58 protein-coding genes (1 of these 58 only partly in view) are annotated in these 55947 nt (G+C 63.4%); 23 read left to right on the top strand and 35 right to left on the bottom strand.

The annotated features are described in order from the left end of the window. Window positions 1-93 carry the start of an LPS export ABC transporter permease LptG gene (lptG, locus tag DMX12_RS20810; protein ID WP_029886777.1) on the bottom strand. It extends 969 nt beyond the left edge of the window, so only the first 93 of its 1062 coding nucleotides appear in the window; its start codon is at window positions 91-93; its stop codon lies beyond the left edge, outside the window. Continuing rightward, window positions 86-1201 (bottom strand): LPS export ABC transporter permease LptF, encoded by a 1116-nt coding sequence (gene lptF / locus DMX12_RS20805; RefSeq protein WP_029886778.1) that lies wholly within the window; start codon window positions 1199-1201, stop codon window positions 86-88. Before lptF ends, lptG begins: the two co-directional genes overlap by 8 nt. Before the next feature lie 301 nt (window positions 1202-1502). On the opposite strand from lptF, the gene DMX12_RS20795 reads away from it, so the two are divergent. From DMX12_RS20795 to rlmF, 5 genes are all read left to right on the top strand, one after another. Next, window positions 1503-2996, top strand: coding sequence for a leucyl aminopeptidase (locus DMX12_RS20795; protein ID WP_009687041.1), 1494 nt, complete (start codon window positions 1503-1505; stop codon window positions 2994-2996). Window positions 2997-3046: 50 nt separating this feature from the next. Then, complete coding sequence (locus DMX12_RS20790; protein ID WP_009687042.1) at window positions 3047-3475, top strand: DNA polymerase III subunit chi; 429 nt, start codon at window positions 3047-3049, stop codon at window positions 3473-3475. A 5-nt stretch (window positions 3476-3480) separates the two neighbouring features. Continuing rightward, the gene (locus tag DMX12_RS20785; RefSeq protein ID WP_009687043.1) at window positions 3481-3822 is read left to right on the top strand and encodes a hypothetical protein; all 342 of its coding nucleotides are present in this window, start codon (window positions 3481-3483) and stop codon (window positions 3820-3822) included. A gap of 184 nt (window positions 3823-4006) precedes the next feature. Then, window positions 4007-6853, top strand: coding sequence for a valine--tRNA ligase (locus tag DMX12_RS20780; RefSeq protein WP_110679333.1), 2847 nt, complete (start codon window positions 4007-4009; stop codon window positions 6851-6853). Window positions 6854-7015: 162 nt separating this feature from the next. Next, window positions 7016-7966, top strand: a complete 951-nt coding sequence (gene rlmF, locus DMX12_RS20775) for a 23S rRNA (adenine(1618)-N(6))-methyltransferase RlmF (protein WP_110679332.1) — start codon at window positions 7016-7018, stop codon at window positions 7964-7966. Between the two features lie 50 nt (window positions 7967-8016). Here rlmF and DMX12_RS20770 read toward each other — a convergent pair whose 3' ends face one another. Continuing rightward, on the bottom strand, window positions 8017-8298 hold the full coding sequence (locus tag DMX12_RS20770; RefSeq protein ID WP_003255106.1) for an HU family DNA-binding protein: 282 nt from the start codon (window positions 8296-8298) through the stop codon (window positions 8017-8019). A gap of 370 nt (window positions 8299-8668) precedes the next feature. Between DMX12_RS20770 and yejK the strand changes: the two genes are divergently transcribed. Beyond that, window positions 8669-9676 (top strand): nucleoid-associated protein YejK, encoded by a 1008-nt coding sequence (gene yejK / locus DMX12_RS20765; protein WP_009687046.1) that lies wholly within the window; start codon window positions 8669-8671, stop codon window positions 9674-9676. A 96-nt stretch (window positions 9677-9772) separates the two neighbouring features. Here yejK and DMX12_RS20760 read toward each other — a convergent pair whose 3' ends face one another. The 14 genes from DMX12_RS20760 to DMX12_RS20695 form a co-directional block, all read right to left on the bottom strand. Then, window positions 9773-10063: a GIY-YIG nuclease family protein gene (locus DMX12_RS20760; RefSeq protein WP_110679331.1), complete on the bottom strand. Its 291-nt coding sequence runs from the start codon at window positions 10061-10063 to the stop codon at window positions 9773-9775. Then, window positions 10056-10532 (bottom strand): nuclear transport factor 2 family protein, encoded by a 477-nt coding sequence (locus DMX12_RS20755; RefSeq protein ID WP_110679330.1) that lies wholly within the window; start codon window positions 10530-10532, stop codon window positions 10056-10058. Before DMX12_RS20755 ends, DMX12_RS20760 begins: the two co-directional genes overlap by 8 nt. A 419-nt stretch (window positions 10533-10951) precedes the next feature. Beyond that, entirely contained in the window at window positions 10952-12232 is a 1281-nt protein-coding gene (locus DMX12_RS20750; RefSeq protein WP_110679329.1) for an MFS transporter, read from the bottom strand. 13 nt (window positions 12233-12245) lie between these two features. After that, window positions 12246-12893 (bottom strand): FadR/GntR family transcriptional regulator, encoded by a 648-nt coding sequence (locus DMX12_RS20745; RefSeq protein WP_110679328.1) that lies wholly within the window; start codon window positions 12891-12893, stop codon window positions 12246-12248. Window positions 12894-13036: 143 nt separating this feature from the next. Next, on the bottom strand, window positions 13037-14083 hold the full coding sequence (gene hisC / locus DMX12_RS20740) for a histidinol-phosphate transaminase (RefSeq protein ID WP_009683023.1): 1047 nt from the start codon (window positions 14081-14083) through the stop codon (window positions 13037-13039). Window positions 14084-14085: 2 nt separating this feature from the next. Continuing rightward, the gene (hisD, locus tag DMX12_RS20735) at window positions 14086-15411 is read right to left on the bottom strand and encodes a histidinol dehydrogenase (RefSeq protein WP_110679327.1); all 1326 of its coding nucleotides are present in this window, start codon (window positions 15409-15411) and stop codon (window positions 14086-14088) included. Window positions 15412-15545: 134 nt separating this feature from the next. Further along, window positions 15546-16181, bottom strand: a complete 636-nt coding sequence (gene hisG / locus DMX12_RS20730) for an ATP phosphoribosyltransferase (RefSeq protein WP_009683026.1) — start codon at window positions 16179-16181, stop codon at window positions 15546-15548. A 91-nt stretch (window positions 16182-16272) separates the two neighbouring features. Further along, a complete protein-coding gene (murA, locus tag DMX12_RS20725) occupies window positions 16273-17538 on the bottom strand; it encodes a UDP-N-acetylglucosamine 1-carboxyvinyltransferase (protein WP_009683027.1) in 1266 nt (421 codons plus the stop codon). Window positions 17539-17561: 23 nt separating this feature from the next. Beyond that, complete coding sequence (locus tag DMX12_RS20720; RefSeq protein ID WP_003255121.1) at window positions 17562-17801, bottom strand: BolA family protein; 240 nt, start codon at window positions 17799-17801, stop codon at window positions 17562-17564. Window positions 17802-17918: 117 nt separating this feature from the next. Further along, complete coding sequence (locus DMX12_RS20715; protein ID WP_054911612.1) at window positions 17919-18221, bottom strand: lipid asymmetry maintenance protein MlaB; 303 nt, start codon at window positions 18219-18221, stop codon at window positions 17919-17921. Then, window positions 18218-18865, bottom strand: coding sequence for a phospholipid-binding protein MlaC (locus DMX12_RS20710; RefSeq protein ID WP_009683029.1), 648 nt, complete (start codon window positions 18863-18865; stop codon window positions 18218-18220). Before DMX12_RS20710 ends, DMX12_RS20715 begins: the two co-directional genes overlap by 4 nt. 9 nt (window positions 18866-18874) lie before the next feature. Further along, complete coding sequence (gene mlaD / locus DMX12_RS20705) at window positions 18875-19360, bottom strand: outer membrane lipid asymmetry maintenance protein MlaD (RefSeq protein WP_009683030.1); 486 nt, start codon at window positions 19358-19360, stop codon at window positions 18875-18877. Then, on the bottom strand, window positions 19360-20157 hold the full coding sequence (gene mlaE / locus DMX12_RS20700) for a lipid asymmetry maintenance ABC transporter permease subunit MlaE (protein WP_009683031.1): 798 nt from the start codon (window positions 20155-20157) through the stop codon (window positions 19360-19362). The genes mlaD and mlaE overlap by 1 nt, the downstream gene beginning before the upstream one ends. Continuing rightward, window positions 20157-20966, bottom strand: coding sequence for an ATP-binding cassette domain-containing protein (locus tag DMX12_RS20695; protein WP_009683032.1), 810 nt, complete (start codon window positions 20964-20966; stop codon window positions 20157-20159). The genes mlaE and DMX12_RS20695 overlap by 1 nt, the downstream gene beginning before the upstream one ends. Window positions 20967-21213: 247 nt before the next feature. Between DMX12_RS20695 and DMX12_RS20690 the strand changes: the two genes are divergently transcribed. From DMX12_RS20690 to DMX12_RS20645, 10 genes are all read left to right on the top strand, one after another. Next, the gene (locus tag DMX12_RS20690; RefSeq protein WP_110679339.1) at window positions 21214-22188 is read left to right on the top strand and encodes a KpsF/GutQ family sugar-phosphate isomerase; all 975 of its coding nucleotides are present in this window, start codon (window positions 21214-21216) and stop codon (window positions 22186-22188) included. Beyond that, window positions 22188-22712: an HAD family hydrolase gene (locus tag DMX12_RS20685; RefSeq protein WP_009683034.1), complete on the top strand. Its 525-nt coding sequence runs from the start codon at window positions 22188-22190 to the stop codon at window positions 22710-22712. Before DMX12_RS20690 ends, DMX12_RS20685 begins: the two co-directional genes overlap by 1 nt. 8 nt (window positions 22713-22720) lie before the next feature. Then, complete coding sequence (lptC, locus tag DMX12_RS20680) at window positions 22721-23293, top strand: LPS export ABC transporter periplasmic protein LptC (RefSeq protein ID WP_110679326.1); 573 nt, start codon at window positions 22721-22723, stop codon at window positions 23291-23293. Continuing rightward, entirely contained in the window at window positions 23280-23804 is a 525-nt protein-coding gene (gene lptA / locus DMX12_RS20675; RefSeq protein WP_029887549.1) for a lipopolysaccharide transport periplasmic protein LptA, read from the top strand. Before lptC ends, lptA begins: the two co-directional genes overlap by 14 nt. Next, complete coding sequence (gene lptB / locus DMX12_RS20670; protein WP_010952146.1) at window positions 23805-24530, top strand: LPS export ABC transporter ATP-binding protein; 726 nt, start codon at window positions 23805-23807, stop codon at window positions 24528-24530. A gap of 172 nt (window positions 24531-24702) precedes the next feature. Continuing rightward, the gene (locus DMX12_RS20665) at window positions 24703-26196 is read left to right on the top strand and encodes an RNA polymerase factor sigma-54 (protein ID WP_054911616.1); all 1494 of its coding nucleotides are present in this window, start codon (window positions 24703-24705) and stop codon (window positions 26194-26196) included. A 79-nt stretch (window positions 26197-26275) separates the two neighbouring features. Continuing rightward, window positions 26276-26584 carry a ribosome hibernation-promoting factor, HPF/YfiA family gene (hpf, locus tag DMX12_RS20660; protein WP_003255135.1) on the top strand — a complete coding sequence of 103 codons (309 nt, stop codon included), beginning with the start codon at window positions 26276-26278 and terminating at the stop codon, window positions 26582-26584. Window positions 26585-26596: 12 nt separating this feature from the next. After that, window positions 26597-27061: a PTS IIA-like nitrogen regulatory protein PtsN gene (ptsN, locus tag DMX12_RS20655; RefSeq protein ID WP_009683041.1), complete on the top strand. Its 465-nt coding sequence runs from the start codon at window positions 26597-26599 to the stop codon at window positions 27059-27061. A gap of 2 nt (window positions 27062-27063) precedes the next feature. Continuing rightward, window positions 27064-27918 carry an RNase adapter RapZ gene (rapZ, locus tag DMX12_RS20650; RefSeq protein ID WP_110679325.1) on the top strand — a complete coding sequence of 285 codons (855 nt, stop codon included), beginning with the start codon at window positions 27064-27066 and terminating at the stop codon, window positions 27916-27918. Between the two features lie 19 nt (window positions 27919-27937). Further along, complete coding sequence (locus DMX12_RS20645) at window positions 27938-28210, top strand: HPr family phosphocarrier protein (RefSeq protein ID WP_009683043.1); 273 nt, start codon at window positions 27938-27940, stop codon at window positions 28208-28210. Window positions 28211-28265: 55 nt separating this feature from the next. On the opposite strand, the gene DMX12_RS20640 is transcribed toward DMX12_RS20645, so the two are convergent. From DMX12_RS20640 to pmbA, 6 genes are all read right to left on the bottom strand, one after another. Beyond that, on the bottom strand, window positions 28266-29159 hold the full coding sequence (locus tag DMX12_RS20640) for a ZIP family metal transporter (RefSeq protein WP_009683044.1): 894 nt from the start codon (window positions 29157-29159) through the stop codon (window positions 28266-28268). An 11-nt stretch (window positions 29160-29170) separates the two neighbouring features. Then, on the bottom strand, window positions 29171-29782 hold the full coding sequence (locus DMX12_RS20635; protein WP_110679324.1) for a superoxide dismutase: 612 nt from the start codon (window positions 29780-29782) through the stop codon (window positions 29171-29173). A 1-nt stretch (window position 29783) separates the two neighbouring features. Then, window positions 29784-30245, bottom strand: a complete 462-nt coding sequence (locus tag DMX12_RS20630) for a hypothetical protein (protein WP_029887552.1) — start codon at window positions 30243-30245, stop codon at window positions 29784-29786. A 27-nt stretch (window positions 30246-30272) separates the two neighbouring features. Then, entirely contained in the window at window positions 30273-31649 is a 1377-nt protein-coding gene (locus DMX12_RS20625) for a lyase family protein (protein ID WP_110679323.1), read from the bottom strand. Beyond that, a complete protein-coding gene (locus tag DMX12_RS20620) occupies window positions 31642-32043 on the bottom strand; it encodes a hypothetical protein (RefSeq protein ID WP_029887554.1) in 402 nt (133 codons plus the stop codon). Before DMX12_RS20620 ends, DMX12_RS20625 begins: the two co-directional genes overlap by 8 nt. Window positions 32044-32272: 229 nt before the next feature. Further along, window positions 32273-33619 (bottom strand): metalloprotease PmbA, encoded by a 1347-nt coding sequence (gene pmbA / locus DMX12_RS20615; protein WP_054881434.1) that lies wholly within the window; start codon window positions 33617-33619, stop codon window positions 32273-32275. Between the two features lie 108 nt (window positions 33620-33727). On the opposite strand from pmbA, the gene yjgA reads away from it, so the two are divergent. After that, complete coding sequence (gene yjgA / locus DMX12_RS20610; protein ID WP_009683052.1) at window positions 33728-34249, top strand: ribosome biogenesis factor YjgA; 522 nt, start codon at window positions 33728-33730, stop codon at window positions 34247-34249. A gap of 114 nt (window positions 34250-34363) precedes the next feature. Here yjgA and tldD read toward each other — a convergent pair whose 3' ends face one another. The 8 genes from tldD to mreB form a co-directional block, all read right to left on the bottom strand. Then, complete coding sequence (tldD, locus tag DMX12_RS20605; protein WP_009683053.1) at window positions 34364-35803, bottom strand: metalloprotease TldD; 1440 nt, start codon at window positions 35801-35803, stop codon at window positions 34364-34366. Window positions 35804-35805: 2 nt separating this feature from the next. Beyond that, entirely contained in the window at window positions 35806-36657 is an 852-nt protein-coding gene (locus DMX12_RS20600; protein WP_054905738.1) for a carbon-nitrogen hydrolase family protein, read from the bottom strand. Between the two features lie 14 nt (window positions 36658-36671). Further along, entirely contained in the window at window positions 36672-40493 is a 3822-nt protein-coding gene (locus tag DMX12_RS20595; protein WP_110679322.1) for a YhdP family protein, read from the bottom strand. A gap of 88 nt (window positions 40494-40581) precedes the next feature. Continuing rightward, on the bottom strand, window positions 40582-42039 hold the full coding sequence (gene rng, locus DMX12_RS20590) for a ribonuclease G (RefSeq protein ID WP_009683058.1): 1458 nt from the start codon (window positions 42037-42039) through the stop codon (window positions 40582-40584). Between the two features lie 54 nt (window positions 42040-42093). Further along, on the bottom strand, window positions 42094-42732 hold the full coding sequence (locus tag DMX12_RS20585; RefSeq protein ID WP_110679321.1) for a nucleoside triphosphate pyrophosphatase: 639 nt from the start codon (window positions 42730-42732) through the stop codon (window positions 42094-42096). Between the two features lie 32 nt (window positions 42733-42764). Continuing rightward, window positions 42765-43253, bottom strand: a complete 489-nt coding sequence (gene mreD / locus DMX12_RS20580) for a rod shape-determining protein MreD (RefSeq protein ID WP_029885529.1) — start codon at window positions 43251-43253, stop codon at window positions 42765-42767. After that, on the bottom strand, window positions 43253-44278 hold the full coding sequence (gene mreC, locus DMX12_RS20575; protein ID WP_154211449.1) for a rod shape-determining protein MreC: 1026 nt from the start codon (window positions 44276-44278) through the stop codon (window positions 43253-43255). The genes mreD and mreC overlap by 1 nt, the downstream gene beginning before the upstream one ends. 195 nt (window positions 44279-44473) lie before the next feature. Next, on the bottom strand, window positions 44474-45511 hold the full coding sequence (gene mreB, locus DMX12_RS20570) for a rod shape-determining protein MreB (protein ID WP_003255163.1): 1038 nt from the start codon (window positions 45509-45511) through the stop codon (window positions 44474-44476). A gap of 205 nt (window positions 45512-45716) precedes the next feature. Here mreB and gatC point away from each other — a divergent pair, with 205 nt between their 5' ends. The 5 genes from gatC (at window position 45717) to DMX12_RS20545 (ending at window position 50517) form a co-directional block, all read left to right on the top strand. Beyond that, the gene (gene gatC, locus DMX12_RS20565; protein ID WP_003255165.1) at window positions 45717-46004 is read left to right on the top strand and encodes an Asp-tRNA(Asn)/Glu-tRNA(Gln) amidotransferase subunit GatC; all 288 of its coding nucleotides are present in this window, start codon (window positions 45717-45719) and stop codon (window positions 46002-46004) included. Between the two features lie 15 nt (window positions 46005-46019). Then, complete coding sequence (gene gatA, locus DMX12_RS20560; protein WP_110679320.1) at window positions 46020-47471, top strand: Asp-tRNA(Asn)/Glu-tRNA(Gln) amidotransferase subunit GatA; 1452 nt, start codon at window positions 46020-46022, stop codon at window positions 47469-47471. A gap of 11 nt (window positions 47472-47482) precedes the next feature. Further along, window positions 47483-48928, top strand: coding sequence for an Asp-tRNA(Asn)/Glu-tRNA(Gln) amidotransferase subunit GatB (gene gatB, locus DMX12_RS20555; RefSeq protein ID WP_110679319.1), 1446 nt, complete (start codon window positions 47483-47485; stop codon window positions 48926-48928). Window positions 48929-49038: 110 nt separating this feature from the next. Continuing rightward, window positions 49039-49413, top strand: a complete 375-nt coding sequence (locus tag DMX12_RS20550) for a septal ring lytic transglycosylase RlpA family protein (RefSeq protein ID WP_054881438.1) — start codon at window positions 49039-49041, stop codon at window positions 49411-49413. Between the two features lie 60 nt (window positions 49414-49473). Next, window positions 49474-50517, top strand: a complete 1044-nt coding sequence (locus DMX12_RS20545) for a calcium/sodium antiporter (RefSeq protein WP_029888090.1) — start codon at window positions 49474-49476, stop codon at window positions 50515-50517. 77 nt (window positions 50518-50594) lie between these two features. On the opposite strand, the gene DMX12_RS20540 is transcribed toward DMX12_RS20545, so the two are convergent. The 4 genes from DMX12_RS20540 to DMX12_RS20525 form a co-directional block, all read right to left on the bottom strand. Continuing rightward, on the bottom strand, window positions 50595-51956 hold the full coding sequence (locus DMX12_RS20540; RefSeq protein WP_009685162.1) for an amino acid permease: 1362 nt from the start codon (window positions 51954-51956) through the stop codon (window positions 50595-50597). A gap of 56 nt (window positions 51957-52012) precedes the next feature. Then, window positions 52013-52954 carry an AEC family transporter gene (locus DMX12_RS20535; RefSeq protein ID WP_110679318.1) on the bottom strand — a complete coding sequence of 314 codons (942 nt, stop codon included), beginning with the start codon at window positions 52952-52954 and terminating at the stop codon, window positions 52013-52015. A gap of 152 nt (window positions 52955-53106) precedes the next feature. Next, window positions 53107-53667: a response regulator transcription factor gene (locus tag DMX12_RS20530; protein WP_110679317.1), complete on the bottom strand. Its 561-nt coding sequence runs from the start codon at window positions 53665-53667 to the stop codon at window positions 53107-53109. Next, window positions 53667-54923, bottom strand: a complete 1257-nt coding sequence (locus DMX12_RS20525; protein WP_009685158.1) for an ATP-binding protein — start codon at window positions 54921-54923, stop codon at window positions 53667-53669. Before DMX12_RS20525 ends, DMX12_RS20530 begins: the two co-directional genes overlap by 1 nt. A gap of 201 nt (window positions 54924-55124) precedes the next feature. On the opposite strand from DMX12_RS20525, the gene DMX12_RS20520 reads away from it, so the two are divergent. Next, complete coding sequence (locus DMX12_RS20520) at window positions 55125-55841, top strand: SIMPL domain-containing protein (RefSeq protein WP_009685157.1); 717 nt, start codon at window positions 55125-55127, stop codon at window positions 55839-55841. Window positions 55842-55947: the final 106 nt, after the last annotated feature.

Here is a 55947-nt window from a genome sequence, read left to right as displayed (position 1 = left end):
CGCGAACAACGAGGCCAGGCCGAGGATGATCCCCAGCACTGCCAGGATGGCCAGCAGCACGCTCTGGCCGATGTAGCGGTCGAGCTTAGCCATGGGCCACCTCCGCACGGCGGGCGGCACGCTTGAGGCGCAATGGCTCCCAGTACATCAGGCCAAGGCCGATGAGCAGGAACAGCCCGTGGACCCACCACATGCCCAGGGCAATCGGCAACTTGCCCTTCTCCAGGGCGCCGCGTACGGAAATCAGCATTGTCAGGTAGGCCATGTACAGAAGAATCGCCGGCAGCAACTTGAGGAAGCGGCCCTGGCGCGGGTTGACCCGCGACAGCGGCACCGCCAGCAGGGTCACCACGAAGACCAGGATCGGCAATGACAGCCGCCATTGCAGTTCGGCGCGTTCGCGCAGGTCGGTCTTGCCGAACAGGTCGAGGGTCGGAATGGCCTCGCGCTCGGTCACTTCCTCGGCCACTTCCGGCTTGGGCAGCAACACGCCATAGGTGTCGTACTTGATGGCCCGGTAGTCGGCCTGGCCGGGGTTACCGTCGTAGCGGTAGCCGTTTTCCAGCACCAGGTAACGGTTGCCATCGGCCTGGATCTCCTGGTGGCCCTTTTCCGCCACCAGCACCGACGGCGCACGGTCCTTGGTCTTGTCCTGATTGAAGCGTTTTTCGGAGATGAACACGCCACCGAGCTTGACGCGGTCGTCCGACAGTTGCTCGGTGTAGGTGACCCGCGAGCCATCACGCAGCATCTGGAAACGGCCTGGCACCAAGGTATCGAACTCGGTCAGGGTGTCCTGCTGGGCGATGATCTGCTGCACCTGGGCCACGCCCAGTGGCGCCAGGCTAAGGCTCAGCCAGGCCACCAGCAGCGCCACCAGTGCGGCCGGCGCCATGGTCATGCCCAGCAGGCGCTGCTGGCTCATGCCAGTGGCCGAGAGCACGGTCATTTCGCTTTCCAGGTACAGGCGGCCGTACGCCAGCAGAATGCCGAGGAACAGCCCCAAGGGCAGGATCAGCTGCAGGAAACCCGGCAGGCGGAAGCCCATGATCAGGAACAATACGCCCGGGTCGAGCACGCCCTGGGCGGCCTGGGCCAGGTACTTGATGAAGCGCCCACTCATGATGATCACCAGCAGCACGGCGCTGACGGCGCTCAAGGTCACCAGGACCTCGCGGGACAGATAACGAAAGACGATCAAACCAGACACTCCTGGGTTGTCAGGGCGGACTGCCATGCAATGGCGCCAAACAATGACTTAGTACATCCAAGACCAATGCCGGTTCGCCAAAGGCGAACCTCCATGTAAAGTGCGCGCATTATCCTGTGATTGGCTGCGCCTGTCACTTGGCGGCGCGTGAAGGCGCATAACGGGGTTGTCAGCACGCGGGCCGCAGGCTCAAACTGGCAGCTTTTCCGCTGGCGCGCGACGACGCGGCCAGGCCCGTCCAGAGCGCTGCAATGTACAGCGCCATTTGTATCGATCATTCGGGGACCCTGACATGGAACTGGTTGTAAAAAGCGTAGCTGCTGCATCGGTAAAAACCGCCACCCTGGTCATTGCAGTCGGTGAAAATCGCAAACTTGGCGCGGTGGCCAAGGCCGTCGACCAGGCCACCGAGGGTGCCATCAGCGCGGTACTCAAGCGCGGTGACCTGGCCGGCAAACCGGGCCAGACCTTGCTGCTGCACAACCTCCCGGGCCTCAAGGCCGAACGCGTCCTGCTGGTCGGCAGTGGCAAAGACGAAGCCCTGGGCGACCGCGCCTGGCGCAAGCTGGTCGCCAGCGTCGCCGGTGTGCTCAAGGGGCTCAACGGCGCCGATGCCGTGCTGGCCCTGGACGATATCGCCGTCAGCAACCGCGATGCCCATTACGGCAAGTACCGCCTGCTGGCCGAAACCCTGCAGGACGGCGAATACGTGTTCGACCGCTTCAAGAGCCAGAAGGTCGAGCCGCGCGCGCTGAAAAAAGTCACCCTGCTGGCAGACAAGGCCGGCCAGGCCGACGTCGAGCGCGCGGTGAAGCACGCCAGCGCCATCGCCACCGGCATGGCGTTCACCCGCGACCTGGGCAATCTGCCACCGAACCTGTGCCACCCGAGCTTCCTTGCCGAGCAGGCCAAGGACCTGGGCAAGGCGCACAAGGCACTGAAGGTCGAAGTGCTCGACGAGAAGAAGATCAAGGACCTGGGCATGGGCGCCTTCTACGCCGTGGGCCAGGGCAGCGACCAGCCGCCACGCCTGATCGTGCTCAACTACCAGGGCGGCAAGAAGGCCGACAAGCCCTTCGTGCTGGTAGGTAAAGGCATCACCTTCGACACCGGCGGCATCAGCCTGAAACCCGGCGCCGGCATGGACGAAATGAAGTACGACATGTGCGGTGCCGCCAGCGTCATGGGCACCCTGCGTGCGGTGCTGGAACTGCAACTGCCCATCAACCTGGTCTGCCTGCTGGCCTGCGCCGAGAACATGCCAAGTGGCGGCGCCACCCGCCCGGGTGACATCGTCACCACCATGAGCGGCCAGACCGTGGAAATCCTCAACACCGACGCCGAAGGCCGCCTGGTGCTGTGCGATACCCTGACCTACGCCGAGCGTTTCAAGCCACAGGCGGTGATCGACGTCGCCACCCTGACAGGCGCCTGCATCGTCGCCCTGGGCAGCCACACCTCCGGCCTGATGGGCAACAACGACGACCTGGTCGGGCAATTGCTCGACGCGGGCAAGCGCGCAGACGACCGCGCCTGGCAACTGCCGCTGTTCGACGAGTACCAGGAACAACTGGACAGTCCGTTCGCCGACATGGGCAACATCGGTGGGCCGAAGGCCGGCACCATCACCGCAGGCTGCTTCCTGTCGCGTTTCGCCAAGGCCTATAACTGGGCGCACATGGACATCGCTGGTACGGCGTGGGTCAGCGGCGGCAAGGACAAGGGCGCCACGGGTCGCCCGGTGCCGCTGCTGACCCAGTACCTGCTGGACCGCGCTGGCGCGTGAGGCCATGACGCCGGTGGTGCCTGGCGCGCCACCGGCCGGCCATACCGACCATGAGCAAAGTCGACTTCTATATCCTGCCTACCGACTCGCTGTCGGCGCGGCTCGATTTCGCCTGCAAACTGTGTGAAAAGGCCTGGCGCCTTGGCCACCGGGTCTACCTGCATTGCCAGGATGCCGAGCAACGCGACGAACTGGACCTGCGCCTGTGGCGCTTCAAGGGCGAAGCTTTCGTGCCCCACGACCTGGCCGAGGTGCATGCCGATGCCGGCGTGGCCCTGGGCCTGGCGGAACACGCCGGTGACCATCACGACCTGCTGATCAACCTGGGCGCCAGCGTGCCGGGCTTTGTCGGCCAGTTCGAGCGGGTGGCGGAAATCGTCGTCGAGGCGCCCGACATTCGCCAATCGGCGCGAGAGCGATTCCGTTTCTACCGTGAACAGGGCTATGCTCTGCAAGACCACCGCTTACAGCGACTTTGACGACGATGGACAAGCACTCCCCCCTGCCCGACTCGGCTCATCTGCTCGACGACCTTGAGTCGATCCGCCAGTTGCTCGGCGATGCCGACCTGCAACCCCCCCTGCTGACCGAAACGGTCGAGCAACTTCCGTTGTTGCCGGACGCGCCGGTTACCGAGGCGGCTGCGCCCGAGGAAGACCCGCAGACGCGCCGCCAGGACACCCTGCTGCACCTGGAGAGTGAGCTGCGCGCCGCGGCGCAGATGATCATGCAGGACGTGATCAACGACTTTACCCCGCATATCGAGAACGAAATCAAGCGCCGGCTGGATGCGCGCATCGAGCGGTTGATCAAGCGTTCCGAGTAAAACCGCACATCGGTGTTGCCTGCTTCGCGGGCATGCCCGCTCCTACAGGGACCTCAACGCCTGTGGTGGGCTTGTTGCAGCAGGCAACACAGTTCCGACAGTTGTCAGCAGCTTGTCGCCTGCGGCCCCCAGCTTGGTTATACTTCCCGGCTTTCCCGAATAAATGCACAGGGTCCCGCCGCGCATGGATAAGACCTACCAGCCGCACGCCATCGAAACTTCCTGGTACAACACCTGGGAGTCCGAGAACTATTTCGCTCCACAAGGTGCAGGCGAGTCCTACACCATCATGATCCCGCCGCCGAACGTCACCGGCAGCCTGCACATGGGCCACGGCTTCAACAACGCGATCATGGATGCCCTGATCCGTTTCCGCCGCATGCAAGGCCGCGACACCCTGTGGCAGCCAGGCACCGACCACGCCGGTATCGCCACCCAGATGCTGGTCGAGCGCCAACTCGAGGCCAAGGGCCAGAACCGGCATGATCTGGGGCGCGAGAAGTTCCTGGAGAAGGTCTGGGAATGGAAGGATCAGTCCGGCGGCAATATCAGCCGGCAAATCCGCCGCCTGGGCTCGTCGGTGGACTGGAGCCGCGAGCGCTTCACCATGGACGACGGCCTGTCCGAAGCGGTCAAGGAAGCCTTCGTGCGCCTGCACGAAGATGGCCTGATCTACCGCGGCAAGCGCCTGGTCAACTGGGACACCAAGCTGCACACGGCCATCTCCGACCTCGAAGTGGAAAACCACGACGAAAAAGGCCACCTGTGGAACCTGCGCTACCCGCTGGCCGATGGCGCCAAAACCGCCGAAGGCCAGGGTTACCTGGTGGTTGCCACTACCCGCCCGGAAACCCTGCTGGGCGACGCCGCCGTGGCGGTCAACCCGAACGACGAACGCTACCAGGCACTGATCGGCAAGTACGTCGAGCTGCCGCTGGTGGGCCGCCGCATTCCGATCATCGCCGACGACTACTGCGACCCGGCGTTCGGCACCGGCTGCGTGAAGATCACACCGGCCCACGACTTCAATGACTATGAAGTCGGCAAGCGGCACAACCTGCCGCTGCTGAACATCTTCGACAAGAATGCCGTCGTGCTGGCCAACGCCCAGGCCTTCAACCTCGACGGCAGCGTCAACGAGCAGGTCGACACCCAGTTGCCGGCGCAGTACGCCAACCTCGACCGCTTCGTGGCGCGCAAACAGATCGTGGCCGACCTGGACGCCCAAGGCCTGCTGGTCAGCATCGACGACCACGCCCTGAAAGTGCCGAAAGGCGACCGTTCCGGTACCGTGATCGAGCCCTGGCTGACCGACCAGTGGTACGTGTCCACCAAGCCGCTGGCAGAGCCTGCCATTGCTGCCGTGGAAGACGGCCGCATCCAGTTCGTGCCCAAACAGTACGAGAACATGTACTTCTCGTGGATGCGCGACATCCAGGACTGGTGCATCAGCCGCCAGCTGTGGTGGGGCCATCGCATTCCGGCGTGGTACGACGAGGCTGGCCAGGTCTACGTTGGCCGCAACGAGCAGGAAGTGCGCGCCAAGCACCAACTGGGCGCCGATGTGGTGTTGCGCCAGGACGACGACGTGCTCGACACCTGGTTCAGCTCGGGCCTGTGGACCTTCTCTACCCTGGGCTGGCCGGAGCAGACCGAATTCCTCAAGAAGTTCCACTCCACCGATGTGCTGGTGACGGGCTTCGACATCATCTTCTTCTGGGTTGCGCGCATGATCATGCTGACCATGCACCTGATCAAGAACGAGGATGGCACCCCGCAGGTTCCGTTCAAGACCGTGTACGTGCACGGCCTGGTGCGTGATGGCCAGGGCCAGAAGATGTCCAAGTCCAAGGGCAACGTGCTGGACCCGCTGGACATCGTCGACGGCATCACCCTCGACGCCCTGCTGGAAAAACGCACCAGCGGCATGATGCAGCCCAAGCTGGCCGAGAAAATCGCCAAGCAGACCAAGGCCGAATTCCCCGAAGGCATCGCCAGCTACGGCACCGACGCCTTGCGCTTCACCTTCTGCTCGCTGGCGTCCACAGGCCGCGACATCAAGTTCGACATGGGCCGCGTCGAAGGCTATCGCAACTTCTGCAACAAGATCTGGAACGCTGCCCGCTACGTGCTGGACAAGGGCGAGGATTGTGGCCAGAACGGCGAGGCCTATGAGCTGTCCCTGGCTGACCGCTGGATCATCTCGCAGCTGCAGCGCACCGAAGCCGAAGTGACCCGCCAGCTGGAGCAGTTCCGCTTCGACCTGGCCAGCCAGGCGCTGTACGAGTTCATCTGGAACCAGTACTGCGACTGGTACCTGGAGCTGTCCAAGCCTGTGCTGTGGGACGAAAATGCCCCGGTCGAGCGCGCCCGCGGCACCCGCCGCACCCTGGTGCGCGTGCTGGAAGTGGCGCTGCGCCTGGCACACCCGTTCATGCCGTTCATCACCGAGGAAATCTGGCAGCGCATCGCACCGCTGGCCGGTATCGAAGGCAAGACCATCATGCTGCAGCCATGGCCGGTGGCCAATGAAAGCCGCATCGATGCTGCCGCCGAAGGTGATATCGAATGGCTGAAAGAGCTGATGGTCGGCCTGCGCAACATCCGCGCCGAAATGAACATTGGCCCGGGCAAGCCGCTGCCACTGTTCCTGAAGAACGCCAACGCCGACGACCAGCGCCGCCTGCATGAGAACGAAGCCTTGCTGAAGAAGCTGGCCAAGGTCGAATCGTTCACCGTGCTGAGCGATGCCGAAGAAGCACCGCTTTCGGCTACTGCGCTGGTGGGTGACCTGCAAGTGCTGGTACCGATGGCCGGGCTGATCGACAAGGATGCCGAGCTGGCGCGCCTGAACAAGGAAATTCAGCGCCTGCAGGGCGAAGTGGCACGCGTGGGTGGCAAGCTGTCCAACGCTGCCTTCGTCGACAAGGCCCCGCCTGCGGTGATCGAGAAGGAGCGCGCCAAGCTGGCCGAGTCCGAACAGGCCCTGGCCAACTTCACCGAGCAGCACGCGCGCATTGCAGCGCTGTGACAACCTGATAGACCGCTGGGGCCGCTGTGCGGCCCTTTCGCGACACAAGGCCGCCCCTACAGGACGGTGCCGGTTTCACAGGCGCCGCTATCCTTTAGGGGCGGCCTTGTGTCGCGATAGGGCTGCAGAGCAGCCCCAAGGCCTGCAACACCGGACCCCGCCATGACCGACAAACCTACCCTGCACCCGCGCAACCGGCACCAGGGGCGCTACGACTTCCCCAGCCTGATCAAGGCCCACCCTGACCTGGCCCGCTTTACCATTACCAACCCCCACGGCAAACCCAGCATCGACTTCGCCAACCCCGAAGCCGTAAGGGTATTCAACCGTGCCCTGCTCAAGGCCCAATACGGCATCCAGCACTGGGATATCCCCGCCGACTACCTGTGCCCGCCCATTCCCGGCCGCGCCGACTACATCCACGTAGCCGCGGATCTGCTGGCCACGGACAACGCGGGGGAAATTCCCAAGGGCGCCCAGGTACGCGCGCTGGACATCGGCGTGGGTGCCAACTGCATTTACCCACTGCTGGGCCACAGCGAATACCGCTGGCGCTTTCTCGGCTCGGATATCGACCCGGTAGCCCTGGCCTCGGCCAAGGCCATCGTCCAGGCCAACGGCCTGGGCAAGGCCATTGCCCTGCGCCAGCAGGCGAACCGGGGCCATATCCTCAGCGGTCTGTTGCAGCCAGAGGAGCGTTTCGACCTGACCCTGTGCAACCCCCCCTTCCACGCCTCCCGCGACGAAGCCACCCGCGGTAGCCGACGCAAGTGGAAAAACCTGGGCAAGCAGGACCCCAAACGCAAGCTGCCGCTGCTGAACTTTGGTGGCCAGAACAATGAACTGTGGTGCGAGGGCGGCGAAATCCGCTTTGTCACCCAACTGGTGAGCGAAAGCGTGCAGTACGCCGGCAGCGTGTTGTGGTTCACCAGCCTGGTGTCAAAGGCCAGCAACCTGCCGGGCATAGAGGCTGCACTGAAGAAGGCCGTTGCCAAGGCCGTACGTGTCGTCGAAATGGGCCAGGGCCAGAAGCAGAGCCGCATGGTTGCCTGGAGCTTCCACGACGAAGCGGCACGCCAGGGCTGGTACGCCCAGGGCCGATCACAGGCATGAAAAAACCGCGCCCGGGCAAGCCGGGCGCGGTTTCGTCAAAGCAGCAACAATTACTTGTTGATAGCGTCGGTCAGCACTTTGGCTGGCACGAACTTGACGACTTTCTTGGCAGCGATTTCGATGGCAGCGCCAGTCGAAGGGTTGCGGCCAGTGCGGGCAGGACGCTCCGAGACTTTCAGCTTGCCGATGCCTGGCAGGGTGATTTCAGCGCCGTTTTCCAGCTGGTCAGCAACGATCTGGCCCAGTTGCTCCAGTGCGTTCTTGGCGGTGGCTTTCGGCGCGGCGATCGACTCGGCGATGTCGGCAATCAGTTGGTCTTTGGTCAATGCCATGGTGGTGTTCCTTCCCTATCAAATTCGATGGTTATGCAGCGAACGACGACGTTATCGGGCCAGCCCCTTGTAGTGGAGGGCCGCGCCAATTGGGTATGTAGATACTCAAATCGGCGTTTGGTTCGACACGACGGCAGCGCGCTGCCAGCAATGCGCCACGCGTGGGGCGCAAGACCGCGCAAAGCTACCACAGGAGTGGATAAATATCCGCAGCGTACTTCGATTAAATGCAGGTTTTTCAGGGGTTTTGGCCTAAAACGTACAAAAATGAACAAAAAACGAACAACCGGCATTTCGGCCAACATCCGGCCACTGCACCACTGGGTGTCTGGGTTAAACTTGGCGACTTTTGCAGCTCGCCGAGAATTTCATGCCTATCCGTCATTGCATCGTTCACCTGATCGACAAGAAGCCTGATGGCAGCCCCGCCGTGCTGCACGCCCGCGATAGCGAACTGGCGGCTTCCGACGCCATCGAAAACCTGCTGGCAGACCTGAACGACAGCTACAACGCCAAGCAAGGCAAGGCCTGGGGCTTCTTCCACGGCGAGTCGGGGGCCTACCCGCTCAGCGGCTGGCTGAAGCAGTACCTGGAAGGCGACACAGACTTTACCGCCTTCAGCCGCCAGGCCGTGGAACACCTGCAGAAGCTGATGGAGGAGTCCAACCTGTCCACCGGCGGTCACGTGCTGTTTGCCCATTACCAACAGGGCATGACCGAATACCTGGCCATCGCCCTGCTGCACCACAGTGAAGGCGTGGCGGTGAATGCCGAACTCGACGTCACCCCATCCCGTCACCTTGACCTGGGCCAGTTGCACCTGGCGGCGCGCATCAACCTGTCCGAGTGGAAGAACAACCAGAACTCCAAGCAGTACATCTCGTTCATCAAGGGCAAGAACGGCAAGAAAGTCTCGGACTATTTCCGCGACTTCATTGGCTGCCAGGAAGGTGTCGACGGCCCAGGTGAAACCCGCACCCTGCTCAAGGCTTTCAGCGACTTCGTCGAGAGCGAAGACTTGCCGGAAGCATCCGCTCGCGAAAAGACCCAGACGCTGGTCGAGTACGCCACTACCCAGACCAAACTGGGTGAACCGGTGACGCTGGAAGAGCTGTCCAGCCTGATCGACGAAGACCGGCCCAAGGCGTTCTACGACCATATCCGCAACAAGGACTACGGCTTGTCGCCGGAGATTCCGGCGGATAAACGCACCCTCAACCAGTTCCGTCGCTTTACCGGGCGTGCCGAGGGGCTGTCGATCAGCTTCGAGGCGCACCTGCTGGGCGACAAGGTGGAGTATGACGAGGCCGCCGGCACCCTGATCATCAAGGGGCTGCCGACCACCCTGGTGGACCAGCTGAAGCGACGCAAGGACTGACGGCCCATGGGCCGCGCGACCCGCTCCTGCACGCATCGCGACCTCTTGTAGGAGCGGCCTTGCGTCGCGATGGGCCGCAAAGCGGCCCCAGCACCCTCAAGCCGAACCCATCAGATAAGCCGCCACCAAAGCCTCTTTCGCCGACTTGCGCAGCCGTTTCACCAACCGCTCCTGGCGCAATGCCTCGCCCTTGTCCGGCCATTGCTCGATATACACCAGCGCCTGTGCCGGGCTGGTCTTGAAGTACCGTGCCCCCCGCCCTTTCTGATGGGCCAGAAAACGCCGCTGCGGGTCATCACTGACCCCGCAATACAACGAACCGTTGGCCGCCCTGACCAGGTAGACATACCAAGGCTTGCCAACGCTTGCGGGGGCAGCTTCACACACCCTGGGCCTGCTGGAACGCGCGCAACCCCTTGAAGGCCTGTGCGCGAACCTTGTTCTGCAGCAGCGGCGACCAACCCAGCAATACCCCTGGCATACCCAACGCCTGCCGCGACCAGCGCCACAGGTCGAACGTATCGTCGTGCTGGCAGATCAAGCCATCGCGGATGATGAAGCGTGCCTGGATATCATTGACCACCACCCGCCCCGTCTGGCTGAACAGGTAGGTCGCCACCCAGTGTGCGGCACCGCTGCGCTCGTCGGCGCGTACGCTGTCGAAGGTCAGGGTGAAGTCTTTGCCGCGCGTGGTCAGCATGCGCCACATGTCGCCCGCGTCCTTGCCGCGCAGCGTACCGAAAACCGGGTCGCTGAAAACGATATCGTCGCTGTAGCAGGCGATCATTGCCTCGGCGTCCAGGCGCTGGAAGGCCTGGTAGAAGCGCGTAATCAAATCGCGGTGGGCGTCACTCATGGGGGCTGGTCCATCCTGGGGTCGAAAGCAGCACGATAATCTGACCCGGTTGCTTATGCCAGCTTCCGCCGCAGCATCTTCAGCGCCTGTGAGATCGAGCGCCGCCCGCGCGGCGCAATCGCGAGCTGCGCTCGCTCCTACGTTTGTTTCGGGCCAGTAACGCCTGTGACAGGCGCGCGCGGCCGCCTTGTTTGTACGGCGCGATATTGAGGCATGCACCAAGGCGTTCGCGCGCGAATCCCACAGGAATAATTGGCCCGAAACAAACGTAGGAGCGAGCGCAGCTCGCGATTGCGCCGCGCGGGCGGCGCTCGATCTCACAGGCGCTGCATATCTTCTGACAAACACCTGTCAGCCCTGATGCGATCCCTGTGGGAGCTGGCTTGCCGGCGACAGGGCCGGTGCTGCCCAGCTCAGATTCAGACTTTTTCGCTTGTCACCTGCACATGCAAAGCCCGCCCGGCCCCCAACCCGAAGACGATGGCGCCGACCCCAAGCACAGCGAAGATCCAGCCCACGGCCGCCCAGCCGCCCGTCAGGTCATGCACCAACCCCACCGCGAACGGCCCCATCGACGCCAGGGTATAACCCACGCCTTGGGCCATGCTCGACAGGTTGGCCGCCACGTGGGCATCCTTCGAGCGCAACACGATCAAGGTCAGCGCCAGGGCAAATGTACCACCCTGCCCCAGGCCCAGCACCACGGCCCAGCCCCACAGCCCGGAAAGCGGGGCATACAGGCAACCGAACAGGCCCGCCAGAGTGGTCAGCATGACCACCACGATTGCCAGCCGCTGGTCCTTGCCGCGAGTGGCCAGCCACGGCGCGCTCAGCGAACTCAGCAACTGCACAATGACCGACCCGGAAAGGACCAGGCCGGCCTGGGTCGGGCTCAGGCCACGACCGATCAGGATCGACGGCAGCCAGCCAAACACGATGTAGGCCAGCGACGACTGCAGGCCCATGTACAGGGTCACCTGCCAGGCCAACGGGTCACGCCAGAGGCCACGTACGCGGTATGCCACCTTGTGCAGGCCGTGCCCCTGGCGGGCTTGTGGCAGCCAGACCAGCATGGCCAGCAGCGCCGGGAGCACCCAGAAGCCCAGGCCCAACGCCCAGCTGCCACCGAAATGGCTGGCCAAGGGCACGGTGGCACCCGCCGCCATGGCCGCGCCCAGGCACAAGGCCATGGTGTACACCCCGGTCAGCGTGCCTGCGTGCTGGGGGAAGTCGCGCTTGACGATACCGGGCAACAACACCCCGATGATGCCGATGCTGGCGCCAGCCATCAGGCTGCCCAGAAACACCCCCGCCACGCCCAAACTGCTGCGCACGACAATGCCCAACGCCAGGGTGAGCAGAATGCCGACGATCACCCGCTCACTGCCAAAGCGCCTTGCCAGCATCGGTGCCAGCGGCGCAAACAGCCCCAGGCACAACACCGGCAAGGTAGTCAGCAAACCGGCTTGCGAAGCGTTCAGCCCCAGTCCTTCGGACACCTGGCCCAACACGGGCGCCATGCTCGACAGCGCCGGGCGCAGGTTCAGCGCCACCAGCACCAGGCCGAGCAACAGCAGCCACGGACGACGTAATTGCACCGGCTGCTGCTGGATTTGCTCGTCGTCGGCCTCGGCGTCGATCAGCAGTTCATCGAGGTCACGCGCGTGCGGTGGGGTGTTGCGGGGTAGGGACTCAGCCATGGTGTTCTCGGGGTCAGGATTCGATAAGGGTGCGGCTCAGGTGCTTGGCCCGGTCCGCATCACGCTGTTCGATGGCGTCGAGGATCTGCCCATGCAGATCGAACGTGGCCTGGCAGCGCGGCACGGTCGCCATGCTGTGCTGCAGCGCCGCCGCGACCACGCCGGAGAAATAGCGGTAAAGCTCGCTGAGGGCGGGGTTGTGGGCGGCATCGACCAGCCGCTGGTGAAACACCAGGTCGCACCTTATGTAGTGATCGATATCACCATGAAAATGCCCGGCGCTGCCGGCCAGCGCTTCGCGCAGCCCTTGCAGGTCTGCATCGGTGCGCCGCAGCGCGGCCAGGCCAATCGCCTCCGCCTCGAGAATGTGGCGGGTTTCACGGGCCTGCTCGGCGGTACAGCGGGCCATGGCCTGCATCGCCAGCAACGGGTCCTGCGCGGTACGCAGGTAGCTGCCGTCGCCTTGGCGTACTTCGACCAGGCCGCTGAAGGCCAGCACGCGCATGGCTTCGCGCACGGTGTTACGGCTGATGCCCAGTTGCAGGGCCAGTTCCGGCTCGGTCGGCAGGCGCTGGCCGATCTGCCAGTCACCCTGGGCGATGCGCTCACGCAGTTGCTCAACGGCCTGCTCGACGAGGGAGCGTTTGATCAATAACGACATCGATACATCCAGTCATCGGACGAATAAGGGCTAACCATAAGCGCTGAATCAACAGGCTGCAACGCTTCACAGAAGTGTTTTTGAGTAGGCACCAAGCGCCGCGCGGGCGGCGCTCGGTGTGACAGGCGCTAGAAAGGGCCCGGTCAGTTCAAGGCATCCAGCAGCGCCTGGTTCATCTCCGGGGTTCCAATGGTGATCCGCAGGAACTGGGCGATACGTGCCTGCTTGAAGTGGCGCACGATGACACCCTGCTCGCGCAAGCGCGCTGCCAACTCGGCGGCATCCTGTTGCGGGTGGCGCGCGAAAATGAAGTTGGCCGCCGACGGCAGCACTTCGAAGCCCTTGGCCTGTAGCTGGCCAACCAACGCCTCGCGGCTGTCGATCACCTTGCGGCAGGTTTGCTCGAAGTACTCTCGGTCCTCGAAAGCCGCGGCAGCGCCAACAATGGCCGCACGGTCCAGCGGGTAGGAGTTGAAGCTGTTCTTGATGCGCTCCAATGCCTCGATCAGGTCCGGGTGCCCCACGGCCAAGCCGACACGCAGCCCTGCCAACGAGCGCGATTTGGACAAGGTCTGGGTCACCAGCAGGTTGTCGTAGCGGTCGACCAGGCTGATGGCGGTTTCGCCGCCGAAGTCGATGTACGCTTCATCCACCACCACCACCGAGTCACGGTTGGCCTGCAGCAGTTGCTCTACCGCCTGCAGTGGCATCAGGCAACCCGTAGGCGCGTTGGGGTTGGGGAAGATGATCCCGGCATTGGGCTTGTTGTAGTCCTCGATACGGATCTGGAACTGCTCGTCCAGGGCTACCTGCTCGAACGCGATGCCGTAAAGACCACAATACACCGGGTAGAAGCTGTAGCTGATATCGGGGAACAACAACGGTGCATCGTGCTGGAACAGGCCGTGGAAGATGTGCGCCAGCACCTCGTCCGAACCATTGCCGACAAACACTTGCGCCGGGGTAACGCCGTAATACTCGGCCACCGCCTGCTTCAGGCGGTCACCGTTAGGATCGGGGTACAGGCGCAGGTTGTCGTTCAGCTCCGCGCGCATGGCCTCCAGCGCCTTGGGCGACGGGCCGTAGGGGTTCTCGTTGGTGTTCAGCTTGACCAGCCGCGCCAGTTTGGGCTGCTCGCCCGGCACGTAAGGCACCAGGTCCTTGACGAAGGGGCTCCAGAATCGGCTCATGTTCAGTTCCCCTTCTGTTGGGTCAGGATGCGGTATTCAGCGCTTCGGGCGTGCGCGGTCAGCGATTCGCCACGGGCCAGCACGGAGGCAGTCTGGCCCAGTTCGGACGCGCCTTGCTCGGAGCAGAAGATGATCGACGAGCGCTTCTGGAAGTCGTACACACCCAACGGCGACGAGAAGCGTGCAGTGCCGGAGGTTGGCAACACGTGGTTGGGGCCGGCGCAGTAATCACCCAGTGCTTCGCTGGTGTGGCGGCCCATGAAGATCGCCCCGGCGTGGCGAATGTGCGGCAGCCAGGCCTGCGGGTCGGCCACCGACAGCTCCAGGTGCTCGGGGGCAATGCGGTTGGCCACGTCCATGGCCTGCTGCATGTCTTTTACCTGGATCAATGCACCACGGCCGTTGACCGACTTCTGGATGATTTGCGCACGCTCCATGGTCGGCAGCAGCTTGTCGATACTGGCAGCGACACGGTCCAGGAAGGCGGCATCCGGGCTGACCAGAATGGCCTGTGCGTCTTCGTCGTGTTCAGCCTGGGAGAACAGGTCCATGGCGATCCAGTCCGGGTCGGTCTGACCGTCGCACACCACCAGGATTTCCGAAGGCCCGGCGATCATGTCGATGCCCACCTGGCCAAATACATGGCGCTTGGCAGTGGCGACGTAGATGTTGCCCGGGCCGACGATCTTGTCGACCTGTGGCACGCTTTCGGTGCCATAGGCCAGTGCCGCGACCGCCTGGGCGCCACCGACAGTGAACACGCGGTCGACACCGGCGATGCAGGCAGCGGCCAGCACCAGCTCGTTGACCTCACCGCGCGGGGTCGGCACCACCATCACCACTTCGGCCACGCCGGCCACCTTGGCCGGGATGGCGTTCATCAGCACCGACGAGGGGTACGAGGCCTTGCCGCCGGGCACATACAGGCCGGCCCGATCCAGCGGGGTAACCTTCTGCCCCAGTACGGTGCCGTCGGCTTCGGTGTACTGCCAGGAATCCTGCTTCTGCCGCTCATGGTAGATGCGCACACGGTCGGCGGCCTTTTCCAGGGCCTGGCGCTGTACGGGGGTGATGCGGGTCAGCGCCAGCTCCAGGCGCTCGCGATCGAGGATCAGGTCATCGATCGATGTGGCCTGAACGCCATCGAAACGCTGGGTGAACTCCACCAGCGCCGCGTCGCCACGCTCGCGCACGGCCTTGATGATGTCCAGCACGCGCTGGTTGACCGCGTCATCGGACACACTTTCCCAGCTCAGCAGATGATCCAGATGACGGGCGAAATCCGGATCAGCAGCGTTGAGACGGGCAATTGCAGTGGACACGGTCATGGCGAGGGCCTCGATGATTAGCGAATGCTCAGGCGCCCTAGGCTACCAGTCCATCCGCGCGGGCACCCGAGAAAAATGGCTATGACGCGGATAGATGGGCGCGGCAGCAACGGCCGCGCGCAATCGGTAGGGAATTAACCGCGGTGTCGCGATTCGACCGCCGCGCGCAGCGTGTCGATAAGGCTCTGGATGCGGGCGTGCTGCATCTTCATGGAAGCCTTGTTGACCACCAGGCGCGAGCTGATCGTGGCGATCATTTCCTGGGGTTCCAGGCCATTGGCCCGCAGGGTGTTGCCGGTATCTACCACGTCGATGATCTTGTCGGCGAGGTTGATCAGCGGTGCCAGCTCCATCGAGCCGTACAGCTTGATGATGTCGACCTGGCGGCCCTGTTCGGCGTAGTAACGCTTGGCGACGTTGACGAACTTGGTGGCCACGCGCAGGCGGCCCTTGGGCTCAGGGGCGCCGACCACGCCAGCGGTCATCAGCTTGCAGCGGGCAATCTGCAAGTCCAGTGGCTCGTACAGGCCCTGGCCGCCGTACTCCATCAGCACGTCCTTGCCGGCCACACCCAGGTCGGCAGCACCATGCTCGACATAGGTCGGCACGTCGGTAGCACGCACGATCAGCAGGCGTACGTCGTCCTGCGTGGTAGGGATGATCAGTTTGCGGCTCTTGTCCGGGTTCTCGGTCGGCACGATGCCGGCCTCGGCCAGCAACGGCAAGGTATCGTCGAGAATACGGCCTTTGGAAAGCGCGATGGTCAACATTGGAACGTCAGTCCTTAAGCGGCTACTGCTGGCCAGGTCTTGGACCTGGCCGCTTTCAATTCGAACGGTGCGTCCTTGCACCAGAGGGCGATCAGCCCGGTACGCGGCGGATTTTCGCGCCGAGCATCTGCAGTTTTTCTTCGATGCACTCGTAGCCACGGTCAATGTGGTAGATGCGGTCGATCAGCGTGTCACCTTCGGCCACCAGCGCCGAGAGCACCAGGCTGGCCGACGCGCGCAGGTCGGTGGCCATGACCGGGGCGCCTTTGAGGGCCGGTACACCGGTAACGATCGCGGTGTTGCCTTCGACCTGGATCTGTGCCCCCATGCGGTGCATTTCGTACACGTGCATGAAGCGGTTTTCGAAGATGGTTTCGATGACGGCACCGGTGCCTTCGGCAATGGCGTTCAGCGAGATGAACTGCGCCTGCATGTCGGTCGGGAACGCCGGGTACGGCGCAGTACGCAGGTTCACGGCTTTCGGCCGCTTGCCCTGCATGTCGAGCTCGATCCAGTCTTCACCGGTGGTGATCTCGGCGCCGGCTTCCTTGAGCTTTTCCAGCACGGCCTCAAGGATGGTCGGGTCGGTATCCTTGACCTTGACGCGGCCACCGGTCACGGCAGCGGCAACCAGGTAGGTACCGGTCTCGATACGGTCCGGCATCACGCGGTAGCTGGCCGACGCCAGGCGCTCGACGCCATCGATGGTGATGGTGTCGGTACCGGCACCTTGCACCTTGCCGCCCATGGCGTTGATGAAGTTGGCCAGGTCGACCACCTCCGGCTCACGCGCAGCGTTCTGCAACACGCTGCGGCCTTTGGCCAGCGCTGCGGCCATCATGATGTTTTCGGTACCGGTCACGCTGACGGTGTCGAAGAAGAAATGCGCACCGCGCAGGCCGCCCTCAGGCGCCTTGGCCTTGATGTAGCCAGCTTCGACCTCGATCTTCGCACCCATGGCCTCCAAGCCACGGATGTGCAGGTCGACCGGGCGCGAACCGATCGCGCAACCGCCGGGCAGCGCCACCTCGGCCTCGCCGAAGCGGGCGACCATCGGGCCCAGCACCAGGATCGAGGCGCGCATGGTCTTGACCAGTTCGTACGGCGCGACCAGGGTCTTGATGGTGCGGGGGTCGATTTCCACCGCCAGCTTTTCGTCGATCACAGGCTCGATGCCCATGCGGCCGAACAGCTCGATCATGGTGGTGATGTCGTGCAGGTGCGGCAGGTTGCCGACGGTGACCGGGCCATCGGCCAGCAGGGTCGCCGCCAGAATCGGCAGGGCTGCGTTCTTCGCACCCGAAATACGGATCTCGCCGTCAAGACGAGCGCCGCCAGTAATAATCAGTTTGTCCATTGGAATCTCGCCGCCAAGTTGGCTCAGGTGCGCTCAGCCCAGGCTGCGCTGCTGAAAAATTTCATGGTTACCGCGTGGATGCTGCCATTGGCGATCCACGGATTCAGATGAGCATAGATAGCCTGCTGGCGTTTGACCGGGCTCAGGCCAGCCAACTCGTCGCTGATCACGTTCAACTGGAAGTTGCAGCCTTCGCCTTCAACTTCTACCCGGGAACCCGGCAATTTCTCTTCAAGGAAGCTTTTAACTTCTACGGCCTGCATGCTCAACCTCAATCGGCGCCCGATGCGCACGGGTCGGCCATCATACAAAAAAGCCCCTCGCCTGCGAAGCCCAACGAGGGCTTCGCTGACCGAGGGGCCGTCATCCGTGCCGGGCCATCAGGTCGCCAGCACTTGATCGAGGTCGTAGACCTCGGCAATTTCCCGCATGTCGTCGGGCATGCCCCGCACCCGGCAGGCCTTGCCTGTGGCCTGGGCATCGCGCATGAACGACAGCAGCAACGACAGGCCGACACTGGTGGAGCGCAGCACGCCCGTGCAATCGAGCACCAATTGCGCATCCCGGCTGGCAGTGATCAGCGCCTTGCCTTGCTTGCGCAGCTGCGGCCCGCTGCGGTAGTCCAGCACGCCGGACAGGCTCAGCACGCCCGGCTCAGCCATGCTTACCGCGGCCTCACTCATTTCACCGCCTTTTCTGGCGAGTTGTCGGCGGCCTGCTTGGCCTTGGCCACTTCGCCGGCCCAGCCGTCGATGGTCTTGTCCAGGTTGTTGCCATTGCGCTGCATGGCGTCGGCGAACTGGTCACGGAACAGCTTGCCGATGTTGATGCCGTTGACGATGACGTTACGCACCTTCCACTCGCCACCCAGGTTTTCCAGGGTGTACTGCACCGGGTACACGGCGCCATTGTTGCCGGTAACCTTCATGCCCACCGAAGCGCGCTTGCCATCATCGGCCTTGGCCGGGTCGACGACGATGCCCTGGTTGTTGTACTCCAGCAACGCATTGCCGTAGAACTGGAACAGGCTGCGCTTGAAGTTTTCCTGGAAGCGCTGCATCTGCTCGGGCGTGGCCTTGCGCGAGTACTTGACGGTCATGATGCTGCGGGAAATACCGTCGGCATCGACCACCGGCGCGAGAATCCGGTCAAGGGTGTCGTAGAACGCTTGTGGGTTGGCCTTGTACTGCTCTTTGTTGGCCTTGAGTTCACCCAGCAGCTCGGTGGTGGTGCCCTGAACCACGTCATGCGGCGACTGCGCGGCCAAGGTCATCAGGGGGAAAGCCGCCAGCAACACCAGCAGGCCACGTCGCAAGATCGAAATCATGGAAACTCCTCAATTAGCCGGTTGCGCTTCTTTCGGTTCCTTGCCAACGGAGTTGAGCAGGAACTTGCCTATCAGGTCTTCCAGCACCAGGGCAGACTGGGTGTCGTGAATGGTCGAGCCATCCTTGAGCACGTCTTCCTCACCGCCCACGCTGATACCGATGTACTTCTCGCCGAGCAGACCGGCGGTCAGGATCGAGGCAGTGGAGTCGGTCGGCAGGTTGTCCACCGACTTGTCCAGCTGCAGGGTCACCCGACCGGTATAGGAATCACGGTCCAGATCGATGGCGGTGACCTTGCCGATGGTCACGCCCGCCATGGTCACCTTGGCTCTGACCGTCAAACCGGCGATATTGTCGAAATAGGCATAAACTTTATAGGTATCGCTGCTCGGGCTGGCCGACAGCCCGCTGACACGCAGGGCCAGCAGCAGCAGCGCCAGGATCCCGGCCAGCAGGAACAGGCCGACACCGATTTCCAGGGTGCGGTTTTGCATCAGAAATCTCCAAACATCAAGGCGGTCAGAATAAAGTCCAGACCCAGCACTGCCAACGAGGCATAGACCACGGTCTTGGTGGTTGCACGGCTGATCCCTTCTGAAGTGGGCTCACAGTCGTACCCCTGGAATACGGCGATCCAGGTCGCGACGAATGCGAACACCAGGCTCTTGATCAACCCGTTGAGCACGTCGTCGGTGAACGAAACACTGTTCTGCATGTTGGCCCAGAACGAGCCCTCGTATACGCCCAGCCAGTCCACGGCGACCCACGAGCCCCCCCAGATACCGACCACACTGAAGATCAGCGCCAGCAGCGGCAACGAGATGAAACCGGCCCACAAGCGTGGCGCCACGATGTACTTGAGCGGGTCGACGCCGATCATCTCCAGGCTGGACAACTGCTCGGTGGACTTCATGTTGCCGATTTCGGCAGTCAGTGCAGAACCGGCACGGCCTGCGAACAGCAACGCCGTGACCACCGGCCCAAGCTCGCGCAACAGGGTCAGGGCCACCATCTGGCCCACGGCCTGCTCGGAGCCGTACTTGGTGAGGATGCTGTAGCCCTGCAGCGCCAGCACCATGCCGATGAACACCCCGGACACGACGACGATCGCCAGCGACAGCACGCCCACCGAGTACAGCTGCCTGATCAGCAGCTGGAAGCCACCGCCAATGCCACCGCGCCCAACCAGGGCATGGAACAGGAACAAGCAGGAACGCCCGAGTACCGCCACCACGTCGATGGCCGAGCGGCCCAGCAGCCGGACACGTTCGAGTAAGGATTTTCTGCGCATCAACGCGCCCCCAGCAGGTCGGCGCTGTAGTCAGGCGCAGGGAAATGGAACGGCACCGGGCCATCCGGGTCGCCTTTCATGAACTGGCGGATCCGCGGGTTGTCCGAGCCCATCAGCTCATCGGGGGTACCCTGCCCCAGCACCTGACCGTCGCCCACCACATAGATGTAGTCGGCGATGCTGGCAGTTTCTGCGAGGTCATGGGACACCACGATGCTGGTAATGCCCAAGGCATCGTTGAGCAGGCGGATCAAGCGCACCAGTACCCCCATGGCAATCGGGTCCTGCCCGACGAACGGCTCGTCGTACATGAGGATCTGCGGGTCCAGGGCGATTGCCCGGGCCAGCGCCACGCGGCGCTTCATGCCACCGGACAGCTCATCGGGCATCAGGTCGATGGCCCCACGAAGCCCCACGGCCTGCAGTTTCATCAACACGATGTCACGGATCATGTCGTCTGCAAGCTGGGTATGCACGCGCAGCGGAAATGCGACGTTCTCGAACACATCGAGGTCGGTGAACAGCGCGCCGCTCTGAAACAGCACGCCCATCTGCTTGCGGGCGTCGAACAGGTCGCTGCGCGACAGCGTCGGCAGGTTCTGCCCGGCGACCCATACCTCACCACTGGCGGGGCGCAGCTGCGCGCCCATCAGGCGAAGCAACGTGGTCTTGCCGCAACCCGATGGCCCCATGATGCCGGTGACCTTGCCGCGCGGGATGCGAATATCGACGTTGCTGAAAATGCTACGCGAACCGCGCTTGAAGGTAACACCCTTCAATTCCACCGCGTAGGCGCTATCCACACTCATCTAGACTCCTTGCTGATGCAGCCTCGTCCTTATGGACGCCAGCCTCCCTGCAGAAGGCACACGCGCCCTTGGCAGGCCGAATAGCGGCGAACTATAGCACCGCTGCTCGCGCGCCCCCAAGGTCATGCATGCCCCGTTCAGCTACGAGACAGGCTGGGGCGCCCGTGACCAGGCAGATGGAAAAGGTGAGGGTTTCGTCGATTGCGGCTATAATCGCCGACTTTTCATCAGGCAGTGCTTTATCGACATGAGCCAATCCAGCGAGCTGATTCAATCCGCACAGCGCACCGTGCGCCTGGAACTCGAGGCCGTAGAGGGCCTGCTGGCGCGCATCGACGAGCATTTCGTCAAAGCCTGCGAACTGATCCTGGCCAGCCAGGGCCGCGTCGTGGTGCTTGGCATGGGCAAGTCCGGGCATATCGGCAACAAAATTGCCGCGACCCTCGCCAGCACCGGCACCCCCGCGTTTTTCGTGCACCCGGCCGAAGCCAGCCATGGCGACATGGGCATGATCACCGGCAACGATATCATCCTGGCGCTGTCCAACTCAGGCAGCACGGCCGAGATCGTCACGTTGCTGCCGCTGGTCAAGCGCCTGGGCATCACCCTCATCAGCCTTACCGGCAACCCGAATTCCACCCTGGCCCAGGCAGCAGAGGTGAACCTGGATGCCCGGGTCGCACAGGAGGCCTGCCCGCTGAACCTTGCCCCTACCTCCTCGACCACTGCGGCACTGGTGCTGGGTGACGCGCTGGCCATTGCCCTGCTCGAAGCGCGCGGGTTCACTGCCGAGGACTTCGCCTTTTCGCACCCTGGCGGCGCCTTGGGGCGGCGGCTGCTGCTGAAGGTCGAGCATGTGATGCACAGCGGTGACCAGTTGCCCAAGGTGCTGCGTGGCACGTTGCTCAAGGATGCCCTGCTGGAAATGTCGCGCAAAGGTCTGGGCATGACCGCTGTGCTCGAGGCAGACGGCAAGCTGGCCGGTATCTTCACCGATGGCGACCTGCGCCGCAGCCTGGACCGCAATATCGATGTGCATACCACGTTGATCGACCACGTCATGACCGTGCATGGCAAAACTGCACGGGCCGAAATGCTCGCCGCCGAGGCCCTTAAAATCATGGAAGACAACAAAATCAACGCACTGGTGGTCGTCGACCAGGACGACCGGCCGACAGGTGCCCTGAACATGCACGACCTGTTGCGTGCAGGAGTTATGTGATGAGCCAGAATCTCATGCAACGTGGCCAGGCCATCAAGCTGGCCGTGTTCGATGTCGACGGCGTACTGACCGATGGGCGACTGTACTTTCTCGAAGACGGCAGCGAATTCAAGACCTTCAATACCCTCGACGGCCAGGGCATCAAGATGCTCATGGCGTCGGGCGTGACCACGGCCATCATCAGCGGGCGCAAGACCCCGGTGGTCGAGCGGCGGGCTGCGAACCTGGGTATCGCGCACCTGTTTCAGGGCCGCGAAGACAAATTGGTGGTTCTTGACGGGCTGCTTGCCGAACTCGGCCTAAGCTATGAACAGGTCGCCTACCTGGGCGACGACCTGCCCGACCTGCCGGTGATTCGCCGCGTCGGTCTGGGTATGGCAGTGGCCAACGCCGCGCCCTTCGTTCGCCAGCATGCCCACGGCGTGACCCAGGCGCGCGGCGGCGAAGGCGCTGCCCGCGAGTTCTGCGAACTGATCATGCAGGCCCAGGGCACCCTGGACGCTGCCAACGCCAACTACTTGTAAGGCCGCCCATGTTCAGCAAGAAGGTTCGCAATATTGCGCTGCTGGCGGTGATTGCTGCCGTGCTCGCTGCCATTGGCTACTGGAATGTCAGCCCTGAAAGCTTCCTCGACCAGCCTGTGGCCCAGGTCGACGAGAGCGCCATCGACTACTATGCGATCAACGCCCATAGTGTGCAGTTCTTGCCGGACGGCAAATTGCAGTACGAAATGACCGCCGACAAGGTCGAGCACGTCAAGGCGACCGAAGTTATCCTGGTGACCACGCCCGACCTGCGCCTTTACCGCGGCACCGAATACCCGTGGCATGTTCAGAGCGAGCGCGCCGAGGTCAGCCCGGACGGCAACGAGGTCGAACTGATCAACAAGGTCCGCGTTGCCCGCACCGACGAAAAGCAACGCGACACCATCATCACCAGCTCACGCATGACCGTATTCCCGCAGAAGCAATATGCGCAGACCGAGCAAGCCGTTAGAATCGACGGCGCCGGTGGCACAACCACGGGCAAGGGCATGAAAGCGTATTTGAAAGAAGGCAAGATGGACTTGCTCTCTAACGTAAGAGGACAGTATGAGGCTCGTTAAAACCCTCCCCCTTTTGCTCAGCCTGAGCGCAGCACTGGGAAGCGCGAGCGCCTTCGCCCTGCCGAATGACCGTGACCAGCCAATCCGCATCCAGGCCGACAACGCGCATCTGGACGACAAGCAGGGTGTCGCGACGTACACCGGTGACGTGATCATCACTCAAGGCTCGATGATGATCAAAGGCAATACCGTGACCATGACCCGCGCCGCCAACGGCGACATCGACGTGGTCACTTCGGTTGGCAACCTGGCCTACTTCGAGCAGCAGCAGAGCGCCGCCAAGCCCGACAAGATGAAGGGCTGGGCAGTGACCATCCAGTACCAGGCGCAAAAAGACACCGTGATCCTCACCGACCGCGCCAAGGTCGAGAACGAGGGCAACACCACCGAGGGCGAGAAGATCGTCTACAACACCAAGTCGCAGGTGGCTACCGCCGGCCGTGGCGGTAACGTGACCCAGCCACGTCAGCGCATCGACATGGTGATCCAGCCCAAGAAGAAGGCCGAGTAAATGGCAACCCTAAAAGCCCAGCACCTGGCCAAAAGCTACAAGGGGCGCCAGGTCGTACGTGATGTCAGCCTGTCGATCGACAGCGGCCAGATCGTCGGATTGCTCGGCCCGAACGGTGCCGGCAAGACCACCTGCTTCTACATGATCGTCGGCCTGGTCCAGGCCGAGCAGGGTCGTGTACTGATCGACAACCTCGATGTCAGTCACCAGCCCATGCACGGCCGCGCGCGCGCCGGCATCGGCTACCTGCCGCAGGAAGCCTCGATCTTCCGCAAGCTTTCGGTGGCCGACAACATCATGGCCATCCTCGAGACCCGCAAGGACCTCGACCGCGATGGCCGGCGCAAGGAACTGGAAAGCCTGCTGCAGGAGTTCCACATCAGCCACATCCGCGACAACCTCGGCATGAGCCTGTCCGGTGGCGAACGCCGCCGTGTCGAGATCGCCCGCGCCCTGGCGACCGCGCCCAAGTTCATCCTGCTGGACGAACCCTTCGCCGGCGTGGACCCGATCTCGGTCGGCGACATCAAGCAGATCATCCACCACCTCAAGGCCAAGGGTATCGGTGTGCTGATCACGGACCACAACGTGCGCGAAACCCTGGATATCTGCGAGACCGCCTACATCGTCAACGATGGCCGGCTGATCGCCGAAGGCGACGCCGAAACCATCCTGGCCAACGAACTGGTCAAAGAGGTTTACCTGGGCCACGAGTTCCGGCTCTGACCCACTCCTGCCTGGAGTACTGCAACCTGCCCTGTACTCAGGGTTAAAATTGTTACGTACTCTAGGCAAACGCTACAATTTAAGGCATAAAACTTGCTTGATCTGGCGCCCCGGCGCCCTCGTGTAGTGGATGGCGCATGCGCGCCGGCGAACAAGGTATTAAGCCCCAGCCATGAAACCATCGCTCGTCCTAAAAATGGGCCAGCAACTGACGATGACACCGCAGTTGCAACAGGCCATCCGCCTGCTCCAGCTTTCCACCCTGGACCTCCAACAGGAAATCCAGGAGGCGCTGGAGTCGAACCCGATGCTCGAACGCCAGGAAGACGGCGACGACTTCGACAACAGCGACCCGATGGCCGACAACGCCGAGAACAAGCCGGCCGCCGACGTTCAGGACAACAGCTTCCAGGAAAGCACGGTCAGTGCCGACAACCTCGAAGACGGTGAATGGAGCGAGCGCATCCCCAACGAGCTGCCGGTCGACACCGCCTGGGAAGACATCTACCAGACCAGCGCCAGCAGCCTGCCGAGCAACGATGACGACGAGTGGGACTTCACCACGCGGACATCGGCCGGCGAAAGCCTGCAAAGCCACCTGCTGTGGCAACTGAACCTGGCGCCGATGTCGGATACCGACCGCCTGATCGCCGTGACCCTGATCGACAGCATCAACGGCCAAGGGTACTTGGAAGACACCCTCGAAGAAATCTGCGCTGGCTTCGACCCGGAGCTGGATATCGAGCTGGACGAAGTCGAAGCGGTGCTGCACCGCATTCAGCAGTTCGAACCGGCAGGCGTCGCGGCACGCACCCTTGGCGAGTGCCTGTTGCTGCAACTGCGCCAGCTGCCTGCCAGCACGCCGTGGCTGAACGAGGCGAAACGGCTGGTCAGCGATTTCATCGACTTGCTCGGCAGCCGCGACTACAGCCAGCTCATGCGCCGCATGAAAATCAAGGAAGACGAACTGCGCCAGGTGATCGAACTGGTGCAAAGCCTCAACCCGCGCCCGGGTTCGCAGATCGAGTCCAGCGAGCCCGAGTACGTGGTACCGGACGTGATCGTGCGCAAGGACAGCGACCGCTGGCTGGTGGAACTGAACCAGGAAGCCATCCCGCGCCTGCGCGTGAACGCTCAATACGCCGGCTTCGTGCGCCGCGCCGACACCAGTGCCGACAACACCTTCATGCGCAACCAGCTGCAGGAGGCGCGCTGGTTCATCAAGAGCCTGCAAAGCCGCAACGAAACCCTGATGAAAGTCGCCACGCAGATCGTCGAGCATCAGCGCGGCTTCCTCGATCATGGCGACGAAGCGATGAAACCGCTGGTGCTGCATGACATTGCCGAAGCGGTGGGCATGCACGAGTCGACCATTTCCCGGGTGACCACGCAGAAATACATGCACACGCCCCGCGGCATCTACGAACTGAAATACTTTTTCTCCAGCCACGTCAGCACCTCCGAAGGCGGAGAATGCTCGTCTACAGCGATCCGCGCGATCATCAAGAAACTGGTTGCAGCGGAAAATCAGAAAAAGCCATTGAGTGACAGCAAGATCGCTGGTTTACTGGAGGCACAAGGCATCCAGGTGGCCCGTCGCACCGTCGCCAAGTACCGCGAGTCTCTCGGCATCGCACCGTCGAGTGAGCGCAAGCGACTGATGTAGCCCCTGAGATCTGCCATAGCGTTTGCGGGGCAGGTGCAAGACCTGCCTCTTTATGCACGGGCAACACAGGAGAAGCTGTATGCAAGTCAATATCAGTGGACAGCATGTAGAAGTCACCCAGCCACTGCGCGATTACGTGCTCGAAAAGCTCGCCCGCGTGGAAAGTCACTTCGACAAGATCACCAACGTGCAGGTCATCATGAAGGTCGAGAAGCTGCAGCAGAAGGTCGAGGCGACCCTGCAGATTCCCGGCGGCGAAGTGGTAGCAAACGCCGAACACGAAGATATGTATGCAGCGATCGATGCCTTGGCCGACAAGCTCGACCGCCAACTGAAAAAACACAAGGAAAAACAGCAAAGCCTGCTGCAAGGTGCAGCTGCCCGCTGATCCCCCTCATCCATGATCCGACTTGAAACCATCCTGACCCCCGGCCGTTCCCTCGTGAACGTGCCGGGCGGCAGTAAGAAGCGCGCCCTGGAAAAGGTCGCCACCATCATCGCCGAACAGGTGCCGGAACTGGAGATGCAAGTCGTCTTCGAAAAGCTGGTCGCCCGGGAAAAACTCGGTTCAACCGGTTTCGGCAATGGCATCGCCATTCCGCACTGCCGGCTTGAAGGCTGCTCCGCGCCAGTCAGCGCCCTGCTGCACCTGGAAGCACCCATCGATTACGATGCCATCGATGGCGCGCCGGTAGACTTGCTGTTCGTCCTGCTGGTCCCTGAAGCCGCCACCGATGCCCACCTGGAACTGCTGCGCCAGATCGCCAGCATGCTCGACCGCAAGGACGTGCGTGATCGCTTGCGTTCGGCCACCAGCAACGAGGCCTTGTACCAGGTTGTCCTGGACGTACAGAACGAGCACTGAACATGCGCCTGATCATCGTCAGCGGCCGGTCTGGCTCCGGCAAGAGCACCGCCCTCGATGTCCTGGAAGACAACGGTTTCTATTGCATTGACAACCTGCCCGCCGGGCTGCTGCCGCAGCTCGCGGAAAATGCACTGATCAACACCGAACTGCTGCAGCCGAAAGTGGCAGTGTCGATCGACGCCCGCAACCTGCCCAGCCACCTGTCGCGCTTCCCCGAGCTGCTAGCCGACGCCCGTGCCCGCCACATCCAGTGCGATGTGCTGTACCTGGATGCCGATGAAGATACCCTGCTCAAGCGGTTTTCAGAAACCCGCCGCCGCCACCCGCTGACCAACGCCGACCGCTCGCTGGCAGAGGCCATCCGCGTGGAGAGCGAACTGCTGGGGCCGATTGCCGACCTGGCCGACCTGAAGATCGACACCACCAGCCTGAACCTCTACCAGTTGCGTGACACGATCAAGTTGCGCCTGCTCAACAAGCCCGAGCCTGGTACCGCATTCCTGGTCGAGTCATTCGGCTTCAAACGCGGTATGCCGGTCGATGCCGATCTGGTGTTCGACGTACGCTGCCTGCCCAACCCCTATTGGAAGCCCGAATTGCGTGAGCACTCCGGCCTGGAACAGCCAGTGATCGACTACCTGGCCGCGCAGCCAGACGTCGAGGACATGTTCAACGATATTTCCAGCTACCTGCTCAAGTGGCTACCCCGCTTCGCAGCCAGTAACCCTGCCTACGTGACCATTGCCATTGGCTGCACCGGCGGCCACCATCGTTCGGTGTACATCACCGAACGCCTCGGCCAGTTGCTGCAACAGTCCCTGAAAAACGTCCAGGTCCGCCACCGCGACCTCTAGCCCAAGGATCCGCCCCACGATGCCCGCCCGCGAAATCACCATCATCAACAAGCTGGGCCTGCATGCCCGGGCGGCAGCGAAGTTCGTCGGCGTGGCCGGCCGCTTTCCCTGCCAGGTGCGGGTCGGCCGCGCGCCGGACAAACTGGTAGACGGCAAAAGCATCATGGCGGTGATGATGCTGGCGGCTGGCAAGGGTACCCAGGTGCACCTGCATACCGAGGGTGAGCAGGACAACGATGCCATGGACGCGCTGGTCGAGTTGATCAACAACTACTTCGACGAAGGCGAGTAAGCCTCCAAGCCCTGCACCGCGCCCACAGTGTGCACCCCTTCGACCTGACCAAAGATCAGGACAGCGCGGTATCCATCACCATCATCAGGCAGAAGCCGATGCACAGCCCCAGGCTGGCCAGGCGGTGATGGCCGTTGCTGCGCGATTCGGGGATGACTTCCTGGGTTACCACCAGCAGCATCGCGCCGGCTGCGCAGGCGAGCCCCAGGGGCAGCAGCAATTCGGCGACATTCACCAGCCAGGCACAGATCACCGCAGCCACAGGCTCGACCAAGCCCGAAGCCGCGCCGATCATGAACGCCTTGAAGCGCGGCATGCCCGCCCCTGCCAACACCAGGGCAATCACCAGCCCCTCGGGCACATCCTGCAAGGCGATGCCCATGGCCAGGCTGTCTGCGTCGGCCATGCCACCCCCGGCTGACACACCAATCGCCATGCCTTCGGGAATGTTGTGGGCAATGATGGCAATGACGAAAAGCCAGATTCGCGCGGCGATCACCGGCTGCTGCGCACTGCCAACCAGTGCTTGCGGCGAGGCGTTGGAGACCTTGAGGTCGATAAGGAACAGGCACAACGCGCCGAACATCAAGCCGAAGCTGATCAAGCCACCCGCACCCCATGGGCTGAAGCCGATGGCCTGGGCCGCATCCAGCCCGGGCATGATCAATGAAAATGCCGTAGCCGCCAGCATGACCCCGGCGCCGAAGCCCAGCAAGGTGTCGGCCAACGCCACCGGCATGTTACGAATGACCAGCACCGGTACTGCGCCCAGCGCCGTGCCCAGCGCACACAAAGCGCCGCCCTCCAGGGCGCGCAGCATGCGCGGCGCCAAGTCCAGCCAGGCAAGACCGCGCGCCGCCAGCAGCGCGGTACCCGCCAGCAACAGCAAGGCACCCAGCGCCTGGCGAAACAGGCGCACACTGCTGACCGACATGACCTCTGAGCGCATACCGGTCCGACTCACTTCAGGGCTTCGAGATAGCGGTGTTGCACTTGCGCCCAGTCGATGACGTTGTAGAAGGCACCAATGTATTCCGGGCGGCGGTTCTGGTATTTCAGGTAATACGCATGCTCCCACACGTCCAACCCGAGAATCGGCGTGTTGCCATGCATCAGTGGGCTGTCCTGGTTGCCGCTGCTTTCCACGACCAAGGTTTTCTGCGGCGTTACGCTGAGCCAGGCCCAGCCGCTGCCGAAGCGGGTCAGGGCGGCCTTGGTGAAGGCTTCCTTGAACGCGTCGAAACCGCCCAGTTGCGTGGTGATGGCTTGTGCCAGCTCGCCCGTAGGCTCACCCCCGCCCTGCGGCGACATCACGGTCCAGAACAGGCTGTGGTTGGCGTGACCGCCACCGTGGTTGGTCACGGCGCCACGCAGCTGCTCCGGCAAGTGCCCGACCGCAGCGACCAGTTTTTCGACTGGCCACTCAGCCCACTCGGTGCCTTCGACGGCGGCGTTGAGGCCATTGACATAAGTCTGGTGGTGCCTGGTGTGGTGGATCTCCATGGTCTGCGCGTCGATGTGCGGCTCCAGCGCGTCGTAGGCGTAAGGCAAAGCAGGCAAGGTATGGGGCATGTCAGTGAATTCCGTAGGCTTGAGTACTGGGTACCACGCCGGCCGGGGCAGCGAGTTCGCTGGCGCCGATGTTGTGGCGGTTGAGCAGGCGTTCGGTACGCGGGTACTGGCCGTACTCCGCGATGAAACCGAGCAGTTCGGTGTAGGTACGCCCACTGTGGCGCAGGGCTGCGTCCCGCAGCGCCTGTGGCAAGCGGGCTTGCTGGCTGGCCTGCAGCAGCCACTGGTGCGCGGCACAGAGGTAATCGGCACTTTCATGCGGCTGGTTCAGGCGCAGGTGCAGGTCGGCCAGGTTATGGTGAGCGACGACCAGGGCAGCCACCGCTTCGTCGACGTCATGCCAGCGCTCGAACAGCACCTGGGCCAGGGCCAGGGCTTGCAGGTAATGTTCCCGGGCATCGACCAGCTCGCCTTGTTCGAACAGGCGGTTGGCCAGTTCCATGGTGCGTTTCCAGTGCTGCATGTCTGTTTCCTCGGCGGTAAGGCAGTGTCAGATGCCGCCAGCGGTGAGTTTTTCCGGGTCCAGCAGCGTTTCCAGCTGGTCCCGCGACAGGTCGGTATGCTCCAGGGCGACATCAATGATCGGGCGACCTTGCTGGTAGGCGGTCTTGGCAATTTCAGCGGCCTTCAGGTAGCCGATGATCGGGTTCAGTGCAGTGACCAGGATCGGGTTGCGCGCCAGCGCCTCCTTCAGCTTGGCCTCGTTGACCTTGAAGCTGGCAATGGCTTTGTCGGCCAGCAGGCGGCTGACGTTGGCCATCAACTCGATGCTCTCCAGCAGGTTGCGTGCGATCAGCGGCAACATCACGTTCAGTTCGAAGTTGCCCGACTGCCCAGCCACGGCGATGGTGGCGTCGTTGCCGATGACCTGCGCGGCGACCATGGCCGTAGCCTCCGGGATCACCGGGTTGACCTTGCCTGGCATGATCGAAGAGCCCGGCTGCAGACCCTGCAGTTCGATTTCCCCAAGGCCGGCCAGAGGGCCCGAGTTCATCCAGCGCAGGTCGTTGGCAATCTTCATCAGTGCCACCGCTGTGGTCTTGAGCTGGCCGGACAGGGCTACCGCGGTATCCTGCGAACCGATCAGGGCAAACAGGTTGTGCCCCGGCGTGAACTGGACCTGGGTCAGGCCGCTGAGCTGGCGCGCGAAAGCGGTAGCGAACTGCGGGTGGGCATTGATGCCGGTGCCCACTGCGGTGCCGCCCTGGGCCAGCGCCTGCAGGCTTGGCAGGGTGGCTTCGATGTGCGCCTTGGCACCTTCGATCTGCGCTGCCCAACCGTCCAGCACCTGGCTCAGGCGCACGGGCATTGCATCCATCAGGTGGGTACGGCCGGTTTTCACGTACTGAGGCACCTGCCTGGACTTGGCCTTGATCACCTGCACCAGGTGCGCCAGGGCAGGTAACAGCTGCTCATGCACGGCGAGGGCAGCGCTGACGTGAATAGTGGTGGGAATGATGTCGTTGCTGCTCTGGCCGCAATTGACGTGATCGTTGGCATTGACCGGCTCGCCGAGCACACGGCTGGCCAGGGTGGCGATCACCTCGTTCGCGTTCATGTTCGAGCTGGTGCCCGAGCCTGTCTGAAACACGTCGACCGGGAAGTGCTGGATGTAGTCTTGTGCCAGCAGTTGTTCCACCGCCTTGACGATGGCCTGCCCCTGGGCGGCGGACAGTTGCTCCAGCTCTACGTTGGCCTTGGCCGCAGCCGCTTTGGCCAGCAGCAAGGCACGAATGAACTGGGCCGGCATGCGCTGGCCGCTGATCGGGAAGTTGTCGACCGCGCGCTGGGTCTGGGCGCCATACAGGGCTTGGGCCGGCACCTGCAGTTCACCCATGCTGTCACGCTCGATACGGGTATCACTCATCATCAAATCCTTGCATCAGTTCATCGGGAGAAATCGACGGCAGCAGGCTGCAGTTGGCCAACTGAATGGCGTAGGGCTGCCAACGCTGGTTCTGGGCCTGGCGGTCGAGGTTGCGCAGGTCCAGCAGCGGCCGCCAGGCCTGGTCCAGGCACAGGCAGCGCCAGTGCCAGGGCAACATGCGGTCGCAGGCGGTGTCGAGCAGCAGGCGGAAGGAAGTCAACGCCACCGTCCATGGCGAGGTTTCGGTACAACACACCAGGTAACGGCCTTCGGCCAGGTAGTGCTCGATCAGGCGCGGCTCGTCAGGTTCGAGCGCGCAGCGGATCCGGCGGCTGAGCCAGCGCCAGTTTTCCAGGTAGGGCAGTTCGCGGAGGACGGAATTCATGAACATCATCGCCGAGTTACTGGATAATGATATTCATTATTAATTGATAAATAGAATCACTTCAAGGGGAGCTGATGAAAGAAAAAACCCGGCGCGAGGGCCGGGTCTTGTATTCCACTGAAATTCTTTATTGCCTGTACCGGCCTCTTCGCGGGCTTGCCCGCTCCCACAGGGGATTGCATAGGCTTCAAGCTGTGGGAGCGGGCGAGCCCGCGAATGGGCCGGTACAGGCAATGAATCAGCTACCTGCCACAGTCATCCGCTCGATCAGCACCGACCCGGTGTGGATATTGCTGCGTGTTTCAAGATCGCTGCCAATCGCGACAATCTGCTGGAACATATCCTTCATGTTGCCGGCAATCGTCACTTCCTGCACCGCATGCTGGATTTCACCATTCTCGACCCAGAAACCCGCTGCCCCACGGGAGTAATCACCCGTCACCATGTTCAGGCCATGGCCCATCAGCTCGGTCACCAACAGCCCACGCCCCATACGCCGGATCAGTGCAGCCTGGTCCTCGACGCCGTGGCTGACGAACAGGTTGTGTACACCGCCGGCGTTGGCCGTGCTGGGCAAGCCCAGCTTGCGCCCCGAGTAGGTACCCAGCAGATACGACACCAGCTCGCCTTTGTCGACGAACGGTTTGGCATAGGTCGCCAGGCCGTCGGCGTCGAACGCTGCACTGGCCAGCGCGCGCGGAATGTGCGGCCGCTCGTCGAGGGTCAGCCAGGACGGGAACAGGCGCTGGCCAATGCTGCCTTCGAGGAACGACGACTTGCGGTACAGATTGCCGCCGGAAATCGCCGACAGAAAGCTGCCGAACAAACCGCCTGCCAGTTCTGCGGAAAACAGCACCGGCACTTCGCAGGTTGGCACCGGGCGCGCGCCGAGCCGGCTGGCGGCCCGCTGCGCGGCACGCACACCAATGCTGCGCGGGTCGGCCAGCAGGTTGCCCTGGCGGTTGACGTCATACCAGTAATCGCGCTGCATCTGCCCGTCGCCTTCAGCGATCATCACGCAGCTCAGGCTGTGCCGGGTCGAGGCGTAAGCACCGATGAACCCGTGGCTGTTGCCATACACGCGGCAGCCCTGGTGGGTGTTGAGGGTGGTGCCATCGGCATTGAGGATGCGCGGGTCGGCATCAAACGCCGCCGCTTCGCACGCCAAGGCCATCTCAATGGCTTTCTCGGGCTCGAGAGCCCAGTCGTGATACAGGTCCAGGTCCGGAATTTCCCGGGCCATCAACGCCGCGTCCGCCAGGCCCGAACAGTCGTCCTCGGAGGTGTGCCTGGCAATGGCCAGCGCTGCCGCGACGGTTTCCCGGATCGCCTCCGGGCCACTGGCCGAGGTACTGGCCGAGCCTTTGCGCTGGCCAACATAGAGGGTGATGCCAAAGCCCTGGTCGCGGTTGAATTCAACCGTTTCGACCTCGCGCTGACGTACCGTGGTGGACAGGCCCTGCTCCAGTGACACGGCCACTTCGCAGGCACTGGCCCCTTGGCGGCGCGCTTCGGCGATGATCGCCTCGACCTGCTCTTGCAATGCTGGCAGGTCTTTCGGACCTACGCTCTGGACTGCACTCATGGTTCTCTCCACTCAAATTCTGCGTTCGGCGAGGGTCATTCTACGACCGGGCCGGACAAGCGGCCCCCGACTGGTTATCATGGCGGCGATTTCTAGCGGACTGCCACCATGGTTGATTCAAACGACGACGCCTTCGACGGCGAAAAAAGCAAAACCCAGATCAAGCGCGAGCTGCATGCGCTGGTCGAACTCGGCGAGCGCCTGACTACGCTCAAGGCCGATACCCTGGCCCGCCTGCCGTTGACCGACGAGCTGCGCAAGGCCCTTGCCGAGGCCAGCAAGCACACTGCTCATGGTGCGCGTAAACGCCACATGTCGTTCGTCGGCAAGCTGATGCGCGTGCAGGACCTGGATGCCATCCATGCCCTGCTCGAGCAGATGGACAGCTCGACTCGCCAGTACAACGAACGCTTCCACGGCCTGGAGCGCTGGCGCGATCGGTTGATCGACGGTAACGACGAAGACCTTGAACGCTTCGTCAACGAATACCCCGACACCGATCGCCAGCAACTGCGTTCGCTGGTGCGCCATGCCCAGCACGAGAAGGCGCGGAACAAACCGCCGGCCGCCGCGCGCAAGGTGTTCAAGTACATCCGCGACCTCGACGAGTTGCAGCGCGGGTTGCGCTGACAGGCTGAGGCCCTGCGGGAGCGGGCGTGCCCGCGAAGCAGGCGACGCGGTGCCCGGCACCGGCTTCGCCGGTGTTCGCGGGCAAGCCCGCCCCCACAATGGCCCCAAATGCCATCACGCGCCGGTACCGCCCACGGTGATCGCATCCAGCTTCAGGGTCGGCTGCCCAACCCCGACCGGCACCGATTGCCCGTCCTTGCCGCACGTCCCTACCCCGCTGTCCAGCGCCAGGTCGTTGCCGACCATCGACACCCGGCTCATCGCCTCCGGACCATTGCCAATCAAGGTCGCGCCCTTCACCGGTGCGGTAATCTTGCCGTCTTCGATCAGATAGGCCTCGCTGGTCGAAAACACGAACTTGCCGCTGGTGATGTCCACCTGGCCACCCCCGAGGTTGGCGCAGTAGATGCCCTTCTTCACCGAGGCGATGATTTCCTGCGGGTCGCTTTCGCCGGCACGCATGTAGGTGTTGGTCATGCGTGGCATTGGCAGGTGAGCGTAGGATTCGCGGCGACCATTGCCGGTCACTGCCATGCCCATCAGCCGCGCGTTCAGCTTGTCCTGCATGTAGCCCTTGAGCACACCGTTCTCGATCAGGGTGGTGCACTCGGTCGGCGTACCTTCGTCATCCACGCTCAGCGAACCGCGGCGGCCTTCCAGGGTGCCGTCATCGACGATGGTGCACAGGCTCGACGCCACTTTCTCGCCAACCCGGCCACTGAACGCCGAGCTGCCCTTGCGGTTGAAGTCACCTTCCAGGCCATGACCGACCGCCTCGTGCAGCAGCACGCCCGACCATCCCGAGCCCAGCACCACTGGCAAGGTACCGGCCGGCGCGGGGATCGCTTCGAGGTTCACCAGGGCCTGGCGCAGCGCCTCACGGGCGTAGCCCATGACCCGCTCTTCGGTGAAGAAACGGTAGTCGGTACGCCCGCCACCCCCCTGCCCGCCGCGTTCGCGACGGCCGTTCTGCTCAACGATGACGCTCACATTGAAACGCACCAGCGGCCGCACATCTGCAGCCAGGCTACCGTCCGCTGCAGCGATGAGGATGCGCTCCCAGACCCCGGCCATGCTCACGCTGACCTGCTGGATACGCGGGTCAAGCGCGCGGGTCGCGGCATCGACACGCTTCAGCAACTCGACCTTTTCGGCACGACTGAGTACATCGAGCGGGTTGTCCGCCGCATACAGCGCGGTCACCGACGGGCTGCGGAAGGCCTGCACGGTGCCGTTCTGCCCGGCGCGGGAAATCGAACGGGCGGCGCGCGCGGCCGACGTCAGCGCTTCAAGGTTGATGGCATTGCTGTAGGCGAAGCCGGTCTTTTCACCGGACTGGGCACGCACGCCCACGCCTTGGTCCAGGTTGAAGCTGCCCTCTTTGACGATGCCGTCTTCCAGCGCCCAGGTTTCCGAAATCTGGCCCTGGAAATACAGGTCGGCAGCGTCGATGCCGGGGCCGGCCAATTCACCGAGCACGCTTTGCAGGCTGTCCAGGGTCAAGCCGCCTGGGGCCAGGAGCTGCTCACTGACGGTGGATAACATCTGGCTCATAGTCACTCCAAGGTGGGCGCAGGCCGCAATGCGTCCTGCGAAAAAAAGCGCCGGTGCGATACCACCGGCATGCGCGCCCGGATGGACGCCTGTTCTTCAATGTCGCGCTCGGCAAGCAATACCGCTTCGCCTTGCGCCTGTTGTGCCACGATCCGCCCCCAAGGGTCGACGATCGCCGCATGGCCATGGGTTTCCCGTGGGCCTGGGTGGGTACCGCCCTGCGCTGCCGCCAACAGGTAGCACTGGGTCTCGATGGCCCGGGCGCGCACCAGCACGTCCCAGTGTGCTGCGCCGGTTACCGCAGTGAAGGCCGCCGGTGCGCTGATCAGTTCCGCGCCAGCGGCACGCAACGCGCTGTACAACTCTGGGAAGCGCAAGTCGTAACATACGCTCAACCCCAGCCGGCCGACTGGCGTGTCCGCTACCACCACGTGTGCGCCATGGGCAAAATCATCCGATTCACGGTAGCGGCCGCGGTTATCGGCAACGTCCACGTCGAACAAGTGCAGCTTGTCATAGCGCGCAGCCACTTCACCGTGCTCATCGATCAGCAGCGAGCAGGCATGTGCCTTTGCGTCGGGCTGGCCGACCGGTGGCAAGGGCATGGTACCGGCGACTATCCATAACCTGAGGTCGCGGGCGGTACGTTTCAACCATGGCAGGATAGGCCCGTTCCCCGATGCCTCGGCTCGGCCGATGGCAGCGGCGTCCTTGCGACCCATGGCAGCGAAGTTTTCCGGCAGCACCGCCAGCCGCGCACCACCCTGTGCAGCCTGCTCCAGCAAGGCACCGGCACGCTGCAGGTTGGCCAGCACGTCGTCCTGGCTGACCATCTGGATCACCGCTGCCTTCATGGGCACTCCTGGCACTATTTCTCGAAGGGTTTCACAAAGGTGATTCTAGGCTCTTTCCACGGCCCTTCGACACGGTAATGCACGCTGGCAAAACGCGAGACGCGGTCGCCGATCAGCCGGTCGACCAGGAACAACGCCCCGCCCACGGCTGGCGCTCCCACGATCAACGCGGCCAGCGGCAGGTTGTTGGTCACCGGCAGGCTCACCTGCAGGTTGGCATTGACCTGGTCACGTACCAGGTCCAATGTGCCCTCCAGCTCGAAGCTGCTCGACGGGCCGGTCATGGTGATCGGTTCGCGGGTCACGTACACGCCATTGCTGGCCGCCAGCAGGCCTTTGACCCGGTCATAGGCCAGGCCTTTGTCGAACAGGTCGGAGAAGTCCAACCGCAGGCGTCGGCCAATCGAATTGAAGTTGAGCAGGCCAAAGACCCGCAACGCCTGGGCACTGCCGTCGACCTCGACGAACTGGCCAGACCGCAACGCCGCGTCCATGCTGCCCGAGAAGCGCGTCAGGCTGACGGCAGCCGGCGAGCCTGGCCAGCGGCCGTCCACGTCCAGGCGGAAGTCGCGGCTGGTGACGGTCGGAGCAAAGCCCCAGGCCTTGAGCACGTCGCCCAGGTTCGTGCCTTGCAGGCGGCCTTTGTACCAGCTGCTGGTCTTGCCCGTTTCGCCTTCCCAGCCACCACCACCGCCAATGCGCAGGCCCTTGAAGTCAAGAGCGATATCGCTGGCGGCCACCCCGCGTGCAGTAGGCCGCAGCTTGATCGAGGCGCTGCCGAACAGGTCGTCACCGCGGTACAGCTTGTCGATGCTCAGGTCCAGCGCCGGGACTTTGCGTGGGTCGAAGGTGGCAAGCGGGTCCGGCCCATCTTCGGCGCGCTCCTGTGCTTGTTTTTCCGCAGGGCTGGGCGCTGGAAGCCGCAGCGTCTGCAGGCGCACGACCATCGGCGCACCCTTGGCATCCGGCACGCGGGCATCGCCGATGACTTCCTGGCTGTCGAGGCGCAGGTCCCAGGCGGGGCCGCCTCGGCTCAACCGTACCAGGGCCTGGTTCAGCTCGGTGCCAAACGCCTTGAGCTGGCCAATGCTCAGGTCCACGCTTTGCAGCATCTGCCGCGCACTGCCACCTGGGTCGTCTCCGCCCAGCCGTGAGGCCTGCTCTTGCCAAGGGGCCAGGTCCAGCGTTTCCAGGCGCCCACGCACGCGCAGGCCCTGTGCAGCAGGCAATTGGGCGTCACCGGTGCCCAGCAACAACTCGCCCCGGCCTTGGCCGAGCTTGTCGGCCGGCGCGGCGTAGGCAGCACGGGCAAGGTCACCGTAGCCGGCGTCGAAACGCCGCTCCGGGCCCTGTAGCGTCATGCTGAAGCGGCTGTCGCGGGTTTCCGCGGCCGCCTTGCCGAATGGCGCTGGCAAGTCGACCGCCAGCCCCTTGAGGCTGGAGTTGACGCTCAAACGATTGTCCCGGCTGCCCAGGCTCAGTTGCAACTGGTAAGGCAGGTCGCCGGAAGCCGGCAGGGCTTGCTTGAACTGCAGCCAGTCGGTCAACGCCTTGAGCGCTACCTGGCCATTGGCATCGATGCGGGTCTGCATCTGCCCGGGTTGGCCCTCGGCCGTTATCTGCGCCGTGACGGGCTTGCCGAAGGCCTGCAGGCTGATGCCCTTGCCGCTGAGGCCTTTGTCGAAATCGAAGCTGAAGTCACCTTTCAAGCGGCTCAGCTCAAGGGTGGGCGGGGCGACCTTCAGGCGCGCGTCATGGGTGGCGAAGTCTACCTGCACTTTAGGCCGCTGCCCGTGAGCCAGCGGGATATCGAGCTTGAGCTTACCCTTCAGCGGCCCTTCACCCTCCCAATCGGCGAAGATCTCACCGGTGCCGATAGGCGCTTGCTTGAGGATCTTCAGGCCATCACCCAGGCTGCCATCGAAATTGCCCGTCAGGAACAGGTGGCTCTGCTGGCCCTCGTCGACATGCGGGATGTCGACGTCGACGTCACTGACCTGGGTGTCCAGCAGCACCCCGCGCCGGGCCTTGACCCGCACGCCGCTGTCCTCGATGAAGACGTCGCCATCCACATGCTGGACTTGCGGCCAGCCCGGCTGGAAGTCCAGTGCGGCGTCATGCACCTTGAAGAACAGGCTGATACTGCGTGCCTCTGGCGCCGCGCCATGGTTCAGCGAGCCCTGGTACTGGAAATAGCCTTCGTCCACCGCGCCCTTGACGATGGCGCTGCGCAGCCACTCGTCGAGGGCCGGGCTGAGCACTTCGGGCAGATACTTGGCGGTATAACGGCCATCGCCGTCGGTCAAGCCGACGCGCAGGTCCATGTAGTCCTCGCGGCCTTCCTCGAACAGCAGGCGAATCAGGAAATCGCCGGCAATCTTGCCTTCTTCGCCCAGCACCTTCAGGTAGGGCGCGACAAGGGTGAAGCCCTGCTTGTCCAGCACCCAGGTCAAGCGCGCGTTGGCCTTCTGGTAGTGCCAGGGTTTGGCGAAGATCGGGTACAAGTGCAGCATGAAGGCTTCAGTGTCCAGGCGCAGCTCGCCATGGCCCAGGTCGCCACTGATACTGCCGCTGACGTTACCCGCGGCCGGGGCACCGTGATAGGCATCGAAACCGACCTTGTCCAGGTTCGCCTCGAACTGCAGACGCTGGTCGCCTTCGGCCTTGGGCCGGGCCTGCAGCCGCACGTTGCGCAGACCACCGGTCACTTTGAGGCTAGTGACCGCCGCCATAGCTGCGTCGGGTAGCGGTGCCAGGGCCTCGATCAGCGGGGTCAGGGGCGTGAGGTCGAGCCGGTCGGCCTGCACCTGCCAGCTCTCATCGGCCGCCTGCTCACCGGGGCGCTGCTGCACCTGCAGGTGCGTCTCCCAACGGCTTTTACCGAGGTCCATGGCCAGCGAGTCGACCACAACGTCGAAGCCCTGGTCGCGGCGCTGGAACCAGGCGCCCATGGCCAGGTTGCTCAACATGGCGGCCTTGCGCCCGCTGTAGGCGCCTTTCAGCTCAGGGGCATTGAGCCGCACCACGGCCTTCTGCAACTGCCCCTTGCCCCAATCGACCCAGAACTCGCCGCCTGCACGCAGTGCGTCGGCATGCCATTGGCCCAGCAGGCTGGGCGGCAACCACTGCGACCAGTCGCTTTGCGGCAGGCTCAGGTAGGCCTCGACCTGGCCGTCACGCCAAGCCTCGGCAGAAACACGACTGCGCAGGTTCATCGCCAGGGGCTGGCCATCGGGCAGCGTCGCCCGCAGGTCCAGGGCCTGCCGCGAGGGGCCGGCCTGCAAGCCGGCACTCACATACGTCAGGGTCAGCGGGTCACGCTGCCATGGGTGCAAGGTGACCTGGCTGTCGAACACATCGACGCGGCCCAGTTGGCGCAGGCGCTGCAGCAACTCGGCAGGGTTCAGCGGCGTATCGTCCTGCTGCGGCAGGCCGTCGAGGTTCCAGGCGCCCTGCCCGTTCTCGCGCACGATCAATTGCAGGCCACCGAGCTGGATACGCGACAGGCGTACCTCACGCGCCAGCAGGCTGGCCCATACATCAGGCACGACCATGACCTCATCCAGGCGCAACGCCTTGGCACCTTCGCCCAGTTGCAGGTCGCGCACCCGCAATACCGGCGCAAGGCCGCTCCAGCGCCCCTCCAGGGCGCCCACATGTACCGGCATGCCAAGCGCTTGCTCGGCCTTGCTCTGCACGTCGGCACGGTACTCGGCTACCAGGGGTATCAATGCACGGCCGAGGCTGACATACAGCGCCACCAATACCGCCAACAAGGCGCATATGCCCAGCCCCCAGCGGGTCAGGGCAACAAGAACGCGGGTCAGACGTCCCATGGCCGTGGCCCTCCAAGTCGTTTATCCATGATGGCCCGTCGCACGGGTTTCGCCAGCGCGACGAGGCAGCGACGTGTTGCTGAGGGCCTCAGAGCAGCACCACGTCGTATTGTTCCTGCGAATACATCGACTCGACCTGGAAGCGAATGGTTCTACCGATGAAGGCTTCCAGTTCGGCAACGTTGCCCGACTCTTCGTCCAGCAGGCGGTCAACCACCTTCTGGTTGGCCAGCACACGGTAGCCTTCGGCCTGGTAAGCACGGGCCTCACGCAGGATCTCGCGGAAAATTTCGTAACAGATGGTCTCGGGGGTTTTCAGCTTGCCACGCCCCTGGCAAGCCAGGCAGGGCTCGCACAGCACCTGCTCCAGGCTTTCGCGCGTGCGCTTGCGGGTCATCTGCACCAGGCCCAGCTCAGTGATGCCGATGATGTTGGTCTTGGCATGGTCGCGTTCCAGCTGTTTTTCCAGGGTGCGCAGAACCTGGCGCTGGTGCTCTTCATCTTCCATGTCGATGAAGTCGATGATGATGATGCCGCCGATGTTGCGCAGGCGCAGCTGCCGGGCGATGGCGGTAGCGGCCTCGAGGTTGGTCTTGAAGATGGTTTCTTCAAGGTTGCGATGCCCAACGAAAGCCCCGGTGTTGACGTCAATGGTGGTCATCGCCTCGGCCGGGTCCACCACCAGATAGCCACCCGACTTGAGCGGCACCTTGCGCTCCAGCGCGCGCTGTATTTCGTCCTCGACGCCATACAGATCGAAGATCGGCCGCTCGCCAGGGTAGTGTTCGAGGCGGTCGGCGATTTCCGGCATGAGTTCGCTCACGAACTGCATGGTTTTCTGGAAGGTTTCCCGCGAGTCGATGCGGATCTTCTCGATCTTCGGGTTGACCAGGTCCCGCAGGGTTCGCAGGGCCAGGCCCAGGTCTTCGTAGATGACCGTCGGTGCACCGCAGGTCTTGATCTGGCTGCCGATCTGCTCCCACAGGCGGCGCAGGTAGCGGATGTCCTGCAGGATTTCCTCGGCCCGTGCGCCTTCGGCGGCAGTGCGCAGGATGAACCCGCCGGCATCCTTGATGTTCTCGCTCTCCATGCAGTTGCTGACCACCTGCTTGAGGCGCTCACGCTCGGCTTCATCTTCGATCTTCAGGGAAATGCCAACGTGGCTGCTGCGCGGCATGTACACCAGATAACGCGAAGGGATCGACAACTGCGTGGTCAGGCGCGCGCCTTTGGTGCCAATCGGGTCCTTGGTCACTTGTACCACCAGCGCCTGGCCCTCGTGCACCAGCGCCGTGATGTTCTCGACCGCCGAGCCTTCGCGCTGGGAAATTTCCGAAGCATGGATGAACGCCGCGCGTTCCAGGCCAATGTCGACGAAGGCGGCCTGCATGCCTGGCAGCACACGCACCACCTTGCCCTTGTAGATATTGCCGACGATGCCACGGCGCTGAGTGCGCTCGACGTGCACTTCCTGCAGCACCCCGTTTTCCACCACCGCCACGCGTGACTCCATCGGGGTGATGTTGATCAGGATCTCTTCACTCATGGCAGGCTCTCGTCAAAAGTTTCTTGTAATGATGGATGGCGAAGGCAGAGCTGGCTACCGCGGGTTTGTTACCTCTGTTGCAGGCACGAGCGGTTGCCAGCAGGCAATGCCGAACTGGCCGAGCAATTCTGCGGTTTCACACAGCGGCAAACCGACCACTGCCGAATAGCTGCCGGCCAGGCCGGTGACGAACACCGCACCCAGGCCCTGGATGGCATAACCGCCTGCCTTGTCCGCCGGCTCGCCGCTGGCCCAGTAACGTTGCGCTTCGTCGGCACCGATCGGGCGAAAATGCACGCTGCTGGCCACGCACAGGCTGCGCACGCGCAGGCCATCGGTCAAAGCGACGGCGGTCAGCACCTGGTGCTCGCGGCCAGCCAGATCAGCCAGCATGGCCAAGCCATCGTCGCGGCTTTGCGGTTTACCCAGAATACGCCCCTCGAGCACCACTGCCGTGTCTGCACCAAGCACCACAGCACGGCGCTCGGGGGCCGTGGCGTTGTCGGGGTGGGCGAGGCAGGCCAGGCCGGCGGCAGCCTTGGCCCGGGCCAGACGCTCGACGTAAGCCTGGGCGCTTTCATCGGCCAGCGGGGTTTCGTCGATGGGGGCGCTGATGACGCTGAACGGCACGCCGATCTGGGTCAGCAATTCACGGCGGCGAGGCGAGCCGGAGGCCAGGTAAAGCGGGTTCATGCAGACATCTCCCTGTCAGCGGCGCATCGCCGTCAGTTGATACGCAAGCGGCGACGCAGGTCGCGCAGGGCGAAACTGATCCACGGCCAGAGCAAGGCGCTGATCACCGCCGACCAGACCAATGCCAGGGTGGGCAGACGGTTGCCGGTCAGGGCGCTAAGCCACAGCTGGATCAGCTGGGCAATGCCGAAGATCACCAGAATGACCAGGCTTTGCTGCCACATGGGGAACATGCGCAGGCGCTGCTGCAAGGACAGCACCAGGAAGGTGATCAGGGTAAGGATCAGTGCGTTCTGCCCCAGCAAGGTGCCGTACAGCACATCCTCGGCCAGGCCCAGCACGAACGCTGTGGTCATGCCCACCTTGTGCGGCATGGCCAGGGTCCAGAACGAAACCAGCAAGGCCAGCCACATGGGCCGGAACACTTCCATGAACTGCGGCATGGGCGAGACGCTGAGCAGCAGGCCGATGGCGAAAGTCAGCCAGATCACCCAGCCGTTGTTGCGGCGCGATGCAGCCATCATTGTCTCCGGGTGTGGGCGGGGGCAGCCGGCGCTGCCGCCGGGGCAGCACTTGGGGCCGCAGGCTGCGCGGCCGGGGCCGTTGGCGTGGCCGGGCTGGCCGGCGCTGCAGGGGTACCCGTGGCCGGTGCGGCCTGCTCGCCGGTTGTGGCTGGCTGGCCGGCGGGCGCGGTGCCCTTGCGGTCGGCTTCTTCCTGGGCCATGGCAGCATCAGTGGCACGCTGCTCTGGGGTGCGCCGGTCACTGAACACCAGCAGCATGTAGCGGCTGCGGTTGAGCGCGGCGGTGGGGATGGCACGCACGATAGCGAACGGCTGCCCGGAGTCGTGGATCACTTCATTGACGGTGGCCACCGGGTAGCCGGCCGGGAAGCGCTGGCCCATGCCGGAACTGACCAGCAGGTCGCCTTCCTTGATGTCGGCAGTATCGGCCACATGGCGCAATTCCAGGCGCTCGGGGTTCCCGGTACCGCTGGCGATCGCGCGCAAGCCATTGCGGTTGACCTGCACCGGAATGCTGTGGGTGGTGTCGGTCAGCAGCAGCACCCGCGAGGTATAGGGCATCAACTCGACCACCTGCCCCATCAGGCCGCGGGCATCGAGCACCGGCTGGCCAAGGAACACGCCGTCACGCTCGCCCTTGTTGATCAGGATACGGTGCGTGAAGGGGTTGGGGTCGACCCCGATCAGCTCGGCCACTTCGACCTTTTCGTTGACCAGCGCCGAGGAGTTGAGCAGTTCGCGCAGGCGCACGTTCTGCTCGGTCAGGGCCGCCAGCTTCTGCAGGCGCCCCTGCAGCAGCAGGGCCTCGGTCTTGAGCTTCTCGTTTTCGGCAATCAGTTCGGTGCGGCTACCGAACTGGCCCGCCACGCCCTGCCAGGCACGCTGCGGCAAGTCGGTGATCCAGTACGACTCCATCAGCACCAGGCCCATCTGGCTGCGCACCGGTTTGAGCACGTCGAAGCGCGCGTCGACAACCATCAACGCGACTGACAGCACCACCAGAACGAGCAGGCGAACGCCCAGCGAAGGGCCCTTGGAGAAAAGCGGTTTAATGGGCCGTTCCTCGTGGACGACTCAGGAGGTCATTGGACATGGGACAACGCACCAGCCTGGTTGCGGGTTGACGGATACGGCGCCCGTGTGGGCGCCAGCCCAGCACATACAGGTAGCACTGTGCGTACTACCTGTAAACCGGGCGCTCATGAACCGCGAGCAGGATCACTCGCTGGAGAGCAGGTCCATCGCGTGCTTGTCCATCATCTCCAGGGCGCGACCACCGCCACGGGCGACACAGGTCAGCGGGTCTTCGGCGACGATCACCGGCAGGCCGGTTTCCTGGGCCAGCAGCTTGTCGAGGTCACGCAGCAGTGCACCACCACCGGTCAACACCAGGCCACGCTCGGCGATGTCGGAGGCCAGCTCGGGCGGCGATTGCTCGAGGGCGCTCTTCACTGCCTGAACGATGGTCGCCAGCGACTCCTGCAGCGCTTCGAGCACTTCGTTGGAGTTCAGGGTGAAGGCACGCGGCACGCCTTCGGCCAGGTTACGGCCACGCACGTCGACTTCGCGCACTTCGCCGCCCGGGTAGGCAGTGCCGATTTCCTGCTTGATGCGCTCGGCGGTGGACTCGCCGATCAGGCTGCCGTAGTTGCGGCGTACGTAGGTCACGATGGCTTCGTCGAAGCGGTCACCGCCAACACGCACGGACTCGGCGTAGACCACACCGTTGAGCGAGATCAGGGCGATTTCGGTGGTGCCGCCACCGATATCGACGACCATCGAACCGCGGGCCTCTTCTACCGGCAGGCCGGCACCGATGGCGGCAGCCATTGGCTCTTCGATCAGGAACACTTCACGGGCACCGGCACCCAGGGCCGACTCGCGAATGGCGCGGCGCTCTACCTGGGTCGATTTGCACGGTACGCAGATCAGCACGCGCGGGCTTGGCTGCAGGAAGCTGTTCTCGTGAACCTTGTTGATGAAATATTGCAACATTTTTTCGCAAACGCTGAAGTCGGCGATCACGCCGTCCTTCATCGGACGAATGGCTGCAATGTTGCCAGGCGTACGGCCCAGCATGCGTTTGGCTTCGGTACCGACGGCGACGACGCTTTTCTGGTTGCCATGGGTACGGATGGCAACAACCGAGGGCTCATTCAGGACGATACCGCGCTCACGCACGTAAATAAGGGTGTTGGCAGTACCCAGGTCGATGGAAAGATCGCTGGAAAACATGCCACGCAGTTTCTTGAACATGGGAAAGTGACCCTGGGGAAAGCGTGGGTAAAAAAGTGCGGCAAACTCTAACAATGGCAGGGATTTTGGGCAAGGAGCCAATATGTTAAATTGGCTGTTTTTCCGAGCACGCCAGCAGAAATTCGCGGCTGTTAGACCGCCAAAAAGCTGACATGTTCCTCACTGCGGACCTAAATTCCGTTCTTTGTTTCCCTTGGAGATCCCCATGGCGCTTGAACGCTGCGACGTGGAAAAGATCGCCCATCTGGCCCGCCTGGGCCTGAATGATGGCGAACTGCCACGCATTACCGACGCCCTCAACAGCATTCTTGGGCTGGTCGACCAGATGCAAGCTGTCGACACCACTGGCATCGAGCCTCTGGCTCACCCGCTGGAGGCCAGCCAGCGCCTGCGTCCCGACCAGGTCACCGAAAGCAACCAGCGCGACGCCTACCAGGCCATCGCGCCATCGACCGAAAGCGGTCTGTACCTGGTTCCCAAAGTCATCGAGTAAGGGATAGAGCCTGCCATGCACCAATTGACCCTGGCCGAGATCGCCCGCGGACTCGCCGACAAGTCGTTTTCTTCCGAAGAGCTGACCGGCGCGCTGCTGGCGCGCATCAAGCAGCTCGACCCACAGCTCAACAGCTTCATCAGCGTCACCGACGAGCTGGCCCTGGGCCAGGCGCGTGCCGCCGACGCCCGTCGCGCCGCTGGCGAGACCGGCGCGCTGCTGGGTGCGCCCATCGCCCACAAGGACCTGTTCTGCACCAACGGCGTGCGCACCAGCTGCGGCTCGAAGATGCTCGACAACTTCAAGGCGCCGTATGACGCCACCGTGGTCGCCAAGCTGGCTGAAGCCGGCATGGTCACCCTGGGCAAGACCAACATGGACGAGTTCGCCATGGGTTCGGCCAACGAATCCAGCCACTACGGCGCGGTGAAGAACCCGTGGAACCTGGAACACGTGCCAGGCGGCTCGTCCGGCGGTTCTGCCGCGGCCGTTGCAGCGCGCCTGCTGCCAGCCACCACCGGCACCGACACCGGCGGGTCGATCCGCCAGCCGGCGGCGCTGACCAACCTCACCGGCCTGAAACCGACGTACGGTCGTGTTTCGCGCTGGGGCATGATCGCCTACGCTTCCAGCCTCGACCAGGGTGGCCCACTGGCGCGCACCGCCGAAGACTGCGCCTTGCTGCTGCAAGGCATGGCCGGCTTCGACGCCAAGGACTCCACCAGCATCGAGGAGCCGGTGCCGGACTACAGCGCCAACCTCGGCGCCTCCTTGCAGGGCCTGCGCATCGGCCTGCCCAAGGAGTACTTCGGTGCAGGCCTGGACCCACGCATTGCCGACCTGGTGCAGGCCAGCGTCAAGGAGCTGGAAAAGCTCGGTGCCGTGGTCAAGGAAATCAGCCTGCCGAACATGCAGCACGCCATTGCCGCGTACTACGTGATCGCACCTGCCGAGGCCTCGTCCAACCTGTCGCGTTTCGACGGTGTGCGCTTCGGCTACCGCTGCGAGGCGCCCAAAGACCTGACCGACCTGTACAAGCGTTCGCGTGGCGAAGGTTTCGGCGTTGAAGTCCAGCGCCGCATCATGGTCGGCACCTACGCCCTGTCGGCCGGCTACTACGACGCGTACTACGTGAAGGCGCAACAGATCCGCCGCCTGATCAAGAACGACTTCATGGCCGCTTTCAACGAGGTTGACCTGATCCTTGGCCCGACCACGCCTAACCCGGCCTGGAAGCTTGGCGCCAAGAGCAGCGACCCGGTCGCCGCCTACCTCGAAGACATCTACACCATCACCGCCAACCTGGCGGGCCTGCCGGGCCTGTCGATGCCCGCGGGCTTCGTCGACGGCCTGCCGGTCGGCGTACAGCTGCTGGCGCCGTACTTCCAGGAAGGCCGGTTGCTCAACGTCGCGCACCGCTACCAGCAAGTGACCGACTGGCACACCCGTGCCCCCAAAGGCTTCTGAGGAGTTCACACATGCAATGGGAAGTTGTGATCGGGCTGGAAATCCACACTCAGCTCGCCACCCAGTCGAAGATCTTCTCCGGCAGCGCTACCACCTTCGGCTCCGAGCCGAATACCCAGGCCAGCCTGGTTGACCTGGGCATGCCGGGCGTTTTGCCGGTGCTGAACCAGGAAGCCGTGCGCATGGCCTGCATGTTCGGCCTGGCCATCGATGCCGAGATCGGCAAGCGCAACGTGTTCGCGCGCAAGAACTACTTCTACCCGGACCTGCCCAAGGGCTACCAGATCAGCCAGATGGACCTGCCGATCGTCGGCAAGGGCCACCTGGACATCGCCCTGGAAGACGGCACCATCAAGCGCATCGGGGTCACCCGCGCGCACCTGGAAGAAGACGCAGGCAAAAGCCTGCACGAAGACTTCAGCGGCTCTACCGGCATTGACCTGAACCGCGCCGGCACACCGCTGCTGGAGATCGTGTCCGAGCCTGACATGCGCAGCGCCAAGGAGGCCGTGGCGTACGTCAAGGCGATCCACGCACTGGTGCGCTACCTGGGCATCTGCGACGGCAACATGGCCGAGGGCTCGCTGCGCTGCGACTGCAACGTGTCGATCCGCCCGAAAGGCCAGGTCGAATTCGGTACCCGCTGCGAGATCAAGAACGTCAACTCGTTCCGCTTCATCGAGCGTGCCATCAACAGCGAGATCCAGCGCCAGATCGACCTGATCGAGGATGGCGGCAAGGTGGTGCAGGAAACCCGCCTGTACGACCCAAACAAAGATGAAACCCGTTCCATGCGCAGCAAAGAGGAAGCCAACGACTACCGTTACTTCCCCGACCCGGACCTGCTGCCGGTCGTAATCGAGGACAGCTACCTCGACAGCATCCGCGCTGCCCTGCCCGAGCTGCCGCCGCAGAAGGTCGAGCGCTTCCAGCGCCAGTATGGCCTGTCGGCCTACGATGCCAACGTGCTGGCCTCCAGCCGCGAACAGGCCGACTACTTCGAAGAAGTGGTGAAAATTGGCGGTGACGCCAAGCTGGCCGCCAACTGGGTCATGGTCGAACTGGGGAGCCTGCTGAACAAGTTGGGCGTGGAGATCGACCAGGCACCGGTCAGCGCTGCGCAACTGGGTGGCATGCTGCTGCGCATCCGCGATAACACCATCAGCGGCAAGATCGCCAAGACCGTGTTCGAAGCCATGGCTGGCGGTGAAGGCGATGCCGACAGCATCATCGAAAGCAAAGGCCTGAAGCAGGTCACCGACACCGGCGCAATCGAGAAGATGCTCGACGAAATGCTGGCCGCCAATGCCGAGCAGGTGGAACAGTACCGCGCGGCTGACGAGGCCAAGCGTGGCAAGATGTTCGGCTTCTTCGTCGGCCAGGCCATGAAAGCCTCCAAAGGCAAGGCCAACCCGGGGCAGGTGAACCAAATGCTCAAGGCCAAGCTCGAAGGGTGATTGTTTTATCCCTGTAGTCCTGCGAGGGCTTCGCCCTCGTTCGCGGGCATGCCCGCTCCCACAGGTACAGCGCCGACCTGTGGGAGCGTCGCACTAGGAGAGCACCTGACTTGCTAAAACGATCCCTCGGCACCCTCGCCCTGTTTTCGTTCCTGGCCGGCTGCGCCAGCCATGACATCGACCCGCGCGGTTACGACCAGACCGGCACCGCTTCCTATTACGGCTCGCGCCACCACGGCAAACGCACCGCCAGCGGCGAACCGTTCAACCAGCACGGCCTTACCGCCGCCCACCGCAGCCTGCCGTTTGGCAGCCGCGTTCTGGTGACCAACATGGCCAACCAGCGCAGTGTGGTGGTACGCATCAACGACCGTGGCCCGCATACCCGCGGCCGGCTGATCGACCTGTCACGCGCCGCCGCCGAAAAAATCGGCATGCTGCGTAGCGGCACAGCGCGGGTGCGGGTACAAGGGCTTAGCGACTGACGCGACAGGAGTTCGACCATTTTCGACTTGGCCACCCTTCCCACCTTCAGCCTGCTGCAACTGGGCACAGCCCTGCTGTTGCTGGTAGGCGGCGCCGAACTGCTGGTGCGCGCAGCCCTGCGCCTGGCGCAGCGCCTGCACGTGCGCCCGTTGATCATCGGCCTGAGCCTGGTCGCCTTCGGCAGCACCGCACCACAGTTGACCGTCAGCCTGCAGGCGGCCTACCAGGGCGCGCCGGATGTAGCGGTCGGCAGCGTGGTCGGCAGCAATATCTTCAATGTGCTGGTAGTGCTCGGCCTGGCCGCATTGATCATTCCACTGCGGGTTTCGCGCCAGTTGGTACGTCTGGACATACCGCTGATGATCCTCGCCAGCGGCCTGGTCTACGCACTGTGCGCCAACGGCCAGCTGGGCCGGTTCGAAGGCGGGTTGCTGTTGCTGGGCCTGGCCGGCTACCTGGCCATGCTCTGGCACCAGTCGCGCCATTACGCACGCACCTACCCTGCCCCCGATGCCGCCCAGGCCAGCGCTGGGCGCTTCTGGCCAGCCACCGTGCTGCAGGTGCTGTTCGGCCTGGGCCTGTTGACCCTGGCAGGCCACTTGCTGCTTGAAGCCGCCGTCGAGGTGGCCACCGACCTGGGCCTGTCCGAGCGCGTCATCGGGCTGACCGTGGTCGCTGTGTGCACCTCCCTGCCGGAATTGGCCGCCGCCTTGATTGCGGCCCTGCGGGGCGAGCGGGAGATCGCCGTGGGCACGGTCATTGGCAGCAACCTGTTCAACCTGCTGGCGGTGCTGGGCCTGACCGCACTGGTGACCCCACAGCCGCTGTCGATTTCACCCAATGCACTGTCGTTCGACCTGCCCGTGATGCTCGGCGTTGCCGTACTGAGTATGCCGGTGTTCTATTCCGGCTACCGCATTACCCGCGCCGAAGGTCTGGTCTTCCTGTGCCTGTACCTGGCTTATGGCCTGCACGTCGCGGCCTTCACCATGGGGCTGCCGCTGGCCGGCCGCCTTGAGCGGCTGATGCTGTTCTACGTGCTGCCGGTACTGGCCCTGGTGCTGCTGTACACCACCGTGCGCGCTTGGCGGCGGCAGCATTGAGGGGCATGGATAGGCGACGCGCCAGGGCCACCAGGCGGCGAAAGGCTGGCGGCCTGCCCCTCACGCACAAGCCCGACTCAGTACTTCGCCTGGCGAGCCTTCTTCAGCTTGAAGGCCACCCACAGCGCGGCAATCCATGCCGGTATCAGCATCACTGAAATGCGAATCGGCGGGGTCAGGTACATCACCACCAGGATCAACACGATGAATGCCAGGCACAGGTAGTTGGTCAGCGGGTGCCCCAGGCTCTTGTAGAACGGGGTGATGCCCGCGGCCAGCTTGGCTTTGCGGAACTTCAGGTGGGTGATGCTGATGCTCGCCCAGTTGATTACCAGCGCCGATACCGCCAGGGCCATCAACAAGCCAAAGGCCTCACCCGGCATCAGGTAATTGATCACTACGCACAAGCCGGTGGCGAACGCCGATACCCCCAGTGCGGTCAGGGGCACGCCGCTGCGGCTGACCTTCAGCAACTGGCGCGGCGCATCGCCCTGGCTGGCCAGGCCGAACAGCATGCGGCTGTTGGCATACACGCAGCTGTTGTACACCGACAGCGCCGCGGTAAGCACCACAATGTTGAGAATGGTGGCCACCAGGTCGCTGTCCAGTTCGTGGAAGATCATCACGAACGGGCTACCGCCTTGCACCACCTTCTGCCACGGGTACAACGACAGCAGCACGGCCAGCGCGCCGATGTAGAAAATGAGGATACGGTACACCACCTGGTTGGTGGCCTTGGGAATGCTCTGGCGCGGGTTGTCGGCCTCGGCAGCGGTAATGCCCACCAGCTCCAGGCCGCCGAACGAGAACATGATCACCGCCAACGCCATCACCAGGCCGCTGACGCCATTGGGGAAGAACCCGCCGTACTGCCACAGGTTGGCTACGCTGGCATCGGCGCCGCCCTGCCCGCTGCTCAGCAACCAGGCACCGAAGCCGATCATGCTGACAATGGCCACCACCTTGACCAAGGCGAACCAGAACTCCATTTCGCCATAGACCTTTACCTGGGTAAGGTTGATCAGGTTGATCACCACGAAAAAGATCGCCGCAGTGGCCCAGGTCGGGAATTCCGGCCACCAGTACTGCACGTAGATACCCACAGCCGTGAGCTCGGCCATGCCGACCAGCACGTACACCACCCAGTAGTTCCAGCCCGAGACGAAACCGGCGAACTCGCTCCAGTACTGGTGGGCAAAATGGCTGAAGCTACCGGCAACCGGCTCTTCCACCACCATTTCACCCAGCTGGCGCATGATCAGGAAGGCCATCAGGCCGGCGATGGCGTAACCCAGCAGTACCGATGGGCCAGCCAGCTGGATGGTCTGGGCGATGCCCAGGAACAACCCGGTACCGATGGCCCCACCCAGCGCAATCAGCTGGATGTGGCGATTCTTCAGCCCGCGCTGTAACCGCTCGGGCGTGCTCTGGTCTTGCATGAAGTGTCCTTTAGCTCAGTGAGGCAGTGTTGTTGCTGTTGTTTGCAGTCAAGGATCTAGATCCATCCGCCCCACTGCAAGATGAAAATACCAATGTTGGTGGTGATTGCTGCCATCAACGTGGTGATCACGATGATCGACGCCGCCAATTGGTGGTTGCCGTTGGCCGCGCGCGCCATCACGTAGCTGGCGGCCGCCGTCGGGCTACCGATGTCCAGGAACAGGATGCCCAGCTCGGCACCGCGAAAACCACACAGCCAGGCACCCAGGGTGCCGAGCAGCGGTAACCACACCATCTTCACCAGGCTGGCATCGATGGCCAGGCGGCCGCTGTCGCGCAGAGCCGCCAGCGACAGGGTGCCGCCGATACAGATAAGCGCCAGTGGCAGGGTCATCTGCGCCAGGTAGTCGCCTGAAGTGAGCAGCCAGTTGGGCAGCGGCACCTGGCCGTAGGCCATCGGGGTGGCCACCAATACGCTGATGATCAGCGGGTTGCTGAAAATGCTCTTGCAGATGCTCCAGGGGTCGGACTTGAGGTCCGGGCTGTACACCGCCAGCACCACCGCGGACAGCGAGTTGTACATGAGGATGACCACGCCGGCGAGTACCGCCCCCAGGGAAATACCATAGTCCCCGTACAGGCTGGCGGCCAAGGCCAGGCCAATGACGCCGTTGTTGCCGCGAAAGGCGCCTTGGGCATAGATACCGCGATCGGCCATGGGGCTGCGCCAGATAGCCATGCCCCAGGCAAGGGCGAAGCCGATCAGGGTCGCTGCGATGAAGTACAGGATGACCCCGGGCTGGACCGCCGTAGCCAGGTCAGCGTGGTAGATGCCCAGGAACAGCAGGGCCGGCATGCACACGTTGAACACCAGCTGCGAAGCGACCTGGTTGAAGTTGTCGTCGATCAGGCGAATGCGTTTGAGCAGCACGCCCATGAACAGCATGGCGAAAACCGGTGCCGTGATATTCAGCGTCTGGATGAGAAGGGCGAGCATGCGCTAGCGATCCTGGAGGGGTTGCCGTCAGGTGGCAATGATACGCCAACAGCCGGGATTTGCGGGGATCGCGGGGTGTTACAGATGAATTTCTGTCCACACCGGCCCTATCGCCAGCTTGCCAGCGATGAGGCCGGTACAGGCAATATGAATCAGCGCCGAACCGGACGCTTCTGCAGTTTGCGCTGCAAGGTCCGCCGGTGCATGCCCAGCGCCCGTGCGGTGGCCGAAATATTGCCATCGTGCTCGGTCAGCACACGCTGGATATGCTCCCACTGCAGGCGGTCGACCGACATCGGGTTTTCCGGCACCAACGCGTCCAGGTCGGTGTGCTCCGACAGCAACGCCGCCAGCACGTCGTCGGCATCAGCCGGTTTGCACAGGTAGTTGCAGGCGCCGCGCTTGACCGCCTCCACCGCTGTGGCAATGCTCGAATAACCGGTCAGGATCACCACGCGCATTTCCGGGTCCAGCTCCAGCAGCTTGGGCAGCAGCACCAGGCCGGAGTCGCCGTCCATCTTCAAGTCCAGCGTGGCGTAGTCCGGCAGGTCCTGCTGGGCCAGGATCAAGCCCTCTTCGGCGGAACCGGCAATGCTCACGCGGAACCCGCGACGGCCCATGGCGCGCGCCATGACCCGGGTGAAGGTGGCATCGTCATCCACCAGCAGCAGGTGCGGCAGCTCTTCGCTCTCGACCTGGTTTTCATCGCTCATCATTCATCTCCTCGCTTGCCATAGGGCAGGCGCAGTTCGGTCAGGGTGCCACCCTGCTCATGACTATAAAGTTTTACCGAACCGCCCGCACGGGTCACGCTGGCCTTGCTCAAGAACAGGCCCAGGCCGAAACCTTTGCCCTTGGTGGTAATGAAGGGTTTGCCGATGGCTTCGGCAATGGCCGGCGGCACGCCAGGGCCATGGTCGCGGATGCTGATCACGATATCCTGAGCGTCCCAGTCAAGGCGCACTTCAAGGTCATCGGGGCAGGCATCGGCCGCATTGTTCAACAGATTGAGCAGCGCCTGGGTCAGGTCCGGTGGCGGGGTCAGGCGCGGCACCTGGCCGTCACGCAGGCGCTGGAAGCGGTAGCTGCTTTCCGGGCGCATCAGGTGCCAGCGGTTCAGCGCTTCGTCCAGCCAGGCGGTGACATCCTGCTCGACCACCGCCAGGCGGCGGTTGGCTTCAGCGGCGCGTACCAGTTGCTGCAGGGTTTCCTTGCACAGCTTCACCTGGTCCTGAAGGATTTGCAGGTCTTCCTGCAACAGCGGGTCGGTGTGGTCCTGGCGCATTTCATTGATCAGCACACTCATGGTGGCCAGCGGCGTGCCCAGCTCATGAGCGGCGCCGGCGGCCTGGGTGGCTACGGCCAGCAACTGCTCGTCGCGCAGGCTTTCTTCACGCCGCTCGGAGCGTAGTTGCTCCTGGCGCCGCAGCTCTTCCGCCATGCGTGCCGCGAAGAAGGTGATCACCGCCGCCGCCAGGGCAATACTCAGCCACATGCCGTACACCTGCATCTTGTCCCGCGCCATGGGCAGGCCTTCGAGCGGGTAGAACTGCACCAGCAGCAAGCTGTAGGCGGTCAGGGCAATACCGGACAGGATCAGCGAATACAGCCACGGCAGGGTCACTGCGGCAATGGCCAACGGTACCAGGTAGTAGGACACGAACGGGTTGGTCGAGCCGCCGGAGTAATACAGCAAGGCACTGTGGATCAACAGGTCACAGGCCAGCTGCAGGGCGTATTCCATTTCGGTGACGGGCACCGACAAGCGCAGGCGCAGGGCGGTGAAGGCACACAGCAGCGACGACAAGGCCAAGGTGCCGGCCAGCGATAGCCAGGGTAAGGGCAGCAGTTCGGTCCAGTAGGCGACACCGACCGAGCCGGCCTGGGCAGCCAGGACCAGCACACGAATGACGGTCAGGCGCCAGAGGTTCTGGCGGGTAGCGGACAACGGTTGTACGGCGGCGAGCATGAGCTCTCCTGATGAGTGCTCCAGAAAATCGGCTGGAGTATACCGAAGCCGGGCCCCCTGCTGCAGCGCTGCGGCAAAGCGCCACACTTTGTCACACTGTCATGATGGCACTGTTGAACCCACTACACTGATGCCGGTCTGATTGGCCATGCGTGGCATGGATGACCAGCGACCACGCCTTTTATTGCCAAGGAGTACCACATGCACATTCCACGTCACGGCGCCGCCCTGATCATGTCTTGCGGCCTGCTCGCCAGCCTGCCGGCACTGGCGGCCGATGAACCGCGCTACAACCAGGTATCGCTGCGCGCCGAGGTCAGCAAGGAAGTGGCGCGCGACCTGATGGTCGTGACCTTGTATAGCGAAGCGCAGAACAGCGACCCCGGCAAGCTCGCCAAGCAGATCACCGAAACCATGAACAAGGCCGTGCAGCAGTCGCGCCAGGTCAAGGATGTGAAGATCAGCCAGGGCAGCCGCAACAGCTACCCCGTTTACGACAGCAAAGGCCAGAAGATCACCGGCTGGCGTGAACGCGCCGAGCTGCGCCTGGAAAGCGCCGATTTCCCGGCCCTCTCGCAACTGACCGCCGACCTGCTGCAGGAGCTGAAAATGGGTGGCATGGACTTCTCCATCGCGCCGGCCACGCGCAAGTCCAGCGAAGACGAGCTGCTCAAGGATGCCGTCGATGCGTTCAAGGCCCGTGCACAACTGGCCACGCAAGCTTTGGGCGGCACAGGCTACAAAGTGGTCAGCCTGAACCTGAACAGCAGCGGCTATCCACGGCCGTACCTGCGCAGCGCTCCGATGGCCATGAAGGCCATGAGCGCAGATGAAGCGGCGCCGGCGCCCGACATCGAAGCCGGTACCAGCGAGGTGAGCATGAATGCTGATGGGTTGATTGAAGTGCAGATGCCTTAAGCAACTAGCGCCGGTATGCGCGGCCTGGGGTCGCGCATACCGGCGCTAGTTGCTTAAGGCATCTGCACTTCAATCAACCCATCAGCATTCATGCTCACCTCGCTGG

Origin of the sequence: Pseudomonas sp. MB-090624 (genome assembly GCF_003205245.1) — a bacterium.
Classification (GTDB): Bacteria; Pseudomonadota; Gammaproteobacteria; order Pseudomonadales; family Pseudomonadaceae; genus Aquipseudomonas; species Aquipseudomonas juntendi.
Note: the sequence above shows the minus strand (reverse complement) of the source record. Positions and strands in the feature narration are given on the sequence as shown.

Coding starts and splice junctions, on each gene's coding strand:
- DMX12_RS20795 (WP_009687041.1), top strand. CDS start 1,503: ATGGAACTGGTTGTAAAAAGCGTAGCTGCTGCATCGGTAAAAACCGCC.
- DMX12_RS20790 (WP_009687042.1), top strand. CDS start 3,047: ATGAGCAAAGTCGACTTCTATATCCTGCCTACCGACTCGCTGTCGGCG.
- DMX12_RS20785 (WP_009687043.1), top strand. CDS start 3,481: ATGGACAAGCACTCCCCCCTGCCCGACTCGGCTCATCTGCTCGACGAC.
- DMX12_RS20780 (WP_110679333.1), top strand. CDS start 4,007: ATGGATAAGACCTACCAGCCGCACGCCATCGAAACTTCCTGGTACAAC.
- rlmF (WP_110679332.1), top strand. CDS start 7,016: ATGACCGACAAACCTACCCTGCACCCGCGCAACCGGCACCAGGGGCGC.
- DMX12_RS20770 (WP_003255106.1), bottom strand. CDS start 8,298: ATGGCATTGACCAAAGACCAACTGATTGCCGACATCGCCGAGTCGATC.
- yejK (WP_009687046.1), top strand. CDS start 8,669: ATGCCTATCCGTCATTGCATCGTTCACCTGATCGACAAGAAGCCTGAT.
- DMX12_RS20755 (WP_110679330.1), bottom strand. CDS start 10,532: ATGAGTGACGCCCACCGCGATTTGATTACGCGCTTCTACCAGGCCTTC.
- DMX12_RS20750 (WP_110679329.1), bottom strand. CDS start 12,232: ATGGCTGAGTCCCTACCCCGCAACACCCCACCGCACGCGCGTGACCTC.
- DMX12_RS20745 (WP_110679328.1), bottom strand. CDS start 12,893: ATGTCGTTATTGATCAAACGCTCCCTCGTCGAGCAGGCCGTTGAGCAA.
- hisC (WP_009683023.1), bottom strand. CDS start 14,083: ATGAGCCGATTCTGGAGCCCCTTCGTCAAGGACCTGGTGCCTTACGTG.
- hisD (WP_110679327.1), bottom strand. CDS start 15,411: ATGACCGTGTCCACTGCAATTGCCCGTCTCAACGCTGCTGATCCGGAT.
- hisG (WP_009683026.1), bottom strand. CDS start 16,181: ATGTTGACCATCGCGCTTTCCAAAGGCCGTATTCTCGACGATACCTTG.
- murA (WP_009683027.1), bottom strand. CDS start 17,538: ATGGACAAACTGATTATTACTGGCGGCGCTCGTCTTGACGGCGAGATC.
- DMX12_RS20720 (WP_003255121.1), bottom strand. CDS start 17,801: ATGCAGGCCGTAGAAGTTAAAAGCTTCCTTGAAGAGAAATTGCCGGGT.
- DMX12_RS20715 (WP_054911612.1), bottom strand. CDS start 18,221: ATGAGTGAGGCCGCGGTAAGCATGGCTGAGCCGGGCGTGCTGAGCCTG.
- DMX12_RS20710 (WP_009683029.1), bottom strand. CDS start 18,865: ATGATTTCGATCTTGCGACGTGGCCTGCTGGTGTTGCTGGCGGCTTTC.
- mlaD (WP_009683030.1), bottom strand. CDS start 19,360: ATGCAAAACCGCACCCTGGAAATCGGTGTCGGCCTGTTCCTGCTGGCC.
- mlaE (WP_009683031.1), bottom strand. CDS start 20,157: ATGCGCAGAAAATCCTTACTCGAACGTGTCCGGCTGCTGGGCCGCTCG.
- DMX12_RS20695 (WP_009683032.1), bottom strand. CDS start 20,966: ATGAGTGTGGATAGCGCCTACGCGGTGGAATTGAAGGGTGTTACCTTC.
- DMX12_RS20690 (WP_110679339.1), top strand. CDS start 21,214: ATGAGCCAATCCAGCGAGCTGATTCAATCCGCACAGCGCACCGTGCGC.
- DMX12_RS20685 (WP_009683034.1), top strand. CDS start 22,188: ATGAGCCAGAATCTCATGCAACGTGGCCAGGCCATCAAGCTGGCCGTG.
- lptC (WP_110679326.1), top strand. CDS start 22,721: ATGTTCAGCAAGAAGGTTCGCAATATTGCGCTGCTGGCGGTGATTGCT.
- lptA (WP_029887549.1), top strand. CDS start 23,280: ATGAGGCTCGTTAAAACCCTCCCCCTTTTGCTCAGCCTGAGCGCAGCA.
- lptB (WP_010952146.1), top strand. CDS start 23,805: ATGGCAACCCTAAAAGCCCAGCACCTGGCCAAAAGCTACAAGGGGCGC.
- DMX12_RS20665 (WP_054911616.1), top strand. CDS start 24,703: ATGAAACCATCGCTCGTCCTAAAAATGGGCCAGCAACTGACGATGACA.
- hpf (WP_003255135.1), top strand. CDS start 26,276: ATGCAAGTCAATATCAGTGGACAGCATGTAGAAGTCACCCAGCCACTG.
- ptsN (WP_009683041.1), top strand. CDS start 26,597: ATGATCCGACTTGAAACCATCCTGACCCCCGGCCGTTCCCTCGTGAAC.
- rapZ (WP_110679325.1), top strand. CDS start 27,064: ATGCGCCTGATCATCGTCAGCGGCCGGTCTGGCTCCGGCAAGAGCACC.
- DMX12_RS20645 (WP_009683043.1), top strand. CDS start 27,938: ATGCCCGCCCGCGAAATCACCATCATCAACAAGCTGGGCCTGCATGCC.
- DMX12_RS20640 (WP_009683044.1), bottom strand. CDS start 29,159: ATGCGCTCAGAGGTCATGTCGGTCAGCAGTGTGCGCCTGTTTCGCCAG.
- DMX12_RS20635 (WP_110679324.1), bottom strand. CDS start 29,782: ATGCCCCATACCTTGCCTGCTTTGCCTTACGCCTACGACGCGCTGGAG.
- DMX12_RS20630 (WP_029887552.1), bottom strand. CDS start 30,245: ATGCAGCACTGGAAACGCACCATGGAACTGGCCAACCGCCTGTTCGAA.
- DMX12_RS20625 (WP_110679323.1), bottom strand. CDS start 31,649: ATGAGTGATACCCGTATCGAGCGTGACAGCATGGGTGAACTGCAGGTG.
- DMX12_RS20620 (WP_029887554.1), bottom strand. CDS start 32,043: ATGATGTTCATGAATTCCGTCCTCCGCGAACTGCCCTACCTGGAAAAC.
- pmbA (WP_054881434.1), bottom strand. CDS start 33,619: ATGAGTGCAGTCCAGAGCGTAGGTCCGAAAGACCTGCCAGCATTGCAA.
- yjgA (WP_009683052.1), top strand. CDS start 33,728: ATGGTTGATTCAAACGACGACGCCTTCGACGGCGAAAAAAGCAAAACC.
- tldD (WP_009683053.1), bottom strand. CDS start 35,803: ATGAGCCAGATGTTATCCACCGTCAGTGAGCAGCTCCTGGCCCCAGGC.
- DMX12_RS20600 (WP_054905738.1), bottom strand. CDS start 36,657: ATGAAGGCAGCGGTGATCCAGATGGTCAGCCAGGACGACGTGCTGGCC.
- DMX12_RS20595 (WP_110679322.1), bottom strand. CDS start 40,493: ATGGGACGTCTGACCCGCGTTCTTGTTGCCCTGACCCGCTGGGGGCTG.
- rng (WP_009683058.1), bottom strand. CDS start 42,039: ATGAGTGAAGAGATCCTGATCAACATCACCCCGATGGAGTCACGCGTG.
- DMX12_RS20585 (WP_110679321.1), bottom strand. CDS start 42,732: ATGAACCCGCTTTACCTGGCCTCCGGCTCGCCTCGCCGCCGTGAATTG.
- mreD (WP_029885529.1), bottom strand. CDS start 43,253: ATGGCTGCATCGCGCCGCAACAACGGCTGGGTGATCTGGCTGACTTTC.
- mreB (WP_003255163.1), bottom strand. CDS start 45,511: ATGTTCAAGAAACTGCGTGGCATGTTTTCCAGCGATCTTTCCATCGAC.
- gatC (WP_003255165.1), top strand. CDS start 45,717: ATGGCGCTTGAACGCTGCGACGTGGAAAAGATCGCCCATCTGGCCCGC.
- gatA (WP_110679320.1), top strand. CDS start 46,020: ATGCACCAATTGACCCTGGCCGAGATCGCCCGCGGACTCGCCGACAAG.
- gatB (WP_110679319.1), top strand. CDS start 47,483: ATGCAATGGGAAGTTGTGATCGGGCTGGAAATCCACACTCAGCTCGCC.
- DMX12_RS20540 (WP_009685162.1), bottom strand. CDS start 51,956: ATGCAAGACCAGAGCACGCCCGAGCGGTTACAGCGCGGGCTGAAGAAT.
- DMX12_RS20535 (WP_110679318.1), bottom strand. CDS start 52,954: ATGCTCGCCCTTCTCATCCAGACGCTGAATATCACGGCACCGGTTTTC.
- DMX12_RS20530 (WP_110679317.1), bottom strand. CDS start 53,667: ATGAGCGATGAAAACCAGGTCGAGAGCGAAGAGCTGCCGCACCTGCTG.
- DMX12_RS20525 (WP_009685158.1), bottom strand. CDS start 54,923: ATGCTCGCCGCCGTACAACCGTTGTCCGCTACCCGCCAGAACCTCTGG.
- DMX12_RS20520 (WP_009685157.1), top strand. CDS start 55,125: ATGCACATTCCACGTCACGGCGCCGCCCTGATCATGTCTTGCGGCCTG.